Source organism: Gemmatimonadota bacterium (assembly GCA_030747075.1).
Classification (GTDB): domain Bacteria; phylum ARS69; class ARS69; order ARS69; family ARS69; genus ARS69.
This window is the reverse complement of the sequence record JASLLL010000003.1, coordinates 115344-163553: the sequence shown is the minus strand read 5'-3', so window position 1 is coordinate 163553 and position 48210 is coordinate 115344. Positions and strand designations below refer to the sequence as shown.

Annotated in this window: 38 protein-coding genes and 3 tRNA genes (1 of these 41 cut by a window edge); 40 read left to right on the top strand and 1 reads right to left on the bottom strand. The window is 64.2% G+C overall.

All coding sequences use genetic code 11. The annotated features are described in order from the left end of the window. The 16 genes from QF819_02055 to QF819_01980 form a co-directional block, all read left to right on the top strand. Nucleotides 1-337: hypothetical protein (locus QF819_02055; protein MDP6801946.1), on the top strand; the 337-nt coding region annotated here is incomplete at its 5' end. A 68-nt stretch (nt 338-405) separates the two neighbouring features. Further along, a complete protein-coding gene (locus QF819_02050; GenBank protein MDP6801945.1) occupies nt 406-1878 on the top strand; it encodes an O-antigen ligase family protein in 1473 nt (490 codons plus the stop codon). 135 nt (nt 1879-2013) lie between these two features. Continuing rightward, nucleotides 2014-2214, top strand: coding sequence for a hypothetical protein (locus QF819_02045; GenBank protein ID MDP6801944.1), 201 nt, complete (start codon nt 2014-2016; stop codon nt 2212-2214). A gap of 170 nt (nt 2215-2384) precedes the next feature. Further along, nucleotides 2385-3926, top strand: a complete 1542-nt coding sequence (locus QF819_02040) for a sugar transferase (GenBank protein ID MDP6801943.1) — start codon at nt 2385-2387, stop codon at nt 3924-3926. A gap of 29 nt (nt 3927-3955) precedes the next feature. Continuing rightward, the gene (locus QF819_02035; GenBank protein ID MDP6801942.1) at nt 3956-5002 is read left to right on the top strand and encodes a Gfo/Idh/MocA family oxidoreductase; all 1047 of its coding nucleotides are present in this window, start codon (nt 3956-3958) and stop codon (nt 5000-5002) included. Then, nucleotides 4999-6111 (top strand): DegT/DnrJ/EryC1/StrS family aminotransferase, encoded by a 1113-nt coding sequence (locus QF819_02030; GenBank protein ID MDP6801941.1) that lies wholly within the window; start codon nt 4999-5001, stop codon nt 6109-6111. Before QF819_02035 ends, QF819_02030 begins: the two co-directional genes overlap by 4 nt. Before the next feature lie 53 nt (nt 6112-6164). After that, complete coding sequence (locus QF819_02025; protein MDP6801940.1) at nt 6165-7151, top strand: radical SAM protein; 987 nt, start codon at nt 6165-6167, stop codon at nt 7149-7151. 51 nt (nt 7152-7202) lie between these two features. Next, nucleotides 7203-8423, top strand: coding sequence for a glycosyltransferase (locus QF819_02020; GenBank protein MDP6801939.1), 1221 nt, complete (start codon nt 7203-7205; stop codon nt 8421-8423). Next, nucleotides 8423-9523: a glycosyltransferase family 4 protein gene (locus tag QF819_02015; GenBank protein ID MDP6801938.1), complete on the top strand. Its 1101-nt coding sequence runs from the start codon at nt 8423-8425 to the stop codon at nt 9521-9523. Before QF819_02020 ends, QF819_02015 begins: the two co-directional genes overlap by 1 nt. Then, nucleotides 9520-10992 (top strand): glycogen/starch synthase, encoded by a 1473-nt coding sequence (locus QF819_02010; GenBank protein ID MDP6801937.1) that lies wholly within the window; start codon nt 9520-9522, stop codon nt 10990-10992. Before QF819_02015 ends, QF819_02010 begins: the two co-directional genes overlap by 4 nt. Before the next feature lie 100 nt (nt 10993-11092). After that, nucleotides 11093-11167, top strand: a tRNA-Gly gene (locus QF819_02005). 46 nt (nt 11168-11213) lie between these two features. After that, nucleotides 11214-11287, top strand: a tRNA-Cys gene (locus QF819_02000). Nucleotides 11288-11374: 87 nt separating this feature from the next. Beyond that, nucleotides 11375-11460: transfer RNA gene (locus QF819_01995), tRNA-Leu, on the top strand. Between the two features lie 214 nt (nt 11461-11674). Next, entirely contained in the window at nt 11675-13864 is a 2190-nt protein-coding gene (locus QF819_01990; protein ID MDP6801936.1) for a pitrilysin family protein, read from the top strand. 10 nt (nt 13865-13874) lie between these two features. Continuing rightward, entirely contained in the window at nt 13875-15311 is a 1437-nt protein-coding gene (locus QF819_01985; protein ID MDP6801935.1) for a pitrilysin family protein, read from the top strand. 58 nt (nt 15312-15369) lie between these two features. Beyond that, entirely contained in the window at nt 15370-16875 is a 1506-nt protein-coding gene (locus tag QF819_01980; protein ID MDP6801934.1) for an oligosaccharide flippase family protein, read from the top strand. Here QF819_01980 and QF819_01975 read toward each other — a convergent pair. Further along, nucleotides 16843-18015 (bottom strand): glycosyltransferase, encoded by a 1173-nt coding sequence (locus tag QF819_01975; GenBank protein ID MDP6801933.1) that lies wholly within the window; start codon nt 18013-18015, stop codon nt 16843-16845. The genes QF819_01980 and QF819_01975 overlap by 33 nt on opposite strands. Nucleotides 18016-18193: 178 nt before the next feature. On the opposite strand from QF819_01975, the gene QF819_01970 reads away from it, so the two are divergent. The 24 genes from QF819_01970 to QF819_01855 form a co-directional block, all read left to right on the top strand. Further along, complete coding sequence (locus tag QF819_01970) at nt 18194-19468, top strand: T9SS type A sorting domain-containing protein (GenBank protein ID MDP6801932.1); 1275 nt, start codon at nt 18194-18196, stop codon at nt 19466-19468. A gap of 66 nt (nt 19469-19534) precedes the next feature. Then, nucleotides 19535-21814 (top strand): ComEC/Rec2 family competence protein, encoded by a 2280-nt coding sequence (locus QF819_01965; protein ID MDP6801931.1) that lies wholly within the window; start codon nt 19535-19537, stop codon nt 21812-21814. Next, a complete protein-coding gene (gene purN, locus QF819_01960; protein ID MDP6801930.1) occupies nt 21811-22452 on the top strand; it encodes a phosphoribosylglycinamide formyltransferase in 642 nt (213 codons plus the stop codon). The genes QF819_01965 and purN overlap by 4 nt, the downstream gene beginning before the upstream one ends. Next, on the top strand, nt 22449-23336 hold the full coding sequence (locus QF819_01955) for a phosphoribosylaminoimidazolesuccinocarboxamide synthase (GenBank protein ID MDP6801929.1): 888 nt from the start codon (nt 22449-22451) through the stop codon (nt 23334-23336). Before purN ends, QF819_01955 begins: the two co-directional genes overlap by 4 nt. Then, on the top strand, nt 23296-24918 hold the full coding sequence (purH, locus tag QF819_01950; GenBank protein ID MDP6801928.1) for a bifunctional phosphoribosylaminoimidazolecarboxamide formyltransferase/IMP cyclohydrolase: 1623 nt from the start codon (nt 23296-23298) through the stop codon (nt 24916-24918). The genes QF819_01955 and purH overlap by 41 nt, the downstream gene beginning before the upstream one ends. Before the next feature lie 12 nt (nt 24919-24930). Continuing rightward, on the top strand, nt 24931-26493 hold the full coding sequence (gene guaA / locus QF819_01945; protein ID MDP6801927.1) for a glutamine-hydrolyzing GMP synthase: 1563 nt from the start codon (nt 24931-24933) through the stop codon (nt 26491-26493). A gap of 74 nt (nt 26494-26567) precedes the next feature. Continuing rightward, nucleotides 26568-28886 (top strand): transglycosylase SLT domain-containing protein, encoded by a 2319-nt coding sequence (locus QF819_01940; GenBank protein ID MDP6801926.1) that lies wholly within the window; start codon nt 26568-26570, stop codon nt 28884-28886. Further along, nucleotides 28864-30174, top strand: a complete 1311-nt coding sequence (locus tag QF819_01935) for a FlgD immunoglobulin-like domain containing protein (protein MDP6801925.1) — start codon at nt 28864-28866, stop codon at nt 30172-30174. The genes QF819_01940 and QF819_01935 overlap by 23 nt, the downstream gene beginning before the upstream one ends. Nucleotides 30175-30185: 11 nt before the next feature. Then, a complete protein-coding gene (locus QF819_01930) occupies nt 30186-30803 on the top strand; it encodes a phosphatidate cytidylyltransferase (GenBank protein ID MDP6801924.1) in 618 nt (205 codons plus the stop codon). A gap of 31 nt (nt 30804-30834) precedes the next feature. Continuing rightward, on the top strand, nt 30835-32598 hold the full coding sequence (locus QF819_01925; GenBank protein ID MDP6801923.1) for a PQQ-binding-like beta-propeller repeat protein: 1764 nt from the start codon (nt 30835-30837) through the stop codon (nt 32596-32598). Nucleotides 32599-32728: 130 nt separating this feature from the next. Beyond that, complete coding sequence (gene secA, locus QF819_01920; GenBank protein ID MDP6801922.1) at nt 32729-35647, top strand: preprotein translocase subunit SecA; 2919 nt, start codon at nt 32729-32731, stop codon at nt 35645-35647. Between the two features lie 34 nt (nt 35648-35681). Continuing rightward, nucleotides 35682-37016 carry a methylenetetrahydrofolate--tRNA-(uracil(54)-C(5))-methyltransferase (FADH(2)-oxidizing) TrmFO gene (gene trmFO, locus QF819_01915; GenBank protein MDP6801921.1) on the top strand — a complete coding sequence of 445 codons (1335 nt, stop codon included), beginning with the start codon at nt 35682-35684 and terminating at the stop codon, nt 37014-37016. After that, nucleotides 37016-37966 carry a tyrosine-type recombinase/integrase gene (locus QF819_01910; protein MDP6801920.1) on the top strand — a complete coding sequence of 317 codons (951 nt, stop codon included), beginning with the start codon at nt 37016-37018 and terminating at the stop codon, nt 37964-37966. The genes trmFO and QF819_01910 overlap by 1 nt, the downstream gene beginning before the upstream one ends. Further along, the gene (hslV, locus tag QF819_01905; GenBank protein ID MDP6801919.1) at nt 37966-38502 is read left to right on the top strand and encodes an ATP-dependent protease subunit HslV; all 537 of its coding nucleotides are present in this window, start codon (nt 37966-37968) and stop codon (nt 38500-38502) included. The genes QF819_01910 and hslV overlap by 1 nt, the downstream gene beginning before the upstream one ends. Then, nucleotides 38499-39899: an ATP-dependent protease ATPase subunit HslU gene (hslU, locus tag QF819_01900; GenBank protein ID MDP6801918.1), complete on the top strand. Its 1401-nt coding sequence runs from the start codon at nt 38499-38501 to the stop codon at nt 39897-39899. The genes hslV and hslU overlap by 4 nt, the downstream gene beginning before the upstream one ends. Continuing rightward, entirely contained in the window at nt 39896-41224 is a 1329-nt protein-coding gene (locus QF819_01895) for an Ig-like domain-containing protein (GenBank protein ID MDP6801917.1), read from the top strand. The genes hslU and QF819_01895 overlap by 4 nt, the downstream gene beginning before the upstream one ends. Next, nucleotides 41221-42045, top strand: coding sequence for a diaminopimelate epimerase (gene dapF / locus QF819_01890; GenBank protein MDP6801916.1), 825 nt, complete (start codon nt 41221-41223; stop codon nt 42043-42045). The genes QF819_01895 and dapF overlap by 4 nt, the downstream gene beginning before the upstream one ends. A 59-nt stretch (nt 42046-42104) precedes the next feature. Beyond that, nucleotides 42105-42530: an HU family DNA-binding protein gene (locus tag QF819_01885; GenBank protein ID MDP6801915.1), complete on the top strand. Its 426-nt coding sequence runs from the start codon at nt 42105-42107 to the stop codon at nt 42528-42530. Between the two features lie 147 nt (nt 42531-42677). Beyond that, complete coding sequence (locus QF819_01880; protein ID MDP6801914.1) at nt 42678-43058, top strand: PilZ domain-containing protein; 381 nt, start codon at nt 42678-42680, stop codon at nt 43056-43058. 182 nt (nt 43059-43240) lie between these two features. Beyond that, complete coding sequence (locus QF819_01875) at nt 43241-44938, top strand: Hpt domain-containing protein (GenBank protein MDP6801913.1); 1698 nt, start codon at nt 43241-43243, stop codon at nt 44936-44938. Beyond that, a complete protein-coding gene (locus tag QF819_01870) occupies nt 44917-45306 on the top strand; it encodes a chemotaxis protein CheW (GenBank protein ID MDP6801912.1) in 390 nt (129 codons plus the stop codon). Before QF819_01875 ends, QF819_01870 begins: the two co-directional genes overlap by 22 nt. Beyond that, a complete protein-coding gene (locus tag QF819_01865; GenBank protein MDP6801911.1) occupies nt 45303-46052 on the top strand; it encodes a methyl-accepting chemotaxis protein in 750 nt (249 codons plus the stop codon). The genes QF819_01870 and QF819_01865 overlap by 4 nt, the downstream gene beginning before the upstream one ends. Next, nucleotides 46049-46759, top strand: a complete 711-nt coding sequence (locus QF819_01860) for a PilZ domain-containing protein (GenBank protein MDP6801910.1) — start codon at nt 46049-46051, stop codon at nt 46757-46759. The genes QF819_01865 and QF819_01860 overlap by 4 nt, the downstream gene beginning before the upstream one ends. Beyond that, nucleotides 46756-48210, top strand: partial view of an ATP-binding protein gene (locus tag QF819_01855; protein ID MDP6801909.1) — the 5' portion only. It continues 546 nt past the right edge of the window; the window shows 1455 of its 2001 coding nt (coding positions 1-1455); its start codon is at nt 46756-46758; the stop codon falls past the right edge of the window. The genes QF819_01860 and QF819_01855 overlap by 4 nt, the downstream gene beginning before the upstream one ends.

Here is a 48210-nt window from a genome sequence, read left to right as displayed (position 1 = left end):
GGCGGCGGAATGGGTGCTCGCCTCGGAGATGCCGGGGGACACGATCGTGGTGATCTACTCCTTCCGTCCCTTTCGCTACTATTTTGCGGACACTGCCAGCGGCAAGGCCAGACTGCTGCATCAGCACAAGCGTTTCCTTCAGACCGATGAAGACCTCCGCAGCCATGTGAACGACGCTTCCCGAAACGGGGGGCGGGTCTGGCTGGTGCTCTCCCGGTGGTGGGATGTCGCGCCGGAGAATCGAATCCGCTCGTTCTTTGAGGAGAGGCTTCGCGAGTCCGAGCGGCGGGAGTTCCACGGAGTCAAGGTGACGCTCTACGAGGAGGCCCCCGCGTGAGGTGGATTCCCTGGACGGTTCCGGGCGTGGGGCCTGAGTCGGCCAAGAGCGGCTCCGGAGGGCGGGCCTTGGCAGCGGTTGTGATTGCCATGCTGGCTCTCGGGTTGGGATCGGCCATGGAGGTCGGAGTCCTTGTGGCTACGCTGGGGCTCTTCAATGTGGGAGTCGTGCTCTTTCTGCTCCTCCGTCGGGACATTACCTGGGGATTTCTGTTTTACCTGACGGCAGTTATCTTCTTCCAGACCGGGTTCTGGATTCGACTTCCGAACTTTCCGGACCTCTATCCGGCACGGATTGTCTCCACGCTGCTCTACCTGATCTTTCTGATTCAAGTTCTGATCGGAATGCGAAGGGTTCCCCGTCTGAGCGGGGTGGAGCGCAACATGATTGTGTTTCTGATCGTGCTCTTCATCTCGGTCGTCACGAGCGGTCAGCAGCCGCGCTGGCTGATGATCCTGCGCGGGTATGTGTACCCCTTCATGTTCTTCTACTTCGCTCGGACAGTGATCAACAGGGATCGGCAGATTGCGATTGTGCTCGGATATCTGGTCCTGATCGGACTGTATCTCGGGGTCATGGGGATCTTCGAGAAGGCCAAGCTCTACTCGCTGATCTGGCCGCAGTTCATCGTGGACGAATCTCTGCGGGACACAGGGCTGAGCCGGTTGGGTTTTCGAGTGCGGGGGATCTTCCTCCAGCCCGCGATCCTGGGGACCGTGATGGCCATGGGCTTCTTCCCTGCCTGGTATGTCCTGAGTCGACAGGGTGGGATCATCCGCCGGGTTGCGCAGTTGGGACTGGTTCTGGTGACGCCTCCGGTGCTGTTCTTTACGCAGACTCGCTCGGTGTATGCCGGGTTTGCGGTGGCCCTCATCACCGGCGCAATCTGGGGGAGGAGGCTGCGTGTCCTTTGCCTTGCGCTCCTCTTGTTCGCCATGGTGGGCGTGTTCCTCAACTGGGACAACATGGCGACCGACGACCGGGACCGGGGCGGCCTCATGGTGACGAACACGATTGAGTTTCGCGCGGTTCTATTCATGGAAGCCATGGAGGTCTTTGCCGACCACCCGTTCTTCGGTTGCGGATTCATGAACTTTCCCGAACTGGCCATGCAGTATCGACGCCCACGGGATGTTCCCCTGTTCGGCCATATCGATCTGGGTGTCGGGGGGCATGCGATTCCCCACAACATCTTCCTGACGATCATTGCCGAGCAGGGGATCGCAGGCATCTTGCCGTATTTCCTGATCTTCTGGCTGATGTTCCGAACCTCCATACGAGCCTACCGCGGGCTTGGGCGGGAAGGGCTCGTGTCGAAGGACCTCGTCGTGTGTATCTGGTGCGGGATCGCCGCGTATATGGTCAACGCGATGTTCCTGGAGATGCGCTACTTCGAGTATGTGAATGTCCTGTTCTTCTTCCTGATGGGAACAGTGGCCGGGATGGAAGACCGCCTGCGTGCACAAGCGGGGAGTTCCGGGCCCGATCTCACCCCCTACCCGGTCCCCGCGATGTTCTCGGCAAGCGGTAGAGGCGAGTGACTCGCAACCGGGGGCGCGGCCCGGGGAACTCTCACGAAGAAGCCACCCCTCGGCCGATTCGCCCGGATCAGCCGATTCCGGGTGTCGTGGTTGCGTTTCCTGCGGAGAGAGCAGGATCCGGAGCCGTCGCCTGCGGTGGCTGTCTGGTGTGCACTGGCCGCGTACATGGTGAACGCCATGCTTCTGGAGATGCGCTACTTCGAGTTCGTGAATGTTCTGGCCTTCGCGTTGGCCGGCGGAGTGCTGGGTCTGGAGGACCGCCTCGGCCGTCGGGGAAGAGAGCGGGGGAGTCTGGCCACGGTGGTTCCCTGCCAGGCTGTCCGGCCGGGAGAATAGTGGAGAAACGGCCTTCTGGTGACCTCAGGGCTTCTATCGACAGTCCGATGTGCCGAAGGGATGGGAGGAGGACCAGACCGGGCCAGGGGGAGAGAGTGTCCGGGCTGGAATCCTCTGGTCCTTGAGGCTGTAAGACACTATGATGCCGTGAGATAAGGAGATTTCTCAGCATGAGTACGGATGCGACATCCACGCCCCGGGAAGCCGTGAAGGCGGCGGAGGCCGAAACTCCTCCTGCGCCGCCTTCGCGCTCCCGACTCAGCGAGGGGCATTTGGTGTTCGCGGCCATGCTGTTGGATGCGACGGTCCTCTTTTGTGCGTTTCTGGGGGCGCATTGGTTGCGGTTTGGCAGCCGCTTCTTCCAGGGCACGCCTGAGGTGCTTCGGAGTGAGCACCTGACGACGCTTTGCATGCTTCTCCCACTCTGGATCCTTCTGCACGGTCTGAACGGTCTTTACCGGTCCCGAGTCCTGGGTTCGGTTCTGGATCAGTCAGTCGGGGTGATCAAGGCCGTCTTCATGGGCTGCCTTCTGGTCCTGGCGCTGGGTTTCGTGACGCGCACGGACTACTTCTTCGAGAAGCGTCTGGTGCTTGGGTTCGCGGGACTCTTCGCAACCGTGTCAGGACTGGTGGGAAGGCTTGCGCTCATCAGGCCTCTCTATGCTCGCTTCATCGCCGGGGCTGCCCGGGCGACGCGGATTGTGATTGTTGGAGCCGGTGTGGAGGGGGCGCGTTTCCTTCGCCGCATCCGAGAGACTGCCGGGCTGGGCTATGAGGTCGCGGCGTATGTGGATGACGATCCGGCGAAACGAGGCACCTCAGTGGACGGCATCCCGGTGGAAGGAAGCGTCGAGAACCTGATTGAGGTCGTGCGGGAGGTTCGCGCCGACCAGGTCTTTGTCGCCATCCCGAGCCTGGGGCAGGAAGGCACGCTCGAGATGATGTCGCGCTGCATGAAGGCGCAGGTTCCGGTTCGCCTCGTGAATGACATTCTGCACATGATCGCGTCCGACACGCATGTAGAGACCATCGATGGCGTCCCGACCTACGACATCACCACGGCAGGAGGCGTGAGGCTGGGCCTTCTCATGAAGCGCGTCTTTGATGTGGCGGTCTCGGGCACGCTTCTGTTCATGTTCTTCCCGCTGTTGTTGTTCATCTCGCTTCTCATTCGGATCTTCTCGCCGGGGCCCGTGCTTTTCCGGCAGGTCCGGGCGGGCCAGAATGCAACCGAGTTTACGCTCTTCAAGTTCCGGACAATGAAGCTGGAGACTGACGACTCCATCCACCGCGAATACGCGACGAACTTCATTTCGGGAAAGAAGCTGGACTTCAAGCCAGACCGTGGAACCGGTGAGGTCTTCAAGATGACCACGGACCCCCGGGTGACTCCCGTGGGGGCTCTCTTGCGAAGGACGAGCCTCGACGAACTGCCGCAGCTGATCAATGTACTGATCGGTGACATGAGTCTTGTGGGACCCAGGCCGCCGATCTTCTATGAGTTGAACCACTACAAGGAGTGGCACAAGAAGCGTCTGAAGGCGAAGCCGGGACTCACTGGACTCTGGCAGGTCAGCGGCCGATCCAGTGTTCCTTTTGACGAGATGGTCCTTCTGGACCTGTACTATATCGATCACTGGTCGTTGAAGACGGATCTGGAGATCCTCTTCAGGACCGTGCCGGTTGTCCTGTTCGGTGACGGCGCGTACTAGCCGGCACGGGACGAGAAAGGAGAGGCGTTTTGCTTCGAGTTGCAGTCATCGGTTGCGGGTACTGGGGGCCGAACTTCGTTCGGAATTTCACTCAGGTGCCCGGAGTGGAAATGAAGGTGGCGGTCGATCTCAACAAAGAGCGGCTTCGACACATATCGCAGCTCTATCCAAGCGTAGCCATCTCCACGGAACTGGATGAGGTGATCGCCAGCGATGAGATCGATGCGGCCGTTGTCGCCACACCGGTTTCCACCCACTTCCCGATTGCGAAGGCGCTGATGGAAGCCGGGAAACATGTACTGGTGGAGAAGCCCATGGCCGGCAGCGTGGCCGAGGCTACGGCACTGGTCGAACTGGCTGAGTCTCGGGGCCTCACGCTCATGACAGGCCACACCTTCGTGTATACGGCCGCTGTGAACAAGATGAAGGATCTGATCTCCTCCGGTGAGTTGGGACACATCTACTATGTGAATACCACTCGCGTGAATCTTGGGCTCTTTCAGGAGGACATCAATGTAGTGTGGGATCTCGCCCCGCACGATGTATCGATCCTGAACTACATCCTCGGGACGGATCCTCTGACCGTGAGTGCGCACGGCCAGGCCTACATTCAGCGAGGCATTGAAGATGTCGCCTTCCTGCACCTCACCTATCCGGGAGAGATCGTGGCTCATACTCATGTGTCATGGCTGAACCCGGACAAACTCCGACGGATCACCGTGGTGGGCAGCAAGAAGATGCTGGTCTACGACGATGTCTCCTCGCTGGAGAAGATCCGCGTGTACGATAAGGGGGTCTCTGTGCAGCCGCACTACGACACCTTCGGCGAGTTTCAACTTTCATACAGGTTCGGAGATATCTACACCCCGCGCCTGGATGACAGCGAACCGCTCAAGAACGAAATCCAGCACTTCATTCACTGCATCCAGAACCAGGAGATTCCACGCTCCGGGGGCAGGTCGGGACTCGCTGTTGTGGAAGTCATGGAGAGAGCTTGTGAGTCTCTCCGGTCTTCCGGAGAGCTCCTGCCGCTGGGGAACGGAAACTCGACGAGCAACGGAGGAACGATGTCATGAATGTCCCGTTCAACGACCTGAAGGCGCAGTACGCCACGATTCAAAAGGAAGTGACCGAGGCCATCGCAGCGGTCATCGATTCGTGCGCCTTTATCGGCGGCCCGGCCGTCGACGCGTTTGAGAAGAAGTTCGCGTCGTACTGTGGCGCAGATCACTCCGTGGGAGTGGCAAGTGGCACTTCGGCGTTGCATCTGGCTCTGGCCGCGCTGGACATCGGGCCGGGGGATGAAGTGATCACCACCCCCTACACCTTTATCGCCACGACGGAAGCCATTACGCACGCGGGCGCAACGATTCGCCTTGTTGACTGCATTGAAGACTGCGGAACGATGGATCCCGAACTTCTGGAGGGGGCCATCACGCCGCGAACGAAGGCGATCATTCCCGTACACATCTACGGACAGATGGCGAAGATGGATCCCATCATGGAGATCGCCAACCGACACGGCATTCCCGTGATCGAGGATGCCGCACAGGCCCATGGCGCGGAATACCGGGGCCGTCGGGCCGGTTCGATCGGACGAATCGGGTGCTTCAGTTTCTACCCCGGGAAGAATCTCGGATGCTATGGCGACGGGGGCGGGGTCACCACCTCCGACGGCGCGTTGGCTGAACGGGTTCGACTCCTGCGCGACCATGGTCGTTCCACCAAGTACGAGCACTGCGCGGAGGGGTTCAACTACCGCCTGGATGGCATCCAGGGCGCCGTCCTGGGCGTGAAGATGAAGTACATCGAAGAGTGGACCGAAGGACGCCGGCGTTTTGCTGCCCGATACGACGAACTGCTCACCGGGTCGGAGATCCGGCCGCTTGCTCCGAGAGACGGCGATGTCCGTCATGTCTACCACCTTTATGTGGTGCGTGTGCCGGATCGGGACGAGACCGTCGAAGCACTCCATGCGCGCGGGGTGGGCGCGGGAGTCCACTATCCGATACCGCTTCATCTTCAGCCCGCATACGCACACCTGGGACTCGGGAAGGGAACCTTCCCGAATGCGGAGGCTCTGGCTTCGCAAGTCATCTCTCTCCCGATCTACGCGGAGATGGACGAAGCCGCCCCGGAGTATGTGGCGGAAGTGTTGAAGGAGGTTTGCGGCGCGCGCGCGTGACCGCCGCATGACACAGAGCAGCGGGGTCGGTTCGGCCCCGGACCGGGGGGGAAATGAGTCAGCGATTGCTCCCGCGTGAAGCGATTCTCGCGGTGAACCACCGGTGCAATACCTTCTGTGCCATGTGCGACATCTGGTCCCGGCCTGACCGGAACGAACTCCCCCCCGAGTTCTATTCGCGTCTTCCCGGCAGTTTGCGCAACCTCAATATCAGCGGGGGAGAACCGTTCATGCGGGACGATCTCCCCGAGATCGCGGCCGTCCTCCGCGCGAGACTCGGCTCCCCGAGAATCGTGATCTCCACGAACGGAATGCTGACGGACAAGATCGTGGAGCAGTCACTGGAGATGGCTCCTGTAGCCATTCGTGTTTCGATTGACGGGGTCGGGGAGGTCCACGACAAGATCCGCAATGTCGAGGGGTGTTTCGAGCGCGTGGTGGAAACCGTCAGGCGGCTCCAAGGCGCGGGCATCGCAGACCTGGGCATCGCGTGCACGGGGTCAAGAGACAACCCCGGTGCTCTTCTCGGCGTCAAGAAGCTCGCGGAGACACTGGGAGTGGATTATGTCTGCTCGGTCGTTCACTCCAGCGAACTGTACTTCGGCAGCCAGGACGACATGGTGCCCCGTGACGAGACGACGCGTTCGGACCTGATGTCCATCGCCACCACACAACTTCGCTCGCTGCGCCCGAAGGACTGGTTTCGGTCGTACTACACCGACGGCATCATCGACTACATCGACGGCCAGCCTCGCAGAGATCCCTGCGTTGCGGCCACCGGGCATATCCATGTGGATCACCGGGGCGTGGTCTATCCATGCAATGTGCTGAACCAGCCGTTGGGGAATCTCAACGAGAAGAGCTGGGAGGATATCGAGGCGGACGCCGCGACAAGCGAAGTGCTGCGAAGCGTGCGCAACTGCCAACTCCAGTGCTGGATGAGCTGTACGGTGGCGCCGGTGATGAAGGCCAGACCGGACATTGCGGCTCGGTGGATTCTCGGGCGGTGGTTTCGTGGTGCCACCCCGCGCGCAAAGTAGTGGACCTCCGGCGCGAGAGAGCCCGCGGGACCGGGAAGTGAGCGAAGGCGCGTGAGAATCCTCCTGGTGAACAAGTTCTTCTACGCGAAGGGTGGAGCGGAGCGCGTTCTGTTCGACCTTCTGGAAGAGTACGAGCACGCCGGGCACGAGACGGTCCACTTCTCCATGCAGCATTCCCGAAACCGGCCCTCGCCGTGGGCAGAGTTCTTTGTGGAGGAAGTCGACTACGAGAGCGTCGGACTGTTGGGGAGCGTTCGGGGAGCGCTGCGAGCCGTGCATCATCGGAAGGCGGCGGCACGGATTGCAGACCTCTGCCGGAGCGCAAGGCCGACGGTTGCGCATGTGCACAACTTCCACCACCAGCTGTCTCCGTCCATTCTGGATGCGCTGCGCGGCGCGGGTGTGCCAGTGGTCCATACGGTGCATGACTACAAGCTGGCCTGCCCGAACTATCTTCTCTATACGAATGGAGATGTCTGCGAGAGATGTGCGCCGGGGTCCTACTTTCCCGCAGTGCGTCATCGTTGTGTGCGCTCCTCGCTGACCGCCAGCGTTGTGGCGTGGGGGGAGATGATGCGGGCGCATCGCACGGGTTCGGTGAGGGACGGGGTGGCCGCCTTCGCCTGTCCCAGTCGGTTCATGGCGGAGAAGATCCACGGCGCGGGGTACCCGAGAGATCGCATCCAGGTGGTCCCGAACGGAGTCGACCCGAGTGCCTTCGTCCCGGCATCCGCCCCGGGGGAGGGGTTTCTGTATGCGGGGAGGCTCTCTCGGGAGAAGGGGCTGGACACGCTCCTTCGTGCTGTGTCCCGGTCCGGCGTGTCCCTCACGATCGCGGGCACGGGCCCCGAGGAGGATCGCCTTCGCGCGTCCGCCGCGGCCAATGGACTGGATGTTCACTTCACCGGGCGTCTGACGCGTGACGACCTGGTGGCGAGGATGCGCGCATCGCGTGCGGTCGTTCTTCCTTCGGAATGGTACGAAAACGGGCCGGTCTCCGTGCTGGAGGCTTTCGCGAGCGGTGTCGGCGTCATCGGCGCGGACACCGGCGGCATCCCGGAGATGGTGCGGCCGCACAAGACGGGGCTTCTGTTCCCGCCGGGTGATTCCGACGCGCTGGCGGAGTCCATGAGCGCACTGGAATCCGATCCGGACCTTGCATTCGAGATGGGACGAAACGCCCGATGTGTCGTAGAAGAGGAGTTCTCGCTGGGCAGGCAGGTGCGGACCATGCTTGATCTCCTGCAGGAGGTGTCGTCATCCGCGTCGTGATGATCGGGCAGAAGGGAGTACCCGCGACCTATGGCGGCATCGAACGCCATGTGCACGAACTGGCCGGCCGCCTCGCCGAAAGGGGAGTGCGGGTTGATGCTCACTGCCGCTCCCACTACACCCCGGTGGACGCGGTCCTGCCGGGCGTTCGCCTCGTACGGTTGCCTGCGCTGAACACGAAGCACCTCGACGCGGTTTCCCACACGACCCTGGCGTCGATGCACGCCCTCTTCTCACGAGCCGACATCGTGCATTACCACGCCCTCGGTCCTTCCACTCTCGCCTGGATCCCGCGCCTGGCCGGGAAGAAAATCGTGGTCACGGTGCATGGGCTGGACTGGCGGCGGGAGAAGTGGAATCGTGCGGCTTCCTGGGCTCTTCGCAGAGGAGAGTGGACGGCCGCTCATCTCCCGCACGCGACCATTGTCGTATCCCGGACGCTCTTGAAGCACTTCCGTGTGGCGGCGGGGGAACGAGCGCACTACATCCCGAACGGCACGCCGATTCCTCCACCCGCTCCTGAGGACGGAGCCCGGGCGCGGGGGCTGGAACCGGGTCGGTATGTGCTCTTTGTGGGTCGCCTGGTTCCCGAGAAGGGACTGCACCTTCTTCTGGACGCGCACCGCTCCCACATTCCGGACTGGACGCTGGCCGTGGCTGGAGATGCCCACTTCACGGACTCTTATGCTCGGTCGTGCCGCGAGTCCGCGCATGACGGCGTTCGATTCCTCGGGGGTGTCTACGGGTCGGAACTGGAGTCCGTCTGGGCCCACGCCGCGCTGGTCGTAATCCCGTCCGCGCTGGAGGGCCTGTCCATTGCTCTCCTGGAAGCCATGAGCCATGGACGCGCCGTGCTGGGGAGCGACATCCCGGAGAACACGGAGGTGCTCAAAGGCGCGGGGGAGACATTCCGTTCCGGAGATGCCGAACATCTCGGAGCGCGCCTGTCGGAATTGCTGCAGAAGCCGGACCACCTCGCGCAACTGGGCGCCCTCGCGCGAGAGCGCATTCGCGAGGAGTACGATTGGGAGCGCGTCGCGGACCAGACACTGGAGATCTACCGCAGCGTCACCGGTGGTGCCGGGGAGGTGTCCGCGTGAGCTCTCTGTCCGTCGCGTTTCTGGCAGCGGAGATTGCCCCCTGGTTCAAGGTGGGGGGGCTGGGAGACATCGCGGCGTCCCTCCCGGAAGCGCTCGCGCGGGAAGGTGTGCGCGTGGAGGTCTTCGTGCCGCTGCATCGACCCGTTTCGGGCGATCCCCCCGAAGTGGGAGAACGGGTGGACGAGATCACCTTTTGCCTTGGCGAGCACTCCGTCTCCGCGGCTGTGCGGGCGGGACCTTCCGAGGGTGCGCGTCTACGGTTCGTGGAAATCCCTGCCTTCTTCGATCGGGAAGGACTGTATGCGGGGGCTGAACCCTACGCGGACGATCTCGGGCGATGGACCGCGTTCTGCCGAGCTGTCCTGACCCTTCTTCGGGAACGGGACCAGCCACTTCCGGTCATCCTCGCAAATGACTGGCACGCCTGCCCTGTCCTGCTGGACCCCGGGTTCTCCTCGCCAGGGGAGAGGCCGGGCGTTGTGCTGGCCATCCACAACCTGCTCTATCAGGGTTGCTTTGGGGCAGAAGAGGCAACCCGATGGGGGTATGGCCCGAACGCCCTCGCCGATGACCATCTGAATCTTCTGAAGACGGGAATCCTCGGAGCGGACCGCATCGTGACGGTCAGCCCCGGTTATGCCCGCGAGATTCTGAGCCCGGAATACGGCGGCGGGCTGCACGAAGCCCTGCGGTCGCGCGGGAAGAAGCTGACGGGGATTCTCAACGGGATCGACGAACAGGAGTGGAATCCGAGAACCGATCCGGCTCTTCCCGGGGCCTATGACGCGGGAGACATGTCGGGAAGAGAGGTCTGCCGCCGGGAACTCGCCCGTCGATGCGGATTCGAGCTCGATGCGCGGCGGCCGATCGCTGGAATGGTGACCCGCTTTGCCGAGCAGAAGGGGATGGACCTCGTGGTGGACTCGGTTCCCGAAATGCTGGATCTCGGCTTCGACCTGGTGGTCCAGGGAATCGGGGACCCGCCACTGGAGGATGCTCTCCGGTCGCTGGAGGAGAAGTTCCCGGAACGCGTGCGTTTGTTCGCGTGCTACGACGCCGAACTGGCGAGACTGGTCATCGCTGCTTCGGACTGCCTCCTGATCCCGTCGAGGTACGAACCGTGCGGGTTGAACCAGATGTACGCGCAGCGGTACGGCACTCTGCCGGTCGCCCGCCGCACGGGAGGGCTTGCGGACACCATCACGGATCCCCGGGATACTCAGGATGGAGTGGGCACCGGGTTTCTTTTCGAGGACGCATCCTCGGAAGCGCTTGTTTCGGCCCTTGCACGAGCGCGGGACCTGTTGATCGATCCGCCCCGACACGCGCTCTTCCAGATGGTCGCGATGGAACGCGACTTCTCGTGGGCAAGGAGCGCGCGGAGTTGGATCTCGGTTCTTGAAAGTGCGGCGAACGACCGGTGCACTTCCGCAGGCGGGAGATTCTCTCAGGGTTGCGCCCCGTCCTGACGATCTCATGAGAGACCTCGGCGCGACGGCGACCGTGGGGGCGCACCCAGATCCGGGTTGACAGAGGGCACCCGGAAAACTAGCATCCTGTGGCCTTTGAGCGGGAATAGCTCAGTGGTAGAGCGCCACCTTGCCAAGGTGGATGTCGCGGGTTCAAGTCCCGTTTCCCGCTCCAGTTCTCCGGGGCGTCCGCCGGAGTGTGGGCGCCTCGTCGAGAGTATGGCGGCATGGCCAAGTGGTAAGGCAGAGGACTGCAAATCCTTTATCCCCAGTTCGAATCTGGGTGCCGCCTCCACTCTCGCACCGGGCCGCCTCCCCAATCGCTCCCTCTCTCCGACTTCCTTCCCTGGGCCATCCGGGATACTCTCGCCACCTTGAGAGCGCCGGGATGGCGGAATGGTAGACGCAGCGGACTTAAAATCCGCTGGGAGTGAAACTCCCGTGAGGGTTCAAGTCCCTCTCCCGGCACGAGCCTCCCTTCAGTTGACCGAGTCCTGCGGGACCCCTATCCTGTGCGCCTTGAGGTGTCTCATCAACGATGTCTGTGTAGATTGTCGCCGCAGCGCATGATGAGATGCCGGGATTCCCCGCGAAGTGTGTCGTGTCCCTTGTGAAAAGGGCGGACATACGAAGCACGCGGTAGCGCAGCGGTGGAGAACGCACGACAAAGGAGAAGCAGCGTATGAATCGATGGATGATTGTCTCCCTGATGGTCTTGCTCTCAATCGGGATGTGGAGCGGGCGGACGATCGCGGGCGACCTGGAGGAAGACCTGGCACGCGCGGTCCACGAGTATCAGTTGGACAATGGGCTGACACTCCTTGTGCTGGAGAATCACGACTCCCCGACGATCGGCGTGGTGACCGCATTCAGCGTTGGCGCTGCGGAGGAACGCCCCGGGATCAACGGGGTCACGCATATCCTGGAGCACATGCTGTTCAAGGGCACGCGGGACATCGGAACCTCGGATTGGGAAGCAGAGAAGGTCCACTACGATCGCATCGAAGAACTCACGCTGGAAGCCAAGCGGGAGTCGGCCAAGGGCCGGGATGCGGATGAGAACCGGATCGCGCAGCTCCTTGAGGAACGCGCAGGGGAAATGGAGGCGGCAAAGGAATACGCCGTCGACAATGAACTGTGGGGTCTCTACGAAGAAGCGGGCGGAAGAAACCTCAACGCCTTCACGAGTTACGACGGGACCGCGTACATCCAGGCTCTTCCCGCGAATCGTCTGGAGTTGTGGATGTTCCTGGAGTCGGAGAGGTTGCGGGCGCCGGTGCTCCGTCAGTTCTACACGGAAGTTCAAAATGTGCTCGAAGAGCGACGGATGCGAACGGATGCTTCGCCGGACGGCAAACTGGGCGAGAACTTCCTGGCCGTGGCGTTCGACGCGCACTGGTACGGCTATCCCATCATCGGCTACCCGGCGGATATCGAGAGCCTTACGAGAACCGAAACTGAGGAGTGGTTTCGCGTCTACTACGCGCCCAACCGGCTGACGCTGGCCATTGTCGGGGATGTGGATCCGGACGCCGTTCATGACATGGCCCGAAGCTACTTCGGAGACATCCCTCCGCAGGATCCCCCGGAACCGGTTGAGACATTCGATCTGCCCAAGGAGGGGATGCGCCGCATCGAAGTGGAGTACGATGCGGAGCCGTCACTGATCATGGGCTGGCACAAGCCGAATATTCCCAGTCCGCAGGATGCGGCGCTCCGTGTGGTCGCGGAGATTCTCTCCGGAGGGCGCTCGTCCCGCTTCGAGAAGGTGCTGAAAGAGGAGCTTCAACTGGTTGCATCCATTGATGCGGATCACGAGACCCCGGGAGATCGTTGGGACAATCTCTTCGTCATCGATGGCAAGCCGCTGGCTCCGCATACCACTCAGGAGGTGGAAGACGCCGTCTGGGAGCAGCTGGAGCGCTTGAAGAGGGAGCCGGTCAGCGACAGGGAACTGGCCAAGGCGAAGAATCGAATCCGGGCGCAGTTTGTGCGCGAGACGGAGAGCAACTTCCGGCTGGCGATCGCGCTCGGGTACATGAATGCCATTCATGGTGACTGGCGCATCGTTCTGGACGCTCAGGAGGCGGTGGCCGCTGTCACCGCGGACGATGTTCGCAGCGCGGCGCGGAGCACCTTCCGTCGAAGCGGCACGATTGTCGCCACGCTCGTGAAGCCTGCCGAAGAGGTGGATCCCGAACGAGAGGCGGCAGGGCTGGCCATGGTGGAGGATGCGGTGGCCGCGCTCGGGGGGATGGATCGCCTGGGCGGAGTTCGTCGGGTGGAGATCGTGGCGGATGTCGCCATTCAAACTCCTGGCGGGGAACTCCCCGCGAAGGCGAACAACGCCTATCAGATTCCGGACGCGATGGCATCGACCTTTGAGATATTCGGCCAGGCCATGGAGTCAGGCCTCACCCGGAGCGACGCGTGGAGAACCTCGCCCGGCGGGGTGGAGGAAGTCCAGGGGGAAGATCTCCGCGACCTTCGGAGCGACCTGGAGCGCGAGATGTTCCTGATGGCGTATCCAGCAGTGGCCGGTGACTTCACACTTCAGTCGGTGGATGCCGAGGAAGGCGAGGACTTTCGCCTTGTTCAGGCGCGGGGGCCCTCCGGCAAAGCGTTCACCGTCGCCATTGCCCACGGTTCCAACCTGCCGAGCCGAATCACTTATGAAGGCAAGCATCCCCAGACCGGTGACCCGGCGACCATTCGGGAGTCCTTCGACGATTTTCGCGAGGTGTCCGGAATCCTGAGACCGCATCGTATCGTCCTGGCAGTCGATGGAACCGACTTTACCGTTTCGACCGTGACGCAGTACGACATCAACGGCGACATTCCGGCGGACCGGTTTGTCCGCCCGACGGATTGAGGGGGGACTCATGAAGACCCGGATTCTGACCGCCATGATTCCACTCCTGGTGACGGGGGCACTGGCCACCGACACGCACGCCCGGGCGCACTCCGTGAAGGAGGCTCAGGCGACGGCACCGGAACTCCAGCTGTCGAAGAAGTCTCCGGACATCTTTGAACTGAAGAACGGCATGCGCGTCTTCTACTACGAGTCGGATCGCGTGCCGCTGGTGACCGTCCGCGCTGTGGTCCGGGCCGGAGACATCTGGGAGCCGGCGGATCGAATGGGTGTGGCCAATCTCACCGGGCGCATGATGCGGGCCGGTGGTTCGCTGGCCTGGCCGGCAGACACCATGGACGAGGAACTGGACTTCCTTGCCGCCCGCCTGTCATCGGGCATCGGTGACGAGATGGGGAATGTCACACTCAATGTGCTGTCCGAGAATCTCGACGACGCGCTGGCCATCTTCGCCGATCTGATGCTGCATCCGCGCTTTGACGACACCAAGATGAGCGTGGAGAAGGGACTGATCAAAGAGGATATCCGTCGCGAGAACGACAACCCGATCCAGGTGGCGTTTCGGGAGTACGACAAGCTCATCTGGGGCGAGGACCATCCCCGCGCGCGCACCCCCACCGGGGAGTCGGTGGATGCACTCACGGTGGAGGATCTCCAAGCGTTCCATGCGGCCTTCTTCCAGCCCGGGAATGTCTCGTTCGGGGTGGCGGGAGATGTTTCGAAGCGCTCCATTCGGCGGAAGCTGAACCAACTCTTCGGAGACTGGAAGGGACCGGAGGTCGTGTTTCCTGCGACCCCGCCGGTGCCTGAGAGAACTCCTCGCGTGGCGCTTGCGGTGAAGGAGGTGCCGCAGACGACCGTTCTCCTCGGGCATCTTGGCCCGATGGAGACGGACCCCATGCGCTACTCCGGACAGGTGATGATGAACATCCTCGGTTCGGGCGGATTCACCAGCTACATCGTGGATCGGGTTCGAAATGATGAAGGCCTGGCGTACTTCGCCGGCGGGTTCCTGGACTTCGGAATGCTCGACCCCGGGTATGTGGTGGCGCTGGCCCTCTCCAAGACGGAGACCACCTGCGAGGCCACGAAGCTCATCCTTGAGCAGATCGAGCGGATCCAGTCCATTCCCGTGACGGAAGAGGAGCTGGCTCGCGCCCGCGACGGAATCCTGAACGCCCGCGCATTTGATTACGACTCCGGGAAAAAGATTGTGTCGCGCCTGATGAACCTGGAGTACTACAGCCTGCCCGACGACCACTACGAACGGGGCTTTGCGGAGATTGCCCGCGTGGATCAGGCCGCTGTTCAGGAAGCGGCCAACGCGCTCCTGGATCCCTCGATGTTCTCGTTTCTGGCGGTGGGAAATGCAGAGGGTTTTGACTGTGCGTGGCAGGACTTCGCGGACCAAAACGGTGTGGATCTGATCCGGATCGAACTCGACTGACGGGACGGGGAGGGCGTCCGTTCTCCCCGTGTCCACCCACTCACTGCGCGGGGTGCCCATGAATCCCAAACGGGCGTCGGATGACGGACGCAGTGGCATGGGCCGGGTGCTTCAAGATGTGACGGGCTTTGCGGGAAGCCAGTACTTCATGAGGTTCGCCACGCTCGTGAAGGGGTTCGTGGTCGCGAAAGTCCTCGGCCCGGAGGGAAACGGCCTCTGGCAGCACTTCGTCATTCTCGGCGAGTACTGCCAGTTCACCCACCTGGGCGCTTTGCCGGGCATGAACAAGGTGCTCGGGCACCGAATCGGCCAAAGTGACGAAGCGGGAGCGGCCCGGGCGCGAGCCACCGGACTCGGTGCCGTCGTCTTTGCGTCGTCGATCCTTTGGGTGATTCTGGCTTCCGTATCCCTTGGACGGGATCCGGGGCTGGAACCGGTTGAGCGGTGGGGGTTGGCGGTTCTCGGACTGATTGTCGTCTTGGAACAGGTGAACTTCACCTTCATGGCGTTCCTGCGCGCCTACAGTCGAATCCAGGTCATCAGCCTCTTCTCGTTTGGCTTTGCCGCAGCGAATCTCGTGATCTCCCTTGCGCTTCTTCCAAGTTTCGGCGTGCTGGGGCTTCTGATGGGATGGGCCATCAGCCGAGCCGCCACCACCGCCTGGATGGCACACAAGAGCGGCTTCGCCTTTCGCCTTGCATTGCGTGCAGGGGTGCTGCGGGAACTTCTCGTCACGGGCTTTCCGATTTTCCTCTTTCATCTGACGCGGGTCGGGCTGCGGAACATCGATCGTGTGCTGGTGGACAGTGTGCTTGCCAGGGGAGATCTTGGCATCTACGGCCTGGCCGTCACCATCGCGAGCCTTGTGCGCTACGCGGCTGAGGCCGTCGGTTTCGTCGTCTATCCCATTTTCCTTCGCCGATTCGGGGAGACCCGTGACCCGCAGGCGTTGATGGATCTCCTGACCCGCCCCACGCGTCTTCTGGGGCTGGGCATTCCGTTCGTGCTGGGGCTGGCGTATCTCGTCCTTCATCTGCCGGTACTGTGGCTCTTGCCCCGGTTCGTTCCGTGCATCGAGATCTATCGCCTCCTGACGATCTCCGTTCTCTTTTCGTGCCTGGCAATCCTCCCCGGGTTTTTCCTGATGGCGGTGAACCGCCAGAACTGGCTCGTCCCGATGGGCCTGGCGACGATTGCGTTTGAGTACCTGGTGGGATTCGAGCTGGTCCGCCGAGGGTGGGGGCTTCCGGGAGTGGCCATGACGATGGGCGCCGGAACGGGCGCGTACTGCACCGCCGTTATGCTCTTCTCCGGGCGGATTGCCATGGGGTCGACAAGGGCTGCAGGCGGATGGGTCGTGCGGACCTACGGACCGGCCGTTTGCTTCGCGGCTCTTGTGGCGGCACTTCGTTGGATCGTTCCGCGTACCGCGGTCGGACAGTGGAACGAGTACTACCGCGCAGGACTGGAGGGCGCTCTCTTCCTGGCCTTCTCCGTACCGATCCTGTGGTGGGTGGAGCGGAAGACCGGGTTACTGGGTGCGTTCGCCCGAGAGGCGGACTGAGCGCTCGGGCAGGGACACGCCGCGCGCTTGAAGAAGTTCCGCGAAGAGATCCTCATAAGCACGCACCATTCCCAGCCGTGAGAAGTCCCGGGTCACCCGCCGATGGGATTCCTGCCCCCAGGCGCGAGCCTTCGCCGGATCTTTCAGTACGAGGCTGAGCGCCTCTGACAGCGCACCGGGATCTCTGGGGGGAACGAGGAGACCGTTGGATCCCTCGTCGATCAGCTCGGGCAGTCCCCCGACGCGCGTGGCCACCAGCGGGAGTCCAGCGGCCATCGATTCCAGAAACGCCATGGGCAGCGTCTCGACATCCGTCGACGACAGAACAGAGACATCCAGGGCCGGGAGCAGGCGAGCGACATCCTGGCGAAAACCCAGAATCCGGACGGACTCCGTCAGTCCCAATGCGACGATCTCCCGCTCCAGATGGGTGCGCTCCGGACCATCACCGATCAGAAGAAACTGCGCTTCGGGGAGGGAATCCAGTGTGAGGCGGGCGGCCAGCAGGAAGGTGCGGTGGTCCTTCTCCGGGCGAAGGACGGCGATGACTCCTGCGACCGGGACATCGCCGGGAATGCCCAGAAGCTGACGGGCGCTGGCGCGTTCTTCAGGAGTGGGGAGCGCACCGGACTCGATCCCGTTGTAGATGCGGTGAATGCGGTCCACGGGAATGCGCTTCTCCCGCGTCAGGTAATCCAGCTGGCCGTCCGCCACCGAGACCCACGCAGCCGTCAGAGGAGCGAGCAGGCGGTTCAGGCGGTGCCGGAGCGGGGAGAGGTCGCGCTCTCCCGTGGAGTGCTCGGCGAGAATCCGGGCCGGCACTCCCGAAAGAACTCCCGCGATGCGGCCCACGACGCCGGTGCTGAATCCATGCGACAGGACCAGCTGGACACGCTCGCGCCGCATCAGTCCGGCAAGGCGGAAGAGGAAGGCCGGATCGAGGCTGCGCTCGCACGACAGCAGGTGGACGGGGAATCCTGCCGCGGATAGATCCTCGGCGACGGGACCCAGTCGATGCTGGCACGCCACAAGAGGTCGGAACCGGCGCGAATCCATCCCGGTGATCAGGGAAGCGATCTGCCGCTCGGCCCCGCCCACGGGAAGACCGGGGAGGAGAAAGAGGACTGTTACTGGCTGCATATCAACGCCCTCCGAGCGTCTCTTCGCGTGACATCGCAAGTGCGAAGACTCCTGCAAGTGCCTGAGAGTACATCAGTTCGCAGGGCCTTGTCATCTCAGGGGGCGAGGCGTAGACTCATTGTCCTTCGCGAAAGGAGGCTGCTCCATGGTCTCTGGTGATGGCCGTTGTGCATCCGTGATGCGACGAATCCCCCGGCGCGTGGTTGCCACGCTGCTTCTCGCTTGTGCGCTGCCTTCCGGGGCGACCGCTGCCGACCTCCGAGTGCCGTCCGACTATGCCACCCCGGGCGAAGCACTTCGCGAGGCGGGCGACGGGGATGTCGTGGTGCTGGCCAGCGGAGTGTACCGCGTGCCGGCTGACGGGGGCGCGCTCCCGTTCTCGATCATGGATAAGACGGTGACCCTCCGAGGCGAGGCCGCGGCCGTGTGCATCCTCGATGCGCGTGGACGGGGGCCGGTCTTCCTTGCGGGACCCGGAGCCGTGCTTCATGTCGAACAGGTCACCTTGCGGAATGCCTCTGCGCCGGAGGATGCGGCGGTCGCGCGCTCCACGGGAGGGCGGTTCGAGTTTGTGCGGTGCCGCTTCGAGGGCAACTCTTCCACGGACGGCGCTGATGTTCTCGACCTCATGGGTTCGGAGAATCTCCTCCGGAACTGCGCCTTCTTCCGAAACGGCCCCGAAGGCCCGACAATCCTGCTCCGGCAGGGAACGCTGACTGTGGAGCGCTGTACGCTCCACGAGAACGGGGGCGAAGCGGTGGCCATCGGCCTTGCCGGAGAGGCGACCATCGCCGCGTCCCTGTTCTCCGCGCCGGGCAGTCCGGCCGGGGCCTCAATCGGCGTGCATCTCCTCGACGGCGCACGCGGTGTCGACTTCGGGGAGGGCAATGTCTTTGCGTATTGTCTGGACGGCGCTGCGGTCGATTCCCGGCAGGACACCGTGAGTACACTTCTCGATGTCGGCCGACAAAGAGATGCGCGCTTCGATCAGGAGGGTGCGGATCCTCTTCGCGTTATGGACTCCTCTCCGGCATGGTATCTCCCGCAGGAGACCGGACATTCCACCAGTGTACCGGAGCAGGCCGGGGCTTTTGGCGGCCCGAATCCACTGACTCCTTTCGGGGAATCTCGCCGGGCTCTCGTGCTGGAAGCCGCGCCCGCACTCAAGGAGAGTGTCCCGCTTGTTCTGGGTCCGGCGGTTCCCAATCCCTTCACACCCCGAACGAGCATCCACTTCAGCATTGCCACTCCCGTAGTCGTGGATCTCGGCGTGTACAACATTCTCGGGCAGAGGGTGCGGACCCTGATGGCCGGTGATCTGGCCCCCGGGGACCATCTTCGGTCCTGGGATGGCACCGACGATCTCGGAGTGGATGTGCCGCCCGGGATCTACTTTGCCCGCATTACGCAGGGAGATGCGACGGAGACGCGTCGCCTGGTCCTCATCCGCTAGCGTTGCTCGCATCGGCCCGGTTCTTGCGTGGCCGGTTGTGTGCGCTTCACCGGATTCCGCTTCGGCATGGCCGTCGCCTTGGGTGGCCTTCTGGCAGTCGTGACCCCACGCGGGGGTGGGGTGGCGTCGTCGCGTCTGCTGCTGGGGCTCTCGGCGGCGGGGATGCTGGCCAACCCGGGCACCTGGCCAATCATGGTGGCCGCGGGATCGACCCTTCGCGCGCGACACCGAGCCAACTCTGACCGCTGTCTTGCCGACGGAGCCTCTCCGATTGTGGTGGAGGGGCGTTGCCGTGGAAGACGCGAGGCCCCGGGCGGCTGCGTGATTCGTGCGGGCGGGGATCAGTTTCTTCTCGATGAAGAGTCGGGAGAACTGCTTGCCGGAAGGATGGCCTTCGGCCGATTCAAAGCGGTGGGCTTTCGCACTGCGGGAGACCCGTCCGCGTTTGACGCGGCGGCGTGGGCGCGGATGCGCGGGTGGCAAGGGCGGGCCGAGTGGGTCGGTGCACCGGCCGGGCTCACGCGGGCGCCTGGGCTGGAAGCGGCACTCGACCGGACAGCCTGGCGCATTCGGCAACGCGTGCGCCAGCGCCTGGGCGCGGAGACGCTGCCCGGGGCGCTCGCGGTGGCCCTGTTGATTGGGGATCGTTCGGGGTTGCCCCGAGACTGGCGGGAGTCCTTCCGCCGAGCCGGGATTGCGCATGTGCTCGCGCTTTCGGGGATGCACGCCGGACTTCTCGGGTTCGGGGCAGGCGCTCTTCTTCGCACGATGCGCCTTCCGACCGCCGCGTCGGCGGGAGTCCTCGGTGTCCTCCTGACCGCTTTCGCGTGGGTAGCCGGCGGAGGATCGCCGGTGGTGCGAGCGGTAGCCCTCGGGACGATGGCCGGATGGGGGAGAGCCCTCGGGCGTTCGCTGAACGGGCGACACGCGCTGGGACTGGTCGCGGGAGTCATGCTTCTCCTTCGCCCGGAACTGCTGCGCGACCCCGGCTTTCGGCTGTCCTTCACGGCGGCGGGCGTTCTCACGGTCGCGGGGGCCGCCGGGATGGCGTCGTCGGGCAGGCTGGCGGGAGTGCTGCACGGACTCGCGATTTCGGCGGCTGTGACGCTGGCGACCGCCCCGGAAGTCGCCGGGGCCTTCGGGCGCATCAGCATTCTGTCACCGGTGACGACGCTTCTGGCTGCTCCGCTGGCAGCCGGGTGTCTGGGGTGGGGAGCCCTCGCGGGAGCATTTCCGATCGACGGGTTTCTGCCGGATGCGTGGGCGGCTGCCGCCCGGATTTTCGCGTCCGGCCTCCTCCTGCTGGCGAAGGCGGCCGCGGCAATCCCGGGCACCGATCATGCGGTGGCTGCCCCCGGGTTCTGGACGCGCATTCTCCTTCCTGTCGTGGGGCTGCTTGTCGCCCGCCGAAGGCTGCCCACCCGGCGCGAGCGACACGCGCTGGCCGCTCTGTGCTTACTGGCGGCCACGGATCTCGTCCCGCGCGACCGCCTGACGATTCTGGATGTCGGACAAGGCGATTCGATCCTCGTCGAGGAAGGGGCTCAGAGCGCGTGGATCGACGGGGGGCCTCCCGGGTTTCGTGGGCAGGCCGGACGGGGGCTGCCCGCGCTGCTTCGACGAAAGCGAGCCGGGGCCCGTGCGATGGTCGCCACGCACGCGCACGCCGACCATGTGGGAGGGCTGGTGGAATCTCTGACTGCGGGCCATGCGCCTCGTGTCCTCCTCTGGCCCGGCTCCGACGGAGCCCCCCCGCGCATGCTGTCCCTGCTTCTCTCTGCTGCGGAGGAACGCGGCACGAGAGTTCTCACGGTGACTCCCGGCAAACCCCGCGACCCGCTGAAGACTCTGCGAGTCCTGGCCACGCGGGTTCTTCCGTCGTCTGCGTCCCCGGAGAATGACCGCTCCCTCGTAGCCCGCTGGGAGGCGGGAGCGGCCAGCGCATTCCTGACGGGAGACCGGGAAACGACGGGGGAGGAGGTGCTCGTCTCGGAGGCGCCCCAGGCCCCTGTCATCATCCTGAAGGCAGGCCACCATGGCGGACGCACCTCGACCGGGGAGGGTCTCCTCCAGCAGGTGGACCCGCGAATCGTGGTGGCCTCCTGCGGACGGGGGAATCCTCACGGGCACCCTCATGAAGAGGTGCGCCAGCGGCTCCGCAATCGCGGGATTCCCCTTCTGACCACGGAAGCGCACGGCTCTGTCATGATCACCGCGACGCGTGTGGGCTTCCGCCTCCGCTGGTGGCGGGGATTTCCGCGCAATGCGCGGCTCCGCACGCACAATACCGCTGGCGTGATCCGAAGCGAAGAGACTACACTTCCGCACCATCGGACACAGGAGTGAACACCGTGCGCGTCGCCGTATTCGCATCCGGGCGGGGCAGCAACTTTCGAGCGATTCTCCACGCCGCACAGGCCCCCGAGCATCCGGCGAGGGTAGTGCTGTGCGTGACGGATCGCCCGGGAGCGGAAGCCACGCACCTTGCCGCCGAGGCCGGGATTGCAGTGGAGGAAGTCCTCCCCGGCACGCGGCGCGGTGCCTGGGATCCGGAAGTAGTGCGGAGATTCCGGGAGGTTCTTCTGGAACACGAGATTGAAGCCGTCTGTCTGGCGGGTTTCATGCGCCTGGTGCCGCCAGAGATCGTTCGTCAATACCCGGGGAGGATGCTGAACATCCACCCGTCGCTGCTCCCCTCATTTCCGGGACTGCGTGCGCAGCGACAGGCGCTGCGTGCCGGCGCTCGCGTGACGGGCTGTACCGTGCATTTCGTGGATGACGGACTGGACACCGGACCGATCCTTCTGCAGAGGGCGGTTCCCGTGGAGACGGATGATACGGAGGAGACACTCTCCGCGAGAATCCTCCGGGAGGAACATCGGATATACCCGCACGCGCTGGCACTCCTTGCATCCGGTCGCGTGGAAGTGGAACACGGACGGGTCCGATGGCTGGACCCCACACCATCCGGAAGAGAGAGATGACCGAAGCTTATACCCCCACCGTGGACCTTCCGACGCCGCTGCATCAGGGCAAGGTACGGGATGTCTACGATCTCGACGACCGCCTGCTTCTTGTCGCGACAGACCGCGTGTCCGCCTTTGACTGCATCCTTCCGGACGAGATCCCCGACAAGGGCCGCATTCTCACCGGGATCTCGGACTTCTGGTTCCGCCGGACGGAGTCCCTTCTTCCCAATCATCTCGTGTCGACCAATCTGGAGGACCTCCCGGAACCCTTCCGGTCGGAACCCTGGCTGCGGGGGCGCTCCATGCTCGTGCGCCGCGCGAAGAGAATCGATGTGGAGTGCATTGTGCGCGGATTCGTCGCCGGAGGAGGATGGGCGGAGTATGAGCGCACGGGGCGCATTCAGGAGCATGTCCTTCCCGCGAACCTGTCCCGGGGATCGCGCCTGGAAGAGCCGCTTTTCACGCCGTCCACGAAAGCGGATGAGGGGCACGACCGCCCGATCCCGTTCGATGAAATGGTCAACATGGTCGGCGGAGATCTCGCGGAACGCCTGCGGGAGCTCTCACTTCTGGTGTATGGCGCGGGATGCGTCATGGCCGAGGAGCGTGGTTTCCTTCTGGCCGACACGAAGTTCGAGTTTGGGCTTGTGGATGACCAGCTCATCTTGATCGACGAAGTGCTCACCCCGGATTCTTCGCGTTACTGGCGCAAGGATGACTACACGCCGGGGCAGCCGCCCGAGAGCTGGGACAAGCAGATTATTCGGGATCATCTGGAAGAGCTGGACTGGGACAAGATGCCGCCGGCGCCGGCGCTTCCGTCCGCTGTGATTCACCGCGCCCGGGAAAGGTACATGGATGTCTACCGCGCACTCATCGGCCGCGATCTCGAGCGCTGACCCGGGTTCTGCAGACACGAAGGTCTGCGCCGCCCTCCTCTCCGCCTGGGACAAGACGGGAGTCGTGGAACTGGCCCGGGTTCTTGCGAAGGGCGGAACCCTTCTCCTGGCATCGGGGGGCACGGCGGACGCGCTCCGGGAGGCCGGTCTTCCCGTCACTTCAATCGAACAGTACACGGGCATGGCTCCGGCTTTCGGCGGGCGTGTCAAGACGCTCCATCCTCGCGTCCATGCGGGCATCCTCGCGCGGAGGGATGTGCCCGAGGATATGGCGGACCTTCACAAGTCCGGCGGGCAGCCCATCGACCTGGTATGTGTGAACCTGTATCCGTTCGAGCAGGCGGTCCGAGAGGGGCGGTCTCCCGAAGAGCGCACGGAGATGATCGACATCGGCGGGCCCACGCTTCTCCGCGCGGCCGCAAAGAACTGGCGCTCCGTGGCTGCGGTCTCCGACCCGGCGGACATTCCTTCATTGATCACAGAACTGGAAGAGTCCGGTGGAGGGTTGTCAGCGCGGACGCGAAGACAGCTGGCGGCGCGCGTGTTTGAGACGACAGCCCGGTACGAGACGGCCATTCGAGACGACTTTCTCGACACGGACTCGCCACCGGAGTGCTGCCGCCCGGACGGGATGGAGCAGCACCTGCACGCAGCCGGGGACCTTCGGTATGGTGAGAACCCGCACCAGTCCGCCGCGCTCTATTCGACGGCCGATCCGGTCTCGGGCGAAGACCTCCCGGGTGGCTGGCGAAAGCTCGCCGGGAAGTCTCTCTCCTACAACAACTGGGTGGATCTGACCGCCGCAGCCGAGGTCGCGGCCTCGCTTCCCGGCAATGCCGCCGTCGTCGTGAAGCATACGAATCCCTGCGGCGCGGCTGTGGCTGACTCCCAGACGGAAGCCTGGGAACGCGCACTTGCGGGCGACCCGGTTTCGGCATTTGGGGGGATCGCCGCATTCAACCAGCCCGTAACCGGCAAGGCCGCCGCGAAACTCACCGAGCTCTTCCTGGAGGTCGTCACGGCTCCCGGTTTCTCCGAGGAGGCGGTCGCCGAACTTTCCCGAAAGAAGCGACTTCGCCTGGTGGAGTACGACCGAGCCGATCTTCTGCGCGACCGCCGGGACTTTCGCACGCTGCCAGGCGGCGTGTGCGTGGCGCAGGACGCCGGTGGCGAAGACCCGGGGCCAGCCTCGTGGGAGCCCGCTTCTGTGCGAAAGCCCACCGCGGAGGAACTGGCGGATCTGGACATCGCCTGGCGCCTGGTCAGCGCGGTGAAGTCCAACGCCATCGTGCTCGTTCGCGGCGGCCAGCTTCTCGGGGCGGGAGCCGGGCAGATGAGCCGAGTGGACTCCGTCCGCCTGGCCATCGAGAAGGCCCGCTCACATGGACACGAACCGCATGGCGCGGTGCTGGCTTCGGATGCGTTCTTTCCTTTTGCCGATGGTCCCACGCTGGCCCTGGAGGCCGGGGTGGCCGCGCTGGTTCAGCCGGGAGGATCCCGCCGCGACGGAGATACCGTGGCTGTGGTGGATGACGCCGGGGCCGCCATGCTCTTCACCGGACGCCGGGTTTTTCGACACTAGACGGAGGTTGCATTGACCAGCACGACGGAGAAGGCCGTACTTCGCGAGTGGATCGCCATTCTTGACTTCGGTTCTCAGTACACGCGTCTCATCGCCCGCAGGATTCGCGAGGCCTCGGTATTCTGCGAGGTACTGTCTCCCCGCTCTGCAGCAACCAGGCTGGGAGATCCCGGACTTCGGGGTGTCGTGCTTTCCGGAGGGCCACGGTCCATCGATGACGAGGGTGCGCCCGGGCTGCCTCCCGAAGTGCTGAACTGCGGCGTGCCTGTGCTGGGGATTTGCTACGGGATGCAGCTTCTGGCGCGGGAGTTGGGTGGTACCGTGACGCGCCATCGCGGGCAGCGCGAGTATGGTCTGGCACGGCTGAAGGTGGAGGCCGGCGGGTTGTTTGATGAACTGGCTGGCGAGATCGATGTGTGGATGAGTCACGGAGACCTGGTGGAAGTGCCGCCACCGGGAGCCACCGTCACCGGACGCAGTGCGGGCACTCCCTGCGCCGCCTTTCATCATCCCGAACGCCGCATTTACGCGCTCCAGTTTCACCCCGAGGTCTCTCATACACCGCAGGGTCCGCGCATTCTTGACAGCTTCCTGGATGATGTCTGCGACTGCTCCAGAGACTGGAAGATGGGATTCTTCGCCGAGGAGTCCATTCGCCAGATCGAGGAGACGGTGGGCGACCGCTCTGTCCTTTGTGCGGTCAGTGGGGGAGTGGACAGTTCCGTCGCGACCGCTCTTGTCGCGAAAGCCGTGGGAAGCCGACTCCATCCCGTGTTCGTCGATCACGGTCTCCATCGGAATCTGAAAGAGGTTCACGGCGTGCTCGATGTGCTGGAGGAGGCGGCCGGGGTGGTCATCCAGAGGGTCGATGCCGCTTCGGTCTTCCTCGACGCGCTGGACGGAGTGACCGATCCCGAGCGGAAACGCCGCATCATCGGCGAGACCTTCATCCGTGTATTCGAGAAGGAGGCGCGTTCCATCGGGGATGTCTCGCTTCTCGTTCAGGGTACACTCTATCCGGATGTGATCGAGTCCGCGGGGTCGGAGACGGCCGCGCGCATCAAGACCCACCACAATGTCGGGGGCCTTCCCGAGAACATGGACCTGGATCTTCTGGAGCCGTTGCGCGAACTCTTCAAGGATGAAGTACGCCTTCTGGGTCAGGAACTCGGCCTTCCGCGGAGTCTGGTCCAGCGACAGCCATTCCCCGGGCCGGGGCTGGCCGTCCGCACGCTCGGTGCCATCACGGCGGATCGCCTCACGATCCTCCGCGGTGCGGACGATATCTTTCGAACGCTCCTGCGGGAGTCCGGATTGCACGACGAGACTTGGCAGTCTTTTGCGGTCATCCTCCCGGTGAGAAGCGTGGGAGTCATGGGAGATGCGCGCACCTACGAAGAGGTGATCGCACTGCGTGCGGTCACATCAGTTGACGGCATGACCGCAGACTGGGCGAGACTCCCGCATGACTTCCTTGCAGAGTGTTCTCGGCGGATCATCAACGAGGTTCCCGGTGTGAATCGTGTGACTTATGACATCACTTCCAAGCCTCCCGGGACGATCGAGTGGGAGTGAGGCCACCCGGCTCTTTTCCGAGTAGTCCACTCATACTGCTGAAGCGGATCGCCTCCCGCGCCGATCCTCTCCTTATGAAAGCCTGCCTTCTTGCGTGGCTGGTTCTGCTTCCTGCGGGGGGTGGGGATGCGCACGCCGCGATGCCTGCCGAACCGGATCCCGTCACTCCCGAGAGGATCGAGCGGCTTCTTGCGTTCGGACTGGCGACCGAAGCGGAGGCACTGCTCCGGCAGTCAGGGCCCACCGAAGCGTGGGCTCGGGGGCGCTTCCTGGAAATCCTGCTCTGCCGGGGGGGCGCCACGGAGGCCTTGGAGTGGCTGGAGGGATGGGGAGGGGCCACAGCACTCCCCGAAGGCGCACTCTTCACGCGTGGAATGCTCTGGGAGCGCGTCCGGGACTGGGACGCGGCGGAAGAGGGTCACGCCCTTTCCGCCTCCCGGGAACCTCTTCTGTCCGACTACGCATCTTACCGTGCCGGATTGTGTGCGGAGAACGACGGTCGGCTGCACGATGCCTCGTCGCACTACCGGCGCGCTGCACAGTCGGCGCGCAATGGGAACCTCAAGGCGGAATGCTGGTGGAAGGTGGCGACCATCGCCGCGCACAGGGATCGACCCGCGGAAGCTCTGGACGCATTGGAGCGGATTCCTCGACGATCGGTCATCGGTAGATCGCGTCTTCTGGAGCTGGAGTCGGACTGTCACCGCGCGATGGGCGATCGCGCACGGGAAGCCCGCGCTCTTCGAGCCCTGATCGACAGTCGAGTAGGGGAACACGAGGCCGTGTTGGCGGCCATTCACCGGCTGCCCCGCCTGGAAGAACTGTCGGCTGCGGATCGCGTTCTCCTGGCCGAATCCGCGCTGCGAGCAAAGACCCCGGCCGATGCCGAGCGGCAGGCTCGCCGTGCTCTTCGGGAGCTTCGCCGCAATCCGGATGCCGTAGTGGAAGGCCGCGCGCGATTGCTGGTCGGGCAGTCTCTCGCGGCCCGCAAACGCTATACCGCCGCTCGAAGAGAACTGAAGCACCTCCCGCCCGGGGCGTTGGCGGACGACAGAGCGCAAGCCGCGGTAGAGCAAGCCCGGTGCTTGTGGCGACTGGGTCGAATCGACGAAGCGCTTCGGGAGTACGATCGCGTGGCCTCCGGAAGCGGACCGGTCGAGATCCGCGCGACGGCCGCCTGGGAAGCGGCCCGCGAGGCTCGCGACCATGCACGCTGGACGAATGCCGCACAGCGGTTCGCGCAGTTCCATGAAGAGTTCCCGCGCCATGAGTATGCGGACGATGCACTCTGGCACCGGGGCCGGGTCCTCTACGAAGGCGGCCGCCGGGAAGAGGCTCTGGCCCCCTGGGCTGAGCTGGTTACTACGCACGCGGGCTCTCCCTATCTGGAGGAGGCCATCTACTGGCAGGCCCGCATCCACCGGGAGGCCGGCCGCGACTCCACTGCGTGCGAGACCCTTCGGGGTCTCGTCTCGCGAAGCCCGGACAGCTATTGGAGTCTCCGTACACGAGAATCCGGGCCGGGGGAGGAGTGCGGGCCGCTGATCGCTTCTCACAGTCCGCGAAGCCCCCGAGAGTGGGTCCGAATCAGGCTCGGAGAGGACTCGCCGGAATCGTGGGACCGTGCCGCCGAGGCGGTACGCAAGAGCGAATCCTTTCGACGCGCGCGCGCCCTGGCGGCGCGTGGACTTCCCGGAGAAGCGGAGCAGGAGCTGGAGCAGATTCGCGCCACCTATTCCCGGAGCCCGGAGGGACTTCTTGCCTTCGCGGAAGCGGCTCAGTCGATCGGAGTGTCGAGGCCCGCCATTCGAGCGGCCGCAGATCTCAAGGCGCTTGTCGGCACTTCGCTTTTCGAAGGTGACTTCCCCACCGGGCTGCTTCGCCTGCTCTACCCGATCGACCATCTGGATTCTGTGCTACGGTGGGCGCACGAGTATGATCTGGATCCACTGTTTCTCTACGCGGTCATGCGGGAGGAGAGCCGCTTCGATTCCGATGCGGTGTCCTGGGCGGGGGCGCGAGGCCTCCTGCAGATTATGCCCTCGACCGGAAGAGATCTCGCGCGTCGTGTGGGCGTTCGCAACTTCGACCGCACGGATCTCTTCCGACCCGATTTGAACATTCGCCTGGGGGCCTTCTATCTTCGCTCACTTCTCGACCAGCTGGATCAGGAGTCCGCGCTTGCGCTCTCCGCGTACAATGCGGGAAAGCGGAACGCGGTCCGATGGCGGGATCGAGTGGCCGGAGAGTTCGATGTGGATCGTTATGTTGTGGCCATCACCTATCGGGAGACCTTTCGCTATGTGCAGAAAGTGGCTCGCTCGTGGGAGGTCTACCGCGCCGCATACGGTCCGCAGGGCTCCAGTCTGGATGCGATTTCGGACGGTCGCTAGCGTCCTCCTTCTGTCGCTGCTTCCGGCTTCGGGGGAGGGCATCGCCCGTGCGGAATCCCCGTCGCCCACGACGCTCGTTCCTCCTCCGCGGGCGCACACCTTCGGCATTCGCCGGGTCACCTCTCGCGAGCTGGCGCTCCTCCTTCCCGGGAGGCGATTGAAAGCCCCGGCGGGGATCGGCGTGGCGCTGCTTCATGAACTCGATGATCCCGCGACATCGCGTGATGATGACGAAGTCACACTGGTCGCCGTCGATCAGGACAGTGGGATGCTCTGCACCAACTTCAGCCTGATGCGTGCCGGTTGCTGGACCGGATCGGACTGGAGCGAGGGGCGTCTTCTCCGCCCGGAAGATGTCGCGATCGACCGCGACGGGAATGTGGCCATCGCCGATACCGGGAACGGCCGCGTTGTGCTCCTGAAGCACGAGGCGGGGGAACTTCTTCCGATCGCGGCCTTTGGCGGCTATCTCGAACCCACCGGGATTGCGGCCTGTGGAAGAGGGGACTTTCTCGTATGCGACCGCAGTCGCGGCGTGGTGTCACGATTGCACGGGCAATCGGGCGTGCGGGTGCCATTCGGCATGGAGGTTTCGTTCGACCGACCGATCGATGTGGCGACCATCCCCGACGACGGTCGCCTCCTCCGGGGCAGGAAGCGCGTCGTGGCAGTGGTGGACCGGGATGGCGAACGGTTGCGCATCTTCGGGGTGTCCGGCGAACTCCATGCCACCTTCGCCGCGAGACAACTGGACCTTCCCGGCGCCAGGTTTCGCTCGATCGATCTGGACTATCTCGGGAACATCTACGCCACGGACCCACAAGGCCACCGCATCCACAAGTTCCGCCACGATCTTCTTCCGCTCCACAGCTTTGGCAGCCGCGGAACGGAACCCGGCGAGTTCCTGTCCCCGTGGGGAATCGCGATCCACCGACCGCTGGGGCAGGTGTTTTTGACCGAAGAGGGGGGAGGGCGCTATGAATGGGTGGGGACGGACATTCTGGACTTTCAGGCGTCCACCGCGGACGGCTCGACAGCCTTTTCGTTCCTGCTCACGGAGGATTCGACCGTCACCTTCCGGGTGCTGAATGTGTCGGGCAAGGAGGTGGCCGTTCTCATCTCCGACACGCGACACGCTGCCGGACCGCAGTTCGGAACCTGGGACGGGACCGACTCTTCAGGGGCGCGGGTGCCCGTGGGCGTGTACATTGCGGAGATCAGGGCCCGGGCCACCTATGCGTCCCGTTCGACTTTCGAAAAGCGCACGATCGAGACCTTCGTTCGATGAGGAGAGTTCCGGTGATCCAACACGGGAAGGAACTGGAGGAAGAACTCACCGAGGCCGCGCGGCGCGTGGCGGGGGAAGCACCGCGAAAGGCCATCCACCTGGCTTCCATTGTCATCCCTCTCGGCATACTCCATGCCCCGTTGGGCGTCACGCGGCGCGTCCTTGTGCTCGTGGGGGTGGGGTTTCTGATCTTCGATCTCATGAGGATTCACCACCCGAAGCTGCGGACCTATTTCGGCGTGTTCTTCGGGAGCATCATTCGCCTTCATGAGACCCGTGGTGTGATGGGTTCGACTTACCTCTTGATCAGCGCACTGTTGGTCACTTGGCTCTTTGATGTTCACACGGCCGCCGCGGCATTGATCTATCTCATCGTGGGAGACACCTTTGCGGCCATGATCGGGAAGGCGTGGGGGCGGACCAAGCTCTTTGGAAAGTCACTGGAGGGATTTGCCGGAGGCTTCCTGGTGTCCTTCGCCGCAGTGGCGTTTCTGGTGCCGGAGATTCCGCTCGAGGTGCTGCTGGCGGGGGCATTGGCGGCGTCGGTGGTGGAGATACTGCCCCTGCCGGTGGATGACAACTTCCGAATCCCCCTGGTCGCCGGGGTAGTGATACAGTCTCTGATGTAGGCGGAGCGCGGTCACTGGAGAGGAGTCCACTGTGAGACGCCCAGTTCTCAGAGTCCGCATCGGCGAGCCGAGCGGTGAGTTCCAACTGCATCGTGAGGATGAGCGCACCCCGGGATCGCTGGGCATCTTGATCGCGTCGCCTTCCGGGCTGGCAACGGATGTATCGAAGGTGCTCCGCACGCTTCACGACCCCCATGGACCGCTGGAACTGGATCGCCGAATGGCCACGGCCGCCGGGAGAGCCGGGATGGCCACCGCGTTCCTGGCTGGACAGGGGAACCGCGTCTGGGCCTATCCGGCTCCCGCGTTTCGAATGGTCCTGAAAGGGGCGGGACAGGAGGTCCCGCTCGACGACCCCCAGGTACTGAGTCTCAAGCCTGACGAAGAACTTGAGCTTCGCGTGGCGCGTGGCGGAAAGGTCCTGGGTGCTGTCCGCTCAGAACCGATCGCCGCCTCCCCCCTGGACGCATCTGGGCCACCCCGACGGCGGGCCGCACTCCTGGCCGGTGCTTCCGGGCGCGTGTCCCGCCGTTTTGCCGGAATCATCGGGGGCGTCGCAGGCCTCGCGCTTCTCGTGGGTGCGTTCCTGGCTGTCTGGCCGCGGATCGAGCCGGCCTTCCTGACACCGAACGCCGAGGAGCTTGAGAATCGAGTGCTTGGGTTTGTTGCGGGATCCGTCTCCTCTCCGGCGAACGGCCTGCCGGAGGCGGAGGACGATGCGCGGCAAGCGCCTTCCTCACAGGAGGAGGCGGCGGCGATCGTACCGCCGAACCCGCCTGCTGCCGTCCCGCCAGGACCGGAAGAAGCCGCGGATCCCGGAGCCGGCGAATGGGTCTTCCGGACGAGGGGTGCCATCAGTTCGTCTCCGTGTGTGTGGGATGGTGGCGTCCTCTTTGGATCGCGGGATTCCACACTGTATTACCTGGACGCCGCGACGGGTGCCCTTCGCTGGAAGCTGTCGGCAGGCTCGGGCATCGGGTCCTCGCCCCGGACCACCGATCAGGCCGATGGCCTGGTGCTCGTGGGCACCTATTCCGGCGAAGTCCTCGCGGTAGACCCGGTGCTCGGGGAGTTGCGCTGGAAGGCCCGCACCTCCGGGCGCATTGTCTCCAGTCCGTGTGTGGTGGAGGGTTCGGTGATCATCGGATCCTACGATCAGTCGGTATACTGCTTCGACCTGGCCGATGGGACGCGCCGCTGGAGAACCCGCACGCAAGGTCGAGTTCGCGCCACCCCTGAAGTATGCGGGAGCGGTCGAGTCGCGGTGGGATCCGCGGACGGAACGGTGTATTGCCTCCGCGAAACAGATGGGGCTGTCGTCTGGAAGAGGCCCACACCGGCGTCCGTTCTGGCCAGCCTCGCCTGGAATCCCGACAACAACGCGCTGGTGGTCTGCTCCAACGATGGAACCGTGGCGTGCCTCAACGCTGCCGACGGGAGTCCTCTCTGGGATCGTCGCCTCGAACCGGACCTCAACGCGCAACCTGTCTTCGCGGGAAGAACCGTTCTGGTCGGGACCGGCGAAGGACGCCTGCATGCTCTCGCGCTGGAGAACGGAGAATCCCTCTGGACCGCGGAGGGCCGCCGCGGATTCGATGCCCGCCCGCTTGTTGTCGGAGCGCACATCGTGGCGCCCACTTATGACGGAGCGGTGCATGTGTTGAATCTCGCGGATGGAAGTGCCGCCGCCGTCCATGAACTCCCCGGGGAGGTGTACAGCTCCCCGGCTGTCGACGGAGACAGGATCTTCGTCGGCACTCTCTCCGGCTCATTCCACGCGCTGGCGCTCCCTTGACACCACGGGAACCCCTTCGCTACCCTCGCTCGTCGCGGCGGCGAGGGCATTGTGACCACAGGTTGAATCACCCTTCACATGGAGAACTGGTGTCGTTCTCGGGAGTTCCGACATTTCCTTCCTGAATCGCATGATCGCTGCCGTCTTTGGGACCCAACAGGATCGCCAGCTGAAGCCCTATCAACCCAAGCTCCAGGCCGTTCTGGCCGCCGGTGAGCGTCTGGCTGGTCTGTCCGATGATGAGCTTCAGGCCGAAACTCCCGCGCTGCGTTCCCGTCTTCAGAATGGGGAGAGCGTGCAGGACATCCTCCCCGACGCATTTGCCGTGGTCAAGGAAGCCTGTTCCCGCCTGGTGGGGAAGTCGTGGGATGTGGCGGGCACTTCCGTGGAATGGAACATGATCCCCTACGATGTGCAGCTCGTCGGGGCCATGGTTCTCAACGACGGGCGAATCGCGGAGATGGCGACCGGGGAAGGGAAGACCCTTGTCGCCATCTTCCCGCTCTATCTGAACGCGCTGGAAGGCAAAGGCGCGCATCTCGTCACCGTCAACGACTACCTCGCCGTCCGGGACAGCCAGTGGATGGGCGGGGTGTTTCGCTTCCTCGGCCTCTCTGTCGGCGTCATCCAGCACGGCCAGAGCCCGGCGGAACGAAGGGGTGCCTATGAAGCGGATGTCACCTACGGCACGAACAACGAGTTTGGCTTCGACTATCTGCGCGACAACATGGCCGTCCGAGCGGAGGACCGCGTCCAGCGGGGCCACGCCTTCGCCATCGTGGATGAGGTGGATTCCGTACTGGTCGATGAAGCGCGAACGCCGCTGATCATCTCGGGTCTGGTGGAGGGCGACACTCATCGATTCGACGAGATGAAGGTCCTGGTGCGGAAGCTCTTCTCCAGCCAGCGTGCGCTCGTCTCCGAGTTGCTGGGGGATGCGGGGACGAATCTGGAGTCAGACGATGAAGACGCACGCTATGACGCGGGGCGAATGCTTCTCAAGGTCCGCCGGGGAGCGCCGCGCAATCGTCGATTCATGAAGCTCCTGGCGGAAACAGGAGTCAAGCGTCTGATCGACAGAGTTGAGACCGACTTCATGCGAGACAAGACGCTCCACGAACTGGACGAGGAACTCTTCTACACCATCGACGAGCGTCGTCACAACTGCGACCTGACCGACAAGGGCCGCCAGTTGATTTCCCCGAAGAGCCCGGAGACTTTTGTCCTTCCGGATCTTGCGGAACAGTTGAGCCTTCTGGACACGGATTCGGAGATGGACGCCGAGGCGATCCAGTCCAGAAGAGACGCCATCCATGCGGACTACGACGGCCGTGCCGAGAAGATCCAGAACCTGAGCCAGCTGCTTCGCGCCTACTCGCTTTACGAGAAGGATGTGAACTATGTCGTGCAGGACGGCAAGGTCGTCATCGTGGATGAGTTCACGGGCAGGATGATGCCGGGTCGCCGTTTCTCGGACGGATTGCATCAGGCTCTGGAGGCCAAGGAAGGCGTCCACATTGAGCGTGACAATCAGACGCTTGCCACGATTACGCTGCAGAACTACTTCCGCATGTACGATCGCCTCGCAGGAATGACCGGAACCGCAGAGACCGAAGAGTCGGAGTTCGTGGAGATCTACGATCTGGATGTCGTGGTGATCCCGACCAATCGCCCCATCGTAAGAGTGGATCACGAGGATCTGATCCTCCGCACCAAGCGAGAGAAGTTTGCCGCGATCGTGGACGAGATTGAGGAGTGTCACAAGGCGGGGCAGCCGGTGCTGGTCGGTACGGTTTCCGTCGAGACCTCGGAGCTGATCTCCCGCTTTCTCCGCCAGAAGCGCATCCCGCACGCTGTGCTGAATGCGAAGCACCACGAGAAGGAGGCGGAAATCGTGGCGAACGCCGGGCTCAACGGCGCGGTCACCATTGCCACGAACATGGCCGGGCGAGGGACGGACATCAAACTCGGGCAGGGCATCGCCGATCTCGGTGGTCTCCACATCATCGGCACGGAACGCCATGAAGCGCGGAGGATTGATCGGCAGCTTCGCGGGCGGGCTGGCCGTCAGGGAGACCCGGGGTCCTCTCGATTCCATCTTTCGCTGGAGGACGATCTCATGCGCCTCTTCAGCTCAGACCGTATCGCGGGGATCATGGACAAGCTCGGCCTCGAGGAAGGGGAAGTCATCGAGCACAAGTTCGTCACCCGCGCCATTGAGAAAGCGCAACGCCGGGTTGAGGAACAGAACTTCGGAACGCGAAAGCACCTCCTTGAATACGACAATGTGATGAACAAGCAGCGCGAAGTCATCTATGACCGTCGCGCCATGAGTCTGAGTGGTACGGATCTGGCGGAAGAGTGTCGCAACCTGGTCGCCGACATTGCGGCCGCCACCGTGGAAGACGCGACAGCCTCCTCCGGCCTGGAGTCCCACGAGGAGTGGGACTGGACGGGCCTCCGTCATCAGTTGGGCCACCGACTGGGGATCGACCTGGACTTCGCGAAGGCTCTTGAGGACGGCGCGGCCCCCGAGAGCTTGAAGGAGACCGCTGTAGAGAAGAGCCTGGCGTATTTCGCGGAACGCGAGAGCCGTTTCGGGCCGGAGCTGTTTCGGCAGTTTGAGCGGTATGTCACGCTTCGCACGCTCGACGATCACTGGAAGGACCATCTCTACTCTCTGGATCGACTCCGGGAAGGAATCGGACTGCGAGCGTACGGTCAGAAGGACCCCCTTCTGGAGTACAAGAAAGAGGCCTTCTCTCTCTTCGCGGACCTGATCGATCGCATCGACCTCTCGATTGCCGAGCGCATCATGCGCACGGAGATTCGTCTGGAAGAACCCCCTCCGCCACCAACGGGCGTCCTCCGCCATGAGGCGCCCGCTCGCGTGGGCGCGGGTGCGCCCGGACCGTCCAGGCAGCGCGCGCAGGCACCCCCTCCGCCGCCGACCGGCCATCGAGCGGCGACGGCGACCAAGGTCGGCCGGAACACCGCCTGCCCGTGTGGAAGCGGCAAGAAGTACAAGAAGTGCTGTGGGAGCGCGTGATCGTTCGGAGTCCGGGAGACCCCCTCGGGTAATCGTGATCGGGGGAGGCCTGGCGGGTTCCGAGGCGGCGCTCACCGTCGCTCGCCGTGGGCACCGGGTGGAGTTGCGGGAAATGCGCCCCCTCCGCGCAACCGAAGTTCATACGACCGGCCTGTTTGCGGAAGTCGTCTGCTCCAACTCCTTCAAGTCGGCGTTGCTGACGCGTCCCAGTGGGATTCTCAAGGAAGAGATGCGCAGGCTGAACTCCGCCTTGCTTCCGTGCGCCGAGGAGTCCCGGGTCGAGGCCGGAACAGCGCTCGCCGTGGATCGGACCGCGTTTGCGGAGACGGTCACCCGGGCCGTGGAGGGCGAGGCCCGCATTCGTACAGTCAGAGAAGAAGTCGTGGAGCTGCCGGAGGCCGAAGCCGTCATCGTGGCGACCGGGCCGCTGACGACCGGGCCCTTCGCGGACGCGGTCATGCGCCTCGCGGGATCCGATCACCTGCACTTTCACGATGCCACCGCTCCCATCGTGCAGGCCTCTTCGCTGGATCAGAGCAGGGTTTTCCAGGCCAACCGCCGGGATCAGGGTTCCGGACACTATCTCAACTGCCCCTTCACCCGCGAAGAGTACGAGGCCTTTGTCGAAGCGCTGCTGGCGGCGGACGCGGTGCCGCTTCACGATTTTGAGTCTTCCGGTTTCTTTGAGAACTGCATGCCGGTGGATGACCTCGCCCGCCGCGGACTCGCCACGCTGCGGTTCGGCCCGATGCGGGCAGTGGGACTGACCGATCCGAGTACGGGAAGGTGGCCGTACGCCGTGGTCCAGCTTCGTCCGGAGAATCGCGAGGGAACCGCCTACAACCTGGTCGGCTTCCAGAATCGCATGCGCCATGGAGATCAGCGGCGCATCCTTCGGATGATCCCCGGACTGGAGCATGCCGAGTTCCTGCGATTGGGAAGAGTTCACCGAAACACCTACCTGGACTCCCCACGGATTCTGGACAACCGCCTTCGCTTCCGATCCAATCCGTCCGTATTCCTCGCGGGGCAACTCACCGGTCTGGAAGGTTATGTGGAAGCGATCGCGACGGGGCTTCTCGCGGGGATGTTCGCCGCTGACGCCCTGACCGGTTTCATGCGCGAACCCCTTCCGGCGGAGACCGCGCTGGGGTCCATTCTCCGATTCGCCACCTCCTATGACGGTCCGGCCTATCGGCCCACCAATGCGAATCTGGGGCTCTTCCCCCCGCTGGAAGATTCTACGGTGCGCAGGCGCGATCGAGGCGCCAAAGTGGGGGAGAGAGCGCTCGCCTCACTGGACGCCTGGCTGGACAGATGCGACAAGGTCGCTCCACACTCCTGCCGGACACGCGCGGAGGGAATGTGATGTCTGAAGAGAAGCCGCCCCTTCTTCCTGAAACGATGGCGCTCCTCCAGTCTTTTGAGCGTTACCTGCGCTACGACCGCGGACTGGCACCCGGCACCGTCCGGCTGTACTTGCGCGATGCGGAACGATTCCTTCGATTCGTCCGGTCCGCATCGGGCACCGACGCTCTCCCGGACACTGTTCCCCCGACTCTTGTCTCGGCTCATCTCGCGCGCCTGCGGGATGCGGGCGTGGGTCGAAGAACGCTCGCGCGCGTGGCAGCCGGGCTTCGGCGCTTCTTTCACTTTGCACGCCTGCAGGGGACGATTACCACGGAACCGGATCTCGATGTGCGCGAGAAAGCACGCCGTCGAAGATTGCCCCGGGCCATCCCGGAAGCGGAACTCGAGGAACTCCTCGACGACCAGCGTGCCGTTCCGATCCCTCCCCGCGATCGCGCACTCCTGGAGACCCTCTACGGCAGCGGCCTGCGTGTGGCGGAAGCGGCTGCGCTGAGCGTGGGCGACATCGATACGCATTCGCGCACGCTGTGTGTGACCGGCAAAGGCGATGTGGAGCGGATCGTTCCGTTGACCGCAGCTTCGCTGGACGCCTTGATCGTCTGGCTCCGGACACGCGGCATCCGAACCGGACTCAGTCAGCATGCGACGCGCGCTGTGTTTACCAATGGGAAGGGTGGGCGGTTGACAGTGAGATCGCTGCACCGCATCGTTCGCCGGTATGTTCCTTCGCGCGGAGAGCGTGGCACCGCTTCTCCGCACGCACTGCGGCACAGCTTTGCCACGCACCTTCTCGACCACGGTGCGGATCTGCGCACGGTGCAGGAACTACTGGGACACGCTCGGCTCTCGACGACGGCGGTCTATACCCATGTGACTCGCCGCCGCCTTCAGGAGGCGTACGACGGCGCTCACCCGCGCGCCGGAGAACCGGATGAGGAGGAAGCATGATGACCGAGGCGTATCACGGCACGACGATACTCGGCGTCCGAACCAAGAGCGGAGTGGCGCTGGCCGGAGATGGTCAGGTGACTCTCGGACATACTGTCGTCAAGCGTGGCGCCGTCAAGGTCCGACGCCTGGAGGACTGGGATGTCCTGTGCGGTTTTTCTGGAAGCGCTGCGGATGCCTTCGCCCTCTTCTCCAAGTTCGAGAAGCGTCTCTCCGAGTTCAATGGGCGCGTGCACCGCGCCGCGGTAGAACTTGCGCAGGAGTGGCGCAGCGATCGCATACTCCGAAAGCTGGAGGCACTTCTGGCGGTCATGGACCGGGAGCACTCACTGATTCTCTCCGGCAGTGGAGATGTGATCGAGCCGGATGACGGGCTGGTGGCGGTTGGTTCCGGTGGTTCCTATGCGCTGGCCGCCGCACGAGCCTATTGCGACGCGGGAAAGACCGACGCGGCCGATATCGCCCGCGATTCGCTCCACATTGCGGCGGGAATCTGTATCTACACAAACGATCAGATCGAGGTGGTGGAACTGTGACCGAACCGCCCGGGATCGCGCCTTCCCTGAGTCCCCCCGCCCTCACACCCGCGGAAACGGTCGCGGAACTGGATCGTTTCATCGTCGGGCAGGCGGCCGCCAAACGCGCGGTCGCCATTGCGCTGCGGAATCGATGGCGGCGTCAGCAGGTCGAAGAGCCCATGCGTGCGGAGATCATGCCGTCAAACATCATCCTGATCGGACCCACGGGTGTGGGGAAGACGGAGATCGCGCGGCGGCTGGCGAGACTGGCTGCCGCGCCTTTCGTGAAGGTGGAGGCTTCCAAGTTCACGGAAGTCGGCTATGTCGGGCGTGATGTGGAATCCATGATTCGAGACCTGATGGAACTCTCCATCGATCTGGTGCGCACGGAGGCCCGGGCCGTTCATGAGTCCCGCGCACTGGATCTTGCCACCGAGAAGCTCCTGGACATTCTCTATCCGCCTCCTCCACCCCACGCGCCCTCGACGGGAGCGGAGGCCCCGGATGGGGCGGCGCACTCCGCGGAAGCGTCCCGGCGAGAGGCGGCACGAGACAAGCTGCGTGTTCGCCTCCGTGAAGGGGATCTTGACGATCGCGAAGTCGAGATTGAGGTCGCCTCTGGACGCCCCGGCACGATGGATCTCTTCACGCAGCAGGGAGTGGAGCAGATCGGGATCGACCTCCAGGAGATGATGGGGGGGAGCCGCGCACCCCGTCGGCGGAAGGTGACGGTAGCGGAAGCTCGCCGACTTCTTCAGGAGGAGGAACTGGACGGCCTCCTGGATCAGGAGCGAATCGTGACCGAGGCTCGGGAGCGCGCCGAGTCCTCCGGCATTGTCTTCATTGACGAGATCGACAAGATCGTCGGTGGACAGGGGAAAGAGGGGCCGGATGTCTCTCGCTCCGGAGTCCAGCGCGATCTCCTCCCGATCGTCGAGGGAAGCACTGTCCGGACCAAGCACGGCGTCGTGCGCACGGACCATGTGCTGTTCATCGCCGCCGGGGCGTTTCACGGAACCAGCCCGGCCGACCTGATTCCCGAACTCCAGGGGCGCTTTCCCATCCGTGTGGAGCTGACTTCACTGAACGCAGAGGACTTCGTGCGCATTCTCGTGGAACCGGAGAGCGCGTTGGTGAAGCAGTATCATTCTCTTCTTGAGACGGAAGGAGTGGAGCTGGACTTCACCGACGAAGCCATCCGCGAGATTGCGCATCTGGCCTGCCGGGTCAACGAGTCGTCGGAGAACATCGGCGCCCGCAGGCTGCAGACGGTTCTCGCAACGCTCCTGGAGTCGTTCCTCTTCGAAATCCCCGACCGCTTCTCGGGGAAGGGCATTCGGGTGGATGTGGAGATGGTCCGCCACCGTCTCGCGGAGGCCGTGGAAGATGAGAACGTGCGCAAGTACATCCTATGATGACACGCATCGATGTCGTTTGCGCTTCAGCCTGGAGGACCGGTGCTCTCGCGCTGACCCTGGCTGTGGCCCTCCTCGGGTGCGCGAAGGTGGCTCCGCCCTCCGGAGGTCCGGCGGATCGAGACCCGCCTGCCGTGTCTTCGATGATTCCCGCGCCGGACTCGTCCTCCGTGGACATGGAGTCTCCGCTGGTGTTGAACTTTTCTGAACGCACGAACCACCGAAGCGTCCTGAATGCCCTGACCATCTACCCGCCGGTGGAGTTCGAAGAGTCCGCGTGGACGGACACTTCACTCGTGCTGTTGCCACTGAAGGGCTGGCGATCGGACCGGCCTACCGTCGTCGTGCTTGCGGGCACCGCACGCGACACGCGCGGCAATCGCATGGGAACGCCCTTCGTCTCCCGGTTCACCTGCCAGGAGACCGCCGACTCGGCTTCGGTCACCGGAGTCGTATGGGTTGGCCGGGAGGATTCCGCCGACAGTCAACTCACGCTCGCGGCCTTCCCTCCACCGGATCGGCTTGCTGTCCGCACAGTGGAGGACGATGCAAACGAATCCGACGATTCCCCCGCAGACAGCACAGGTCCGGTACCGCCGGATCCTCTGACGACATTCCCGGTCGCGGTGACTCTGGCCACCGCCGGGGAGGAGTTCCGACTCACCGGACTCAACCCAGGCGTTGCGTACCGGATCGTCGCGACGCTGGATCGAGACGGGAATGGTCGACCCGATTCTCGTGAGAGCTGGGCGGAAATGGCGCTTCTCTTCGCCGAAGGGGAGAGCGCGCGCGCATTGGACGACTTCCTCGTGGGGTCGCTCGATTCGCTGGGTACGGTGGCCGGAAAGGTCTCCGTGGACTCAGGCGAAGTGGCCGTGGTTCGCCTCCTGCCGCCTGCGCCGGAGGCCGATTCCCTTCTCGTGGAACCGAGCGTGGTGGGTGTGTTCCCGAACGGCGGGTCATTCTCCGTGGAAGCTCCCACCGGACATGAGTATCGCGTCGAGGCCTTTGTCGATTCCGACGGAGACACGCTCCGAAGCGACACGGAGCGCGGTGAGATCGCGGATAAGTCCGCCTCCCTTCGCTTCGCGAGTCGGGCGAAGGGGTTCGTGTTTCACTTTGCGACGCAGGCTCCGGAAGATGCTCTCTGGGAAGAGGGAGACGGCCCCCGGGTCGCTCGTGAATCCGACGAAGAGCAGGAGACGCTGGGCACCGATGCGCCGGGAGAGTCGCCTGCCGGGAACCCGCTCGAACCGACCGAAGCCCCTGCGGAATCTCCTCTGCCCCCCTCGCCACCCGATGAAAGCGAGGAAGAGGGGGAATGACTATCCGCTTCACCAAGATGGTCGCCGCGGGGAACGACATGATTCTGGTGGATCACCGCAATCAGGCACTGGCGGGCCGCGAGTCCGAGGCTGCCCGGTCCGCGTGCGCGCGCCATGACGGGATCGGAGCGGACGGACTGATTCTGCTCGAGCAGGATCCGGAGGTCGACTTCCGCGTCCGCTTCTTCAACCCGGACGGAACCGAGTACCGCCTCTGTGGAAACGGAGCCCGCTGCATCCCGTATTTCGCGGAATCCGTGGGACTGGGACCGGGGCCGTTTCGGTTCCGTACGGGGTCGGGGTTGCACACGGCGCGCACGGTGGAAGCGGGAGTGGCGGCGGTCACCGTGCCGGGGATCCGGGAACTTCGAACGGACATCCCCGTCCAGCTGGACGGGCACGCCTGCCGCGTGGACTGGGGAGACATTGGCGTTCCCCATGCCGTGCTCTGGATGGACCGGCCGGTCGTCGAGGTGCCTCTCTTGCTCTGGGGACCCCAGCTCCGGGGCGCGCCCGCATTTGCGCCTGAGGGCACCAACATCAGCTTCGCCCGGAAGATCGCCCGTGACACGCTGGAGATCCGCACCTACGAGCGGGGAGTCGAGGCCGAGACCACCTGCGGGAGCGGGTCGTGCGTCGTGGCCATGCTCGCGCGGCGGCGTGGATGGGTCGGAGAGGAAGTCACGCTGATCGTAAGCGGGGGAGAAGCGCTGATTGTGCAGCTTCCGGCCGCGCCAGGTGGAGAACTCGTCCTCACCGGGCCGGCTGTCGCGGTCCATGAGGGCAGTTTTGGTTTTCCCCCACGCAACCTAAAGGGTTGAAACAGAATCCTTTGACACCTGTTCCGGCACTCTGGTAGGGTACGCCCCGTTTTCAGATTATCGTCTTCCCGCATCCTGGCCGGGGTCGCCGGAGGGATGCGAGCAGGCAGGAGGTTCCCCGGATGACGAAGGCGGATCTTGTCGACCGTGTCACGGCTGCTACCGGCCTTACGAAGAGAGATGTGGCCGTAGTGGTGGATCGCTTTCTGGATGCGGTCGGAGCGGCACTTTCCGGAGGGAGCCACATCGAAATCCGCGGATTTGGCAGTTTCAAGGTCAAGTCCCGTGGGGCCCGGATCGCCCGGAATCCCCGAACCGGTACCACCGTGGAGGTTCCGCCCAAACTCGTTCCCTACTTCAAGGTATCCAAGGAACTTCGGCGGATGATCGAAGAGGCGGATCCGGTCCTGGAAGCCGACAGCGTGTCGAGCGCGAGGGCCGAAATCCCGGAGGGAGTCCCTGCACCGGGACATCCGTCGGAGTAGCGCAACCACAGAACTGTTTGAGGAGTGACAGAGGAATGCCCAGCGGAAAGAAGCGAAAGCGCACGAAGATCGCCACTCACAAGAGGAAGAAGCGATTGCGCAAGGATCGACACAAGAAGAAGTAGGTCCTTCAGCCAAGAGGGGTTCATGAGTTCGCCCGCGGAACGCAGAACAGCAAAGAGAGTCCCCGCCCGGTTGGATGTACGGGTCGAGGGTGGAGCCATTTCCGGCGACACGGTCTCCATCTCCACGATCAACATCTCCACCGGGGGTGTCTATGTGGAGATCCCGCATTTCATCGAACCGCTGACCAAGCTCTCCATTGCACTCATGATCCCCGGCCCGACGGAATCGGAAGAAGCGTCACTCATCGAAGTCGAGGCCATTGTGGTTCGAACCCTTCCCGACGCTCCTTCCGGGGATGTGGAGCGCTACGAAGTGGCCTGCGCGTTCCTGGAACTGAGCGACTCCTCCCGGGATCTCATCAATCGGTATGTCCTGAGCCACACGCCGCCGCCCGCCTCCTGATCGGACCGGCGCGGGCCCATTCTCCATCGTACTCCCGCGGCCGTTGAGTCCGCCGGGTTCGGACGCGTTTGCCGTCCCCCCCCCGCACGCCTCCCGCCGCATGACATGCCGTGTTCCGGCAGCAATACTGGTTACCTCGAAGGCCCAATCTGCCGATCCAACCGAGGAGGGAGGGGTCGGTCATGGGCCATATGGAACACCTGAAGAACGAGTTTCTGACCGACACGGGAGCCACCCTCCAGTTGCTTCAGGACGATCTGAAGGCGTTGCCATCCGGCCTCGCGACGCGCCGGGGGCGTGAGTCTCTGGACCGGGCGTTCCGCACGGCGCACTCGCTCAAAGGCGTGTGCGGGATGTTCGGCCTGAACGATATGTCGCGCGTCTCTCACGCCATGGAAGACCTGCTGGAAGGCCTCCGAGATGGCCGTCTGGATCTGGACGAGCGCGTCCGCGAGCTTCTGACCCGGTCGCATGACATGCTGCACGATCTTCTGGGAGCCGCGCGCTCGTCGCCCGAGGAGGCATCCGACCCGGCGGACTTTCTCAAGGTGGTGGAGGAAGTCGAGGCCATGCTTCCCCCCGGGCAGGACGCTCCCGGCGCCACCCAGGAAGCCTCGCCACCCGAGGATCCGCCCGGCCCGGAGACAACCCGCACCGACGGGACAGACGGAAGCGCCAGCGTGCGCGTCCCCGTTGCCCGGATGGATGATCTCCTTGAGAGCTTCACCGCGCTTGTGGACGCCCGGAGGCGTCTTTCCACAGAGAGGTCCGGGAGTCCCGGCGACAGACCCCGGACAGGTGCGACGCTCCCCGCGTCCTTCCACCTCGACCGCGAGTTGAGGCGACTCGGACGGCGCCTGCTGCGCCTGCGAACCGTTCCGTGGTCGCTCGCCACACAGCATCTGGAGCGTGTGATGGAGCGAGGAGGGCGAGAAGGCCTCCCGGCAGCGCGCCTGGTCGTGGAGGGGGCCAACACCCCGCTGGATCGCGCGCTGTCAGCGCTCCTCGAGGACCCGCTCAGCCACCTGGTGAGAAATGCCCTCACGCACGGAATCGAGTCGCCCGACGAACGCATCCGCAACGGGAAGCCCCCCGAGGGGAGGGTCACGGTGCGCGCATCCTCCGGGCCGTCGGAAGTCACGATCGAGGTGGCCGATGACGGGCGGGGCGTCGACCTCGACCTCGTGCGACAGCGGGCGGCTGCTCGTGGAGGCTTCACGCAAGACTCCTCGCCAACAGAAGAGGCTCTTCTCGAAGCCATCTTCCAGCCGGGATTCACCACGGCTCAGCACGCCGGCCTTCTCTCCGGGCGAGGGGTGGGATTGGATGCGGTCCGGGCGGGCGTGGCTCGGGCCGGTGGTGTGGTGCAGGTCTTGACGGGTGCGTGGGGGACCCGCTTCTCGTTTCGCGTGCCGGTGCGTTGGGCCATCGCACCAGGGCTTCTTGCCGAAGCGGGGGGCGCCCCTGTCGTCGTGCCTCTCCCGGCCGTCCGACAACTGCACCGCCTGTCGGATATGACCCTTCGCGTATGGGGGAGCGGGGAAGAGGCGCGCGTTGAAGAGAACTGGGTGCCCGTCGTCGATCTGGGTGCGCGGTTCGGGGGCCTCCCCGTGTGTCGAGGCTCGGACCGGGGAAGCGCCGTATTCGTTCAGATCGGGCGGCGTGGCCTGGTCTTCCTCGTGGACGCCGTTCTTCATCAGCAGGAGTTTCTCGTTCGTCCGTTTCGTGCGCCACTTCGAAATGTGCCGGGATGCCGGGGAACCGTCGAGCTGGACGACGGCACGCTGGCCCCTGTCCTGGAACCGGCTGAGTGGTTGCTTCTGGAACCGGGCCGCGTGGCCTCCGGGGAGGGGAACCCATGGCCGAACGCTACCTCTTGATCGAACAAGGGGGGCAGCAGATCGCGCTGTCCGTCGCCGATGTCGTCGAAGTCCTGAACCGGCCGTGTATCTCCCATTTGCCGCATACCCCCCAGGCGTTGATGGGCGTCGCCGCGTGGCGTGGGCGGACCGTGCCAGTGATCGACCCTTCGGCCGTTCTCAAGCAGGAGGGATTTCCATCCGAATGTACGAACAGGGCCGTCGTGCTGCAGCGCGAAGCTCCGTTTGCGATTCCTGTGGATCGAGTCGGCGAGATGGTGAGTGAACGACAGATCCGGAGTCTGGCGCTTGCTCCACTGGATGTCGCCAGGCTCTCTCAGTTGCTGACTGATGACCCGGTTATCCACCCGGAAGGAGACAACTGGTGAAGCGCCTTTCCGTGTTCTTGTACCGAGTCCGCTTCGTCGCGGCGGCGCTTCTTCTTGTGGCGATGGTCTCCACCGCCGCATGGCTTCACGACTCACCCTCCGCGTGGAAGCTGTACCTGACCGGGCTTCTCGGGGGGGGGTGCGTGGCCGCAGTTGCGGGAATCGGAAAGCTCCGAGCTCTCCAGCGCTGGGAGGTCGTTGGGCAACGGCTCTCGCGAACACTCTCGGAGGACCCGCCGGAAGTGCCCGAAACGACCGCTGGCGCTTCCAGCGTGGATGAGCAGACACACGAACTGGCGGACCGCCTGCACGCCACCGTGGAAGCCACGCGAACTCTGCGGAGTCGGTCCACAGAAATCAGCGAGATCCTCAAGGTGATCCACGACATCACCGACCAGACCCATCTCCTTGCGATCAATGCTTCCATCATCGCCGCGCAGGCCGGGGACGAGGGCCGGGGGTTTGGCGTCGTCGCGGAGGAAATGCGCAATCTGTCTGAGCGTGCCGCCAGTTCGTCCCGGGAGACGGAGATTCTGGCCGAGAACCTGCGCGATGAGGTAGCCCATGCCGCACGGGACATCATCCGCTCCGGAGAGGCTCTCGAGACGCTCCGTGGCAGTGTCCGCGAACTGGACGACAGTCTTCGCGCGCTTCGCGCCGGCCGCAAGGCGGAGAATCAGGAACGACGGGAACTGATTGCGGAGCTGGATCGCGCACCGGGCCGCGGGGGAGGAGCGACAGCATGACCCATGCGCAACCTGACGACAGCGGGCCTGTGCCAAAGGCGCTGCAGCGGATTGCGCTCCTCATCGAGACCGGTCCCTTCGAAGGGCACTATGTCACCAAAGTACTGAAATGCGTGGAAGGGGGTTTTCGAGCCTACGCCCCGTCATTCCGGGCCAGTGTTCTTCCGATTCCGGTCGGACATCCGCTTCGTGTTCACTTCACGCATGAGGGTGAACACTACGACTATCCCGCACGGATTGAAGAGCGGTACCCGGGGCCGATTCCGATGATTCTCGTCTCCCCCCCAAAGGGGCGGGTGCAGGCGGTTCAGCGTCGCGAGTACCATCGCATGGCGGCGGGCATTGCGGTCCATGTGGAACCTCATGCACCGCTCCCGTCAAGCCCCGTCCCCGGGCCTCCCTGCGAAGCGACGACCGTCAATCTGAGCCTTGGCGGCGTGCTGCTGGAGTCTCCAGAACTCTACCCGGAGGGCGCGCTGCTGGACTTGACGCTGGCCCTCCCCGACGATCGCCCCCCACTGACGCTGCGCACCGAGGTTCTCCGGGACTCCGGCCGCTCCGCCAGGGGGCCTCATGGAGGCTGGTTCCTCGCGACGGAGTTCACCAGACTCGACCAGACTACGCACGACCGGATTGCGCACACCGTGTATCTTCTCCAGCGAGTGCTCCGACAAGATGAGCCCGAGGGGGAAGCGGAGGGAGAATGACCGATCGTGATCAGGTTGCTGTCGTCACCCCCCATGCCGACCTCCGCAGATCCGCCGCCAACTGGACTCCCCTTCTCGCAGATCGCGCACAGCTCCATGTCTACCGCACACTGAAGCAAGTCCCCATGCCTTACGCGGGCGTCCTTCTGATTGACGAGGAATCGCCCGGCCTCGACCAGTGGATGGCCTTTCGTCCCTCACAAGCCCACGCTGGCGAATCGATCGTGGTGTTTGCCGCGTCGGGTCCCTCGACGCGCGGCGCCATTCTCTGGGGAAGTGACGGGACCGAGGTTCTTGCCGTCATGACGGACATTCTCGAGCGCCGACGCCATCTCGCCCAGGCGGACGAGTTCGTTCGAGAACTTGAGCAGTCCAATGATCGCGTCATTGCAGAACGACGCCGCTTCGCCCGGATTGTCGTGGAGCAGTCGGAAGATCTCCGCTCGGAGAACCGGGCACTCTCCCGGGAACTGACCGAGGCGACCCGCCTTCAGGATGTCGCGCGCTTCCTGGCTGCCCCGGGACCGATTGCCACATTCTGGCCACTGCTCGCCGAGGTCGTCGGGCGTGCGCTCGGTGCCCGGGCGGCGGCCGTGTGTCGGTGGGGGGGGGACTCCTACGAGGTGTCGGGTGCCTGGCAGATCCCGGAGGCGCTGGCCGCGGATCTGGCCCCCGTCTCTCTGGATGCTTCCTCAGCGCATCAGCCTCCCCCTTCGCCCGACGGCCCGACCTGTTGGAAGTTGCTGCGAGAGGATCCGATAGTCACGGGTCTTCTCCTTCTGTTCGACAGCGGCCGGGACCCTCTTCTTGAAGGAGAAGCGCCGTTCACCCGGAAACTCCTCGCGCTCGTCTCCGATGGAGTCCGTTCGCAAGCCTCCCGAGAGGCTCTCCGTTCCTCGCAGCAGCAGAACAATCGAATCCTGTCCACGCTGCGAGGCGGCCTGCTGAAGATCGACGCCAGGGACCGGGTAGTCCTGGCCAACCCCACGCTTTGCCGGATTCTCGGGGTCCCTTCCGACGATCCGGTGGGGCGCTCGCTGGAAGAGGTCTTTGTCGACAACCTGCACTTCATCCCGCTTCTCCGCCCACCCCGCGCAGAAGCGGACCCGGGACCTTCCGCGGAGGTGGAGACCTACCTCACGCGGGCGGGTCATCGACCGGTCCCGGTCTCCGTTCGCACTTCCGCCCTGCCCGAAGACGACGGCAAACGGGGTGTTCTCGCGCTGGTCACCGACCTCTCCTGTCGAGTGGAAGCCGAGGAGGAGGTTCGGCGCGCCGATCGCCTGGCCGCTCTGGGGCGCCTTTCGGCCGCCGTGGCCCATGAAATCCGAAACCCGCTTGCGGGAATACGCACTTCGGCGGAGGTGCTCCTCTCCCGTCTGGCGCACTCCGGGAAGGATGCGGAACTGGCCAGCATCATCGTGGAGGAGACGGACCGGCTGGATCGCATT

Excerpts from the sequence above, each read along its gene's own strand:
- QF819_01910 (MDP6801920.1), top strand. The coding sequence starts at position 37,016 with ATGTCTGAAGAGAAGCCGCCCCTTCTTCCTGAAACGATGGCGCTCCTC.
- QF819_01875 (MDP6801913.1), top strand. The coding sequence starts at position 43,241 with ATGGGCCATATGGAACACCTGAAGAACGAGTTTCTGACCGACACGGGA.
- QF819_01990 (MDP6801936.1), top strand. The coding sequence starts at position 11,675 with ATGAATCGATGGATGATTGTCTCCCTGATGGTCTTGCTCTCAATCGGG.
- QF819_01955 (MDP6801929.1), top strand. The coding sequence starts at position 22,449 with ATGACCGAAGCTTATACCCCCACCGTGGACCTTCCGACGCCGCTGCAT.
- QF819_01985 (MDP6801935.1), top strand. The coding sequence starts at position 13,875 with ATGAAGACCCGGATTCTGACCGCCATGATTCCACTCCTGGTGACGGGG.
- QF819_01880 (MDP6801914.1), top strand. The coding sequence starts at position 42,678 with ATGAGTTCGCCCGCGGAACGCAGAACAGCAAAGAGAGTCCCCGCCCGG.
- QF819_01935 (MDP6801925.1), top strand. The coding sequence starts at position 28,864 with ATGCGATTTCGGACGGTCGCTAGCGTCCTCCTTCTGTCGCTGCTTCCG.
- purH (MDP6801928.1), top strand. The coding sequence starts at position 23,296 with ATGTCTACCGCGCACTCATCGGCCGCGATCTCGAGCGCTGACCCGGGT.
- QF819_01965 (MDP6801931.1), top strand. The coding sequence starts at position 19,535 with ATGGCCGTCGCCTTGGGTGGCCTTCTGGCAGTCGTGACCCCACGCGGG.
- QF819_01860 (MDP6801910.1), top strand. The coding sequence starts at position 46,049 with ATGACCCATGCGCAACCTGACGACAGCGGGCCTGTGCCAAAGGCGCTG.
- QF819_01980 (MDP6801934.1), top strand. The coding sequence starts at position 15,370 with ATGAATCCCAAACGGGCGTCGGATGACGGACGCAGTGGCATGGGCCGG.
- QF819_02040 (MDP6801943.1), top strand. The coding sequence starts at position 2,385 with ATGAGTACGGATGCGACATCCACGCCCCGGGAAGCCGTGAAGGCGGCG.
- QF819_02015 (MDP6801938.1), top strand. The coding sequence starts at position 8,423 with ATGATCGGGCAGAAGGGAGTACCCGCGACCTATGGCGGCATCGAACGC.
- QF819_01975 (MDP6801933.1), bottom strand. The coding sequence starts at position 18,015 with ATGCAGCCAGTAACAGTCCTCTTTCTCCTCCCCGGTCTTCCCGTGGGC.
- QF819_01870 (MDP6801912.1), top strand. The coding sequence starts at position 44,917 with ATGGCCGAACGCTACCTCTTGATCGAACAAGGGGGGCAGCAGATCGCG.
- QF819_02025 (MDP6801940.1), top strand. The coding sequence starts at position 6,165 with ATGAGTCAGCGATTGCTCCCGCGTGAAGCGATTCTCGCGGTGAACCAC.
- QF819_01970 (MDP6801932.1), top strand. The coding sequence starts at position 18,194 with ATGCGACGAATCCCCCGGCGCGTGGTTGCCACGCTGCTTCTCGCTTGT.
- QF819_02030 (MDP6801941.1), top strand. The coding sequence starts at position 4,999 with ATGAATGTCCCGTTCAACGACCTGAAGGCGCAGTACGCCACGATTCAA.
- QF819_01940 (MDP6801926.1), top strand. The coding sequence starts at position 26,568 with ATGAAAGCCTGCCTTCTTGCGTGGCTGGTTCTGCTTCCTGCGGGGGGT.
- secA (MDP6801922.1), top strand. The coding sequence starts at position 32,729 with ATGATCGCTGCCGTCTTTGGGACCCAACAGGATCGCCAGCTGAAGCCC.
- dapF (MDP6801916.1), top strand. The coding sequence starts at position 41,221 with ATGACTATCCGCTTCACCAAGATGGTCGCCGCGGGGAACGACATGATT.
- QF819_01895 (MDP6801917.1), top strand. The coding sequence starts at position 39,896 with ATGATGACACGCATCGATGTCGTTTGCGCTTCAGCCTGGAGGACCGGT.
- hslV (MDP6801919.1), top strand. The coding sequence starts at position 37,966 with ATGACCGAGGCGTATCACGGCACGACGATACTCGGCGTCCGAACCAAG.